Genomic DNA, 54,177 nt, shown 5'->3' with positions numbered 1-54,177 from the left:
TGGGGCTTGGTCTCTCCAATCTGGAGGAGGGCGGTGTGGAGACGGCCGCACCCGTGGCGCTAGAGCTGCCCCTTTAGGGCACGGGCGGCCGGCGGCTTCGTTGGTGAAGCATGAAGACGCTCAGACCGATGCTGCCGGCCGCGGGACTCAGAGTGCCGCGTGCCGTCATGTCCCGGATCGACGCCCTTGCCGCCGACCTGTTCGACGCGCCCGGAATGCCCACCGTCGATTTCTCGCAGCCCCTCGGCGAGTCGGCGCTGATTGCCCCGACATCGATTTCGTGGCGGATCTTCAAGAACCCGATCACCCTGTTCATCGGCGGCGTGGCGGCGGTGATCCTCGAACTTGCCGAACCCAGCGTTCGCGATGGCGTGTGGCAACATTCCAGCTTCCGAACCGATGCGCTCACCAGGCTGCGGAGAACCGGTCTCGCCGCAATGCTGACCGTCTATGGTCCGCGCTCCAAGGCGGAGGCGATGATCGCCGGCGTCGTTCGCGCGCATGGCCGGGTCACCGGGACCACCTCCGGCGGAATCCCCTATGCTGCCAACGATCCGGAATTGCTCGACTGGATGCAGGCGACCGCGACCTTCGGTTTCGCTACGGCCTATTCGGCCTATGCGTTCCGCCTCTCCAGTGCCGAGATCGACGCCGCTTTCGAGGAGGCCGCTCCGGCCGCGTCGCTCTACGGAGCCGATGGCGCACCCCGATCGCGATCGGCCTTCGACGCGCTGGCGAGCCGGCTCGCGCCGCGCCTCGAACCCTCGCCGATCGTCTTCGAGTTCCTCGAGATCATGAGAAACGTGCCGGCCTTGCCGCCGGCGGCTCGGCCGCTGCAGTTGCTGCTGGTCAAGGCGGCGGTCGACATCGTGCCCGGCTGGCTGCGCCTCCGGTTGGGCCTTGGCCCGGAATGGGGATTGAAATCGTGGCAGCGGCCGCTCGTCCGCGCGGCTGCCGGCGCTGCCGAGCGGATCCCGCTCGCCGCGTCTCCGGCCGTGCAGTCGTGCCGGCGGCTCGGCCTGCCCGACGACCTGCTCTACCGGCGCTGATTGCGCTTCCGTTGTGCCGCCCGGCGGCCTACAAGCCGCCTTATCCCCGGGGGACCGCGCGAGACGCGGTTGAGAGGCGGGCTTCCTGGCCCGCGACCCGCTGAACCTGATCCGGCTGACACCGGCGTAGGGAGGGAGTGCGGGCGCGCCTGCTCTCCACCCATTTGAGGAGAGCGACGACATGGCCGACATTCCCGCACGCACCGAACTGAAGGTGACCACCGGACCGATCCGCGGCAGCCGCAAGATTCACGTCGAGGGTCCGGGCGGCATTCGCGTGGCAATGCGCGAGATCGACCTCGAACCTTCGAGCGGCGAGCCGCCGCTGCGGGTCTATGATTGCTCCGGCCCCTATACCGATCCGAAGGCCAACATCGACATCATGGCGGGGCTGCCGGAGTTGCGGCGGGACTGGATCCGCGCCCGGGGCGACGTCGAGGAGGTTGCCCAGCGCGAGGTGAAGCCGGAAGACAATGGCCAGCTCGGCCCGGATCGCTCGGGCGGCGTCCAGCCTTTCCCGAACGTGCGCCGCACCGTGCTGCGCGCGAAGCCCGGCGCCAATGTCAGCCAGATGCATTATGCGCGTCGCGGCATCGTCACGCCGGAAATGGAATATGTCGCGGTCCGCGAGAATCTCGGCCGCGTCCAGCGCGCGGAGGCGGCGGCACGCGACGGGCAGGATTTCGGCGCAGCAATTCCCGATTTCGTCACGCCGGAGTTCGTCCGCGACGAGATCGCCCGCGGACGCGCGATCATCCCGAACAACATCAACCATCCGGAATCGGAGCCGATGGCGATCGGCCGCAACTTCCTGGTCAAGATCAACGCCAATATCGGCAATTCCGCGGTCGCGAGCGATGTCGCGGCGGAAGTGGACAAGATGGTCTGGTCGATCCGCTGGGGCGCCGACACGGTGATGGACCTGTCCACCGGCCGCAACATCCACGACACGCGCGAGTGGATCCTGCGCAATTCGCCGGTGCCGATCGGAACCGTGCCGATCTACCAGGCGCTCGAAAAGGTCGGCGGCATTGCCGAGGACCTGACCTGGGAAATCTATCGCGACACGCTGATCGAGCAGGCCGAGCAGGGCGTGGACTATTTCACCATCCATGCCGGCGTGCGGCTGCCTTACATTCCGATGACGGCAAAGCGCGTCACCGGGATCGTCAGCCGCGGGGGCTCGATCATGGCGAAATGGTGCCTGGCCCATCACCAGGAGAGCTTCCTGTACACGCGCTTCGAAGAGATTTGCGAGATCATGAAGGCTTATGACATCGCCTTCTCGCTCGGCGACGGCCTGCGCCCGGGCTCGATTGCCGATGCGAATGACGAGGCGCAGTTCGCCGAGCTGGCGACCCTGGGCGAGCTTACGGAGATCGCCTGGAAGCACGACGTCCAGGTGATGATCGAAGGGCCCGGCCACGTGCCCATGCACAAGATCAAGGCCAACATGGACAAGCAGCTCGAAGCCTGCGGCGAGGCGCCCTTCTACACGCTCGGGCCGCTCACCACCGACATCGCGCCGGGCTATGATCATATCACCTCCGCGATCGGCGCGGCGATGATCGGCTGGTTCGGCACGGCGATGCTCTGCTACGTGACGCCCAAGGAGCATCTCGGCCTTCCCGACCGCGACGACGTCAAGGTTGGGGTGGTCACCTACAAGCTCGCCGCCCATGCTGCCGATCTGGCCAAGGGCCACCCCGCCGCGAAGATGCGGGACGATGCTTTGTCGCGCGCCCGGTTCGAGTTTCGCTGGCGCGACCAGTTCCACCTCAGTCTCGATCCGGATACGGCCGAGAAATATCACGACCAGACCCTTCCGGCCGAAGGCGCCAAGACGGCACATTTCTGCTCGATGTGCGGCCCGAAATTCTGCTCGATGAAGATCACGCAGGAAGTGCGCGATTTCGCGGCCAAGCAGAATGCGAGCGCCGATACCTTCCTTGCGGCAGAGAGCGGAATGGCGGCGATGAGCGAGAAATTCCGCGAGAAGGGTGGCGAAATCTACCTGCCGGCAGCGGAGTGACGATTCGCGCCGTCATTCTTCTGGCCGCGGCCCTGTCTGCATCCGCGTGCGGGCAGGGCAAGCCGGGCAACAATGACGGCACCTCGGCAGGCAGCGCTCCCGCAGCGGCGGCAACGCCGCACGGCGGCTACACGCTGAGCGGCGTCGGCATCGAGCCCGGCTTGCGTTTCGGGATGGCGCTCGAAAAGGCAAGGAGTGCCGCGGACAAGGCCTTCGGACCCTCAAGCGGCCAGAGCCGCAATGAGGAGTGCGGCGCGGGGCCCATGGAGTTCGTGGCCTATCAAGGTCTGCAACTCGCTTTCCAGGACGGCAAATTCGTCGGATGGTCGCTCGGAGGGAGGACGCCGCCTCTTCGCACTGCGGGCGGGCTGGCGATCGGCACCGCGCGGGACGAGCTCGGCGATCTCACGATTGACGAGGAATCCTCGCTCGGCCCGGAATTCTCGATCGGCGAGGTCGGCGGGGTTCTCGGCGAGGATGACAGAGTGACTGCCCTTTGGGCTGGGCTTGCCTGCCAGTTTCGCTGATCGTCGCGGCCGAGCCGTGAACAAGCCGGACTTCGGGTAAGAGGCTGTTCCGAAAAGCGTGCGCAGGTGACATCGTGCGCTGGTCGAGCAATGGAGACGGGCGTTATTCCACAGTCGCTGGCCCACATCGCGATCCTGGTCCGTGATTATGACGAGGCGATCGCCTGGTATACCGAAACCCTCGGTTTCTCCCTGGTCGCCGACGAATATCAACCTGAGCAGGACAAGAGGTGGGTGCTGGTCGCACCGCCCGGCGCCGGCCCGACTGACTCTTCGCTTCTCCTCGCCCGCGCCGGGACCCCGGAACAGGAAAGGTTCATCGGCGATCAGGCCGGCGGACGCGTCTTCCTGTTCCTCAGAACCGATGATTTCTGGCGAGATCACGCCCGCTCGCGGCCAGGAACGTGAAGTTCGTGCGCCCACCTGCCCGACAGGCTTATGGAATCATCGCCGTCTTCGAGGATCTTTACGGCAACAAATGGGATCTCGTAGAATTTGGCGGAGCGTGATCGACGATGAAGGAGCACCCGCCGAGATGACGGACACCGTCCTGCTCTTCTCTTACGGAACGCTGCAGCAGCCGGAGGTGCAGATCGCGACCTTCGGTCGGCGGCTGGAAGGCCGTGCAGACGCTCTGCCCGGCTATATGCTCTCCTCGGTCGTCATCGATGATCCGGCTGTAGCGGCGACCAGCGGCCTGGAAGTGCACAAGATCGCCCGCCGGACCGGAGATTGCGCCGATGTCGTTCCGGGCGTGGTGTTCGAAATCTCCCCAGCCGAACTGGACGGCGCCGACGATTACGAGACGGACGGTTACGTCCGCGCTGAACTGCCCCTTGCCTCGGGGCTCCGGGCCTACGTCTATGTTGCGCGGGAGTCCGGGGTTCGTTGAACGGGTGCGCCGGGCTCCCATCCTGGTGGCCCGAGCGTGAAACCGGAGAATTCGAAACCGGGCGAGACGATGCAGGAAACCAGCGTCCAGCCTCGATCGGCCTCGGCAGCCTGCCACGCCCCGGCGGCGATTCGGGCCTGAGGCTGATCGCCGTTGAGCACATCGGGGCCGAGCCGCGCCTCCTCGACCGGCCCATTCTCCGTCGCGGCGGTGCGAAGCAGGAGCGGGCTGCCGGCGTGGAACAGCCAAATCTCGGTGGCATCGACCCGGTGCCAATGCGACTTCTGTTCGTGATCGAGCAGGAACAGGATCGCCGTCGCGGACGCGCGCCGGCCCTGCGCCGCGTCGGCACGCCATGTCTCTCGATACCATCCGCCCTCAGGGTGGGGCTGAAGCTCCAAGCACTCGATGAGCTGGTTCGCCGTCGTCATGAGCGGCTTTTCGCGCGGCGCCGTTCGTTAGGCAAGCGGGGTCGGAACGGCTGGATCACCGCCGCCGACGCGCGCTAAGGCAGGCCGGAGCGTAACGACACAAGGATGGAGCATGCCGAATTCGCCGTGGGGCGCACCCTATCATCACAGCCGCAAGGCCGGCGTTTCCGACGATATCGACTTCGAGATCAAGGGTCAGGAACTGCAATTCGTCGAGGTCGAGCTCGATCCGGGCGAGAGTGCGGTCGCCGAAGCCGGTGCGATGGTGTGGAAAGACGCCTCGGTGGAAATGACCACCGTGTTCGGCAACGGGGCCGGACAGGAGAGCGGCTTCATGGGCAAATTGCTCTCGGCCGGGAAGAGATTGGTGACGGGCGAAAGCCTGTTCACCACCGTGTTCACCCACACCGGCTCCGGCAAGGCGCGGGTCGCTTTCGGCGCACCGGTGCCCGGCGCGATTCTGCCGATTCGGCTCTCGGACGTGGGCGGCACGCTAATTTGCCAGAAGGACAGTTTCCTCGCGGCGGCCAAGGGCGTCAGCATCGGCATTCATTTCCAGAAGCGCATCCTTACCGGTTTGTTCGGCGGCGAAGGCTTCATCATGCAGCGGCTGGACGGTGACGGATGGGCGTTCGTGCAGATGGGCGGCGCCGTGATCGAGCGAGAGCTCCGGCCCGGTGAGCAACTCCATGTCGACACCGGCTGCATCGCGGCCTTTACCTCCACGGTCGACTTCGACCTGATCGGAGCGGGCGGCGTCAAGAGCTCGCTCTTCGGCGGCGAAGGCCTGTTCCTGGCGCGCCTGACGGGCCCGGGCAAGGTCTGGATCCAGTCGCTTCCCTTTGCCCGGCTCGCTGGGCGGATGCTTGCGGCGGCAATGCCCGCCGGTGGCCAGAATCGGGGCGAAGGATCGATGCTGGGTCCACTTGGAGATCTCATCTCCGGCAATCGCTGAGTCTCTGCGCCATGCCGTGGCCGCGTGGCTGCGAGTTCGAGGAGGGCTGTGTCACCCGAACGGGCGTTGCAGTCTGGCTGTCCGCCCCCTCCTTTCGGGGGCGGGAGCCGACAGCCCTTCCAAGGGTTGTCGCCGAATTGCAGGAGAAGCGCATGCTCGAACATGTTCCACACTGGCTTGGCAGCGCCCTTCGCGGCGTCCGTGCCGGCGCCGACAAATTGTGCATCGTGCAGCCGGAACTCGGCGGAGAGTTTGCGCCGCTCGATCTCTCCAGCCCGGCTTTCGCCAATGGCGCCCGGTTGCCGCCGCGCTTCACCGCCGACGGCGAGGGCGTGTCGCCGCCGCTTTTGTGGGGCGCGGTTCCCGAGGGGACGCGGAGCCTTGCCCTGATCGTCGAGGATCCGGACGCGCCGTCGCCGCAGCCGCTGGTCCATGCGATCGTGTGGAACCTGCCGGCCTCGGAGGTTCGGCTTGCCGAAGGCGCGATTCGCGCCGACGGCAACGGGCTTGCCGACGGCCGCGACGTGGGACGCAACTCCTACTTCTTGGAAGGGTGGCTGCCGCCCGATCCTCCCATGGGTCATGGCGAGCATTCCTACGCCTTTCAACTTTTCGCGCTCGGCGAGATCAGCGACCCGGGCGAGACGCCGGGAAGGGCCGCGCTCGTGCGGGCGATGGCCGGCAATGTTCTCGCGGCCGGCCTGCTGACGGGCACCTATGCGCGCGCAGCCGAAGCGACGACTTCGGCGCCCGCAGTGGCAAGGCCGGCCTGAAGCCCTAGCAGGCGGGAAGCAGATCGCTGAGCACGCGCGCCGAGTGAAACAGGCGCTCGCGCTCGTCCGCCGAGATCATTTCGCAGAGCAGGCGATCGAAGGCCGGCCGATCGCCTGCAGAGGCAAAGCCGATCATTTCAGCCAGCGTCCGCTCGTCGTGGCTGAGCTGGCCGCAGCAGGGCGGGCTGACGGCGAATGGGTCGGGCCAGGCGGCGCCGATCTCCTCCAGCAGCAGATGCAGGTGGGCCGCCGCCCGAGCGCAACCGAGCTGACCGCGGAGGGCTGCCACCGGGCAGCCGCCCAAGCGGTGGGCAGCCACCCAGAAGCGCATGCCGCGAACGACGCGAAGATGGTCGCCGGGTAGGCTCTTGAGTTCAGGCGCCCGGGTAAGAAACTCCATGAGCATGCGCATCCTCCTTGCCGGAAGATAGTTATTGCAAACGCGTCGCAGTAGCAATGCACTTTACCGCTGCTTGGAATTTGGTTCGGCGCAAAGAAGAATCGTGCGCCCCGAGGCGGCACGATGTGCGCGGCGTTTCACATCGGTGCAGCTAGCCCTTTCAGCGGCTCCCCGGCATCGCTAGGCTGCCGCGGAACAGTATCCGAACGGCTGGAGAGGGTATGGAAGAGGTCGAAGTCAGAGGCTCGATCGGTAACCGCCTGCTCTGGTTGGCGGTCGCGCTGGCCGGCGCTGGTGCCCTTGCCGTCATCGCGCTTCAGCGGGGCGAAACGATTAACGCGCTCTGGATCGTCGCCGCGGCGGTCTGCGTCTATCTCTCCGCTTATCGCCTCTACGGCTTGTTCATCGCGCATCGAGTCGCCGGCATCGCCGCACTGCGCCGTACCCCCGCCGTTCGCCGCAACGACGGTCTCGATTACGTACCGACCGATCGCTATACTCTGTTCGGCCACCACTTCGCCGCCATTGCAGGCGCAGGTCCCCTCGTCGGCCCGGTGCTCGCCGCCCAAATGGGTTACCTGCCGGGCACCTTGTGGATCCTTGCGGGAGTGGTGTTCGCCGGCGCCGTCCAGGATTTCCTGATCCTGTTCATCTCGACGCGGCGCGACGGTCGCTCGCTCGGCGAGATCATCCGCGCAGAGATGGGCAACGTGCCCGGCGTGATCGCAATGTTCGGCATTCTTGCGATCATGATCATCCTGCTCGCGGTGCTTGCCCTGGTCGTCGTCAAGGCGCTCGCCGACAGCCCCTGGGGCACGTTCACCGTGTTCGCCACGATGCCGGTCGCTCTTCTGATGGGGCTGTACGGGCGCTATCTGAGGCCGGGGCGGATCCTCGAAGTGTCGCTGATCGGCTTCGTCGGCCTGATGCTGGCGATCGTGTTCGGCGGGCGGGTGGCGGCCGATCCGCTCTGGGCACCGGCCTTCACCTTCTCCGGCGAAGCGCTGGCGCTGCTCCTCATCATCTACGGCTTCGTTGCATCGGTTATCCCGGTGTGGCTTTTGCTCGCCCCGCGGGATTATCTGTCCACCTTTCTCAAGATCGGCACCATCGTCGGTCTGGCGATCGGAATCCTGATCGTCCGCCCCGATTTGCAGATGCCGGCAGTGACGCGGTTCATCGACGGCAGCGGCCCGGTCTTTGCAGGAAATCTCTTCCCCTTCCTGTTCATCACCATCGCCTGCGGCGCGGTGTCGGGCTTTCATTCTCTGATCGCCTCCGGGACGACGCCGAAGATGATCGCGAGCGAGGCCGATCTGCCGTTGATCGGCTACGGGGCCATGCTGACCGAAAGCTTCGTGGCGATCATGGCGCTCATCGCGGCGAGCGTGCTCGATCCGGGCGTCTATTTCGCCCTGAACAGCCCGGCGGCGCTGATCGGGACTTCAACTGGTGAGGCGGCAGCGGCGATATCCGGCTGGGGCTTCACGGTAACGCCCGCGATGCTCGACCAGATTGCTGCGCAGGTGGGCGAGGGAACGATCCTGTCGCGCACCGGCGGCGCGCCGACGCTGGCGGTCGGCATGGCGCACATCCTCTCCAACGTGATCGGCGGACCGGCGATGATGGCCTTCTGGTACCATTTCGCGATTCTGTTCGAGGCGCTGTTCATCTTGACCACGGTCGATGCGGGCACCCGCGTCGCCCGTTTCATGATTCAGGACCTGCTCGGCACCTTCGTGCCGAGGATGAAGGAGACCCAGAGCTGGCCGGCCAATCTGCTCGCCACCGGTCTCGCGGTCGCAGGCTGGGGCTGGTTTCTCTACCAGGGCGTCACCGATCCCCTCGGCGGCATCAACACGCTGTGGCCGCTGTTCGGGATCTCGAACCAGATGCTCGCGGCAATGGCGCTGACCCTTTGCACCGTCATCCTGTTTCGGATGAAGCGCGAACGATACGCCTGGGTGACACTCCTGCCCGTCAGCTGGCTGCTACTCTGCACCCTGACTGCGGGCTGGCAGAAGATCTTCCACGCGGATCCGAAGATCGGGTTCCTCTCACACGCGGCAGGCTATTCGGCTGCGCTGGCGGAGGGCCGGGTGCTCGCGCCGGCCAAGACCGCCGCCCAGATGCGGCAGGTCATCTTCAACGATTATGTCAACGCCGGCCTCTGCGCATTGTTCGTCGCCGTGGTCGTGGCGATCGCGGTGTACGGCATCCGCGCGGTCGCCGCAGCGCGTCGTACGGATGCGCCGACCACCCGCGAGGTCGCCGATGCCGTGGCGTGACTCCCTTGGCGCCATCGCCCGCGCGGCCCGGCTGATGGTCGGCGTGCCCGATTACGATGTCTATGCCGCGCATCGCCGGAAGGAGCATCCCGGAGCGCCGGTGATGACGCCGGCGCAATTCCATCGCGAGCGTACGGAGCGTCGCTATGGCGGCGGACCGGATCGGATCGGGCGCTGCTGCTGAGGCCTAACCTATCCTTGTCGGCAGCCACGCGTTAGAGCCCTCGCCATGACCGACGCCGCAATCGCAATTCGTGATCTGGAAAAGACCTATCAGGGGGGTAAGCGCGCGCTCGAGGGAATCACCCTCGACGTTCCCCGCGGGCAGATCTTCGGATTGCTCGGACCCAACGGGGCCGGCAAGTCGACGACGATCAACATCCTCGCCGGGCTCGTCAACAAGACGGGCGGAAGTGCCGAGATCTGGGGCTTCGACGTCGACAAGCATCCGCGCAACGCCAAGGCGTCGATCGGCATCGTGCCGCAGGAGATCGTGTTCGATCCCTTCTTCACCCCGTCGGAGACGCTGGAGATTCAGGCCGGTCTGTACGGCGTGCCCAAGAACCAGCGCAAGACCACCGAGTTGCTCCGCGCCGTGCACCTGGAGGACAAGGCGAACGCCTATTCGCGAACGCTATCGGGCGGCATGAAGCGGCGGCTCCTGGTCGCGAAGGCGATGGTCCATTCGCCGCCGATCCTGGTTCTCGACGAACCCACCGCCGGTGTCGACATCGAACTTCGCCAGCAGCTCTGGGATTACGTGCGCGAGCTCAACCGCCAGGGCGTTACCATCGTCCTCACCACCCATTATCTCGAGGAAGCAGAGCAGCTCTGCGATCGCATCGCGATCATCAACCACGGTCGGCTAATCGCCAACGAGACCACCCGAACGCTGGTCGGAATGGCGCAGGAAAAGGCGGTCGAGGTGATCGTCGATCGCGACATCGCGGCGCTCCCGGATGCCGCCTGCTTCGACAAGATCGAGCTGAAGGGCGAGCGCACCCTTGCCATCACCTACCGCAAGGACAAGGTGAATGCCGGCGAGGTGCTCGCCGCCCTGCAGCGCGACGGCCTGGGAATCGTCGACGTCTCGACCCGCGAGGCCGATCTCGAAGACGTGTTCCTGAACCTGACCCGCGCTTCCAATGCGGCCTGACCGGCAGGGCCGGATGGAGAGTGCGCGTGGCCGCTGAAGCCCATGATTACGACGTCCTCGTCATCGGTTCCGGCGCGGCCGGCCTGTCGGCCGCCTTGTCGCTGGCGCCGCACCTGCGGGTCGCGGTGCTCGCCAAGGCGGCCATCTCGGCCGGGTCGACCGCCTGGGCGCAAGGCGGTATTGCAGCGGTGCTCGAGCCCGGTGACACGTTCGAAAGCCATATCGAAGACACGATCGTCGCAGGCGCCGGACTGAACCGGCGCGACGCCGTCGAATATGTCGTCGAAAACGCGCCCGCGGCCATCGAACGGCTCGCCGCTTTGGGAGTCCCGTTCAACACCGGCGGGAACGGCGACGGCAACGAGGCGCGCTGGCACCTCACCCGCGAGGGCGGACACAGCCACCGCCGCATCGTGCATGTCGCCGACGCGACCGGCGCCGCCGTTCAGCAGGCACTCGAGAAAGCGGCCGCTACCCACCCCAACATCACCCTCATTCCGGACATGGCGGCGATCGACCTCGTCACCGACCGCCACATCGTCGGCGAGGCCGACGCGAAACGCATCTGGGGGGTCTACGCGCTCGATCGGGCGCGCGGCGGAGTGTCGTTGTTCACTGCCCGGGCGACAATTCTCGCGTCTGGCGGTGCCAGCCGCGCCTGGCTCTATTCCACCAACCCCAAGGGCTCGACGGGGGACGGCATCGCCATGGCCTGGCGCGCGGGCTGCCGGGTTGCGAACATGGAATTCAACCAATTCCATCCGACCTGCCTCTACCATCCGCAGGTCAAGAACTTCCTGATCACGGAAGCCATGCGCGGCGAGGGAGGACAGCTGAAGATCCCCGGCACCGGCCATCGCTTCATGCCCGAATTCGACGCCCGCGCGGAGCTCGCGCCGCGCGACATCGTCGCGAGGGCGATCGATCATGAACTGAAACGGCTCGGCCTCGACTACGTCCATCTCGACATCAGCCACCGCGATCCGGAGTTCGTCGTCGAGCATTTTCCGACCATCGCGGCACGCTTGGCCGAAGCCGACATCGGCATCGACATCAGCCGCGAGCCGATTCCGGTGGTTCCAGCCGCGCATTATACGTGCGGCGGCGTGGTCGTGGATCTCGACGGCCGCACGGATCTCGACGGACTCTATGCCGCCGGCGAGGTTACCATGTCGGGCCTGCACGGCGCCAATCGCTTGGCGTCCAACTCGGTGCTCGAATGCCTGGTGTTCGGAGTCGCGGCCGCGCAGCATATCAATCGCAACTGGACGTCGATGCCGCCGCCGCCGCCGATCCGCCCGTGGGACGAGAGCCGGGTTACCGATTCCGACGAGGAAGTGGTGGTCCATCACAATTGGCAGGAAATCCGCAAGTTCATGTGGGACTATGTCGGCATCGTCCGCACCACCAAGCGGCTCGAGCGGGCGCTCAACCGGGTCAATCTGCTGCGCGACGAGACCCAGGAATATTACGGCAATTTCCGGGTCACCCCGGATCTTATCGAGCTGCGGAATCTCGTAGAAGTTTCGGGCCTGATCGTCCGCTCGGCGCTGACGCGGCAGGAGAGCCGCGGGCTGCACTATACGCTCGATTATCCCGACCTGCTGCCCGAAGCGGTCGACACGGTGCTCGTGCCGAAAGGGTGAGACGCACCTAGCCTCCCAGGAAGCTCTTCAGCGCCGCTCGGAACCTGGCCGGCTGATCGTACATGATCATGTGGCCGCTATTGTCGATCCGAACCAGCCGCACACCCTGCTTCCGCGCATAGGCGACGCCATAGGTGCGGTCGAGCGCCGCACTGCTGCGTGCTTCGGGGGAGGCGTAGACGACGGTCAACGGAGCCGCGATCCTCGGGAGAGCCGGGCCGAGATCGGTCAGCGCAAGCTCGTGGGTTGCGCGCGCGACGAGGTCGGGATCGCTCGGCCGTGCATCGGAATCGGCATTGCCGAACATCCGGATCGCAGATGCGATCAACCGTCGACCGTCCTCCGAGCCGCTGAGCCCGCGGAGGGCATCGGCGAGGCCCCGCACGCCGCTGGCCGAGGAGCCGACGATCCCCGCCGGCTGCGGGAGCATATCGACGACCATCACCTTGCCGACCCGAGTGGGATAGGTGGAGGCGATCGCCATCGCCAGGGTACCGCCCATCGAGTGGCCGACGATGGCCGGCTGCCTGAGACCTTTCGCCTCGATGTAGCGTGCAATTTCGGCCGAGAGCGGCCCGACCACCGGCCCCTTAGCATTGCCGCGGACGGCGGTGCCCGCGAAGCCCGCGACCTGGACAAGATGATAGCGATAGCCGGGGACGGCAGCGACGCTTCCCCGCCACACGTCGCTCCCGGCGGTGAGCCCCGGGATCAGGATCACGTCGGGTCCGCTGCCGGTGACTTCGACGGAGATCCGATTGCTCGCAAACGGCGCCGGGACGGCCGCGTTCGCCGCATCGCCAAGGAGCCATCCCGCAGGCGGCAGGACCAGGAAGGCGGTGATGGCGATGGCGAGTGTCGTGAAGCGCATCCGGGCTTCCTGCCGCATCAGGCTTGAACCGTGCATGACTCTTCAGCCGAGGAAGCGTTTCACCTCGGCGCGGAAGAGTGCCGGCTGATCGAACATGATCATGTGGCCGCTGCGTGCGATCGGGACCAGCCTCGTTCCCAGACGGCGGGAATAGGCCTGGGCGTAGAAGCGATCGATGCGGGGCCTGCTCAGCTTGAGCGGCTCCGGACATGCATAGGCGACGGTGAGCGGTGCATGGATGCGCGGCAGATCGGCGGTAAGGTCTACCGCCATGAGCTCCTCGATCGAGCGACCGACGACGCTGCCGTTGCTGTTGCTCCCCAGCCAGTTGCTGCTGCCGAAACGGCCGACGATGGATTTCATCTGCTGCCGGAGGCGATCCGCTCCGAGAATCTCGTGACCAAGAAAGCGGGCGATCGGCCGTGCCGCCCACTGCGAGAGGCCGACCACCCGGGCAGGCGCCGGCACCATGTCGACCACCATCACCCTGCCCGGCAGATCGGGGTAGCGCGATGCCAGCATCAAGGCGATGATCCCACCCATAGAGTGACCGATCACAGCCGGCTTCCTGAGGCCGGTGGCATGGATGTAGCGTGCGATCTCGTCGGCGACGCCGGAAGCCACCCGGCCGCGGTCGTTGGCACCGACCGGTGCGCCGGCAAAGCCGCCGATTTGGACGAGATGATAGCGGTACCCGGGCAGTGCCGCGACGGTGCCGTTCCAGACGCCCCGGCCGGCAGCAAGGCCGTGCACCAGCACCACGTCGGGACCTTTGCCGACCACCCTGACCGACATCCGCTGGGGCGCGAACGTCACTGCAGCGGCGGGCTCGGAGAGGGCGGCCACGGCCGCGAGGGCGATGCACGAGCCGAGGAAGCGACGACGGTTCATGACGCCATGTTACCGCCGCGACGATTAACGCAAGATCACAGACACTTCGTCGACGCACTGCGATGTCCGGTGCGCCGGCAGGAGCGCAAAGCGCTTTCGCACGCAAGGATGAGGCTTTAGAGCCGTCCGATGCCCCATCTCTATCTCGTCGACGGCTCGAGCTACATCTTCCGCGCCTATCACCGGCTGCCGCCGCTCACCAACCGGCACGGCCTCAACGTCGGTGCCGTCTACGGCTACACCACGATGTTGTGGAAGCTGGCCGAGAGCCTGCACAAGGAAGAAGGGCCGACCCACCTTGCCGTGATCTTCGACGCGGGCTCGAAGACCTTCCGCAACGACGTCTACGATCAGTACAAGGCGCACCGTCCGCCGCCGCCGCCCGATCTCGTCCCACAGTTCCCGCTGATCCGAGACGCCACCCGCGCCTTCTCGTTGCCGTGCATCGAGGAAGACGGGCTGGAAGCGGACGACATCATCGCCTGCTACGCCAAGGCGGCGCTCGCCGCCGACTGGAAGGTGACGATCGTCTCGTCGGACAAGGATCTGATGCAGCTGATCGAGGAAGATCGGCTCGACCTCTACGACACGATGAACGACCGCAAGCTCGGCCGTGACTATGTGATCGAGAAGTTCGGCGTGCCCCCTGAGAAACTGGGCGACGTCCTGGCACTGATGGGCGACAGCGTCGACAACGTACCCGGCGTACCAGGGATTGGCCCGAAGACTGCCGCCCAGTTGATCCAGGAATATGGCGACCTTGAAACGGTGCTCGCCAATGCCGAGGCGATCAAGAAGCCGAAGCTCCGCCAGAACCTGATCGAGCATGCCGACAGCGCCAGGCTGTCGCGCCACCTCGTCACTCTGGTCTGCGATTCGCCGCTTCCCGAGCCGCTCGAAGCCCTGGAGATGAAGGGCATCCCGCCCGAACCGCTGCGCGAATTCCTGGAGGATCACGGCTTTCGCGCGCTGATCGCGCGGCTGGACGGAACCGGCGCGGCCCGTCCGACCGGAACGTCCAACGCGGCGACGTCGCCGAGCGCAACACCGACGCAGCGGGAGGTCCGGCCCGAGCCGAAGATCGATCGCGCGCTCTACGAGACGGTAACCAGCGAGGACGCGCTCGATCGCTGGCTCGCCCAAGCGCGTGCCGGCGGTCTGGTTGCGGTGGACACGGAGACGGACGGCTATGATTGCGTCACGGCCAATCTGGTCGGCATCAGCCTTGCCACCGAGTGCAACAAGGCCTGCTACATCCCGCTCGAACATGGCGGCCACGATCTGTTGTCCGAGCGACCCGAGCAGCTCGCCGCCGAGGACGTTCTGGCGAAGTTGAAGCCGCTGCTGGAGGATCCTTCGGTCCTCAAGGTCGGACACAATTTCAAGTTCGACTGGATCGTCTTCGATCGTCGGGGGATCAAGGTTGCGCCCATCGATGACAGCCTGGTGATGAGCTTCAACCTCGATGCGGGTGGGCTCAACAGCCATTCGATGGACGATCTCGCCAAGAAGCATCTCGATCACGATTGCATCGCGTACAAGGACGTCTGCGGATCGGGCCAGAAGCAGATCAAGTTCAACCAGGTGCCGCTGGATCGCGCGACCGAATATGCCGCCGAAGACGCCGACGTCACGCTCCGGCTTTGGCGGCGGTTCAAGGCGCGCATGCCGCATGAGCGGGTGACCAGGATCTACGAGATGGTCGACCGCCCGCTGGTCCCGGTGATCGCTCGGATGGAGCGGGAGGGCGTCAAGGTCGACCGCGACGAGCTCGGCCGGCTCAGCCAGGAATTTTCGACGCAGATCGCCGATCTCGAGCAGAAGATCTGCTCGGAAGCGGGCTGCACCTTTACCATCGGCAGCCCTCAGCAGCTTGGCGAGATCCTGTTCAACCGGATGGGCCTCAAAGGCGGACGGAAGGGCAAGTCCGGAACCTGGTCGACCGACGTGAACGAGCTCGAGCGGCTGTCGCGCGAGGGCGTTGCGATCGCCGCGATGATCCTCGAATGGCGCCAGCTGAGCAAGCTCAAGTCGACCTACACCGATGCGCTGCAGCAGCAGATCAACAAGGAGACCGGGCGAGTCCACACCAGCTACTCTCTCTCCGGCGCGCAGACCGGGCGGCTGTCGTCGACGGATCCCAATCTGCAGAACATTCCCATCCGAACCGAGATCGGCCGCCGCATTCGCGACGCCTTCGTCGCCGAACCCGGCCACGTCATCCTTGCCGCCGATTACAGCCAGATCGAGCTGCGCCTTGCAGCGCATATGGCGGACGTTCCGCAGCTGCGGGATGCCTTTGCACGCGGCGACGACATTCACAGCCTGACCGCGCAGGAATTGTTCGGAGAGGTCACGCGCGACACCCGAGCGAGCGCCAAGACGATCAACTTCGCAATTCTCTATGGGATCTCGCGCTGGGGCCTCGCCGGGCGCCTGTCGATCACTGCCGAAGAAGCCCAGGCGATGATCGACCGCTATTTCGAGCGCTTCCCCGGGATCCAGAATTACATTGCCGATACCCTCGGCAAGGTTCGGGACACCGGCTTCACCACCACCTTGTTCGGCCGCAAGACACACTTCCCGTCGATCCGCGCCAAGAATCAGGGCGAACGCCAGGGCGCCGAGCGTGCGGCGATCAATGCGCCGATCCAGGGTACCAGCGCGGACATCATCAAGCGCGCAATGGTGCGGATGTGCCCGCGGCTGGAGCAGGAAGGCCTCGGCACCGTACGAATGCTGATGCAGGTCCACGACGAACTCGTCTTCGAAGTGCCGAATGCCGATGTCGAACGTGCGAGCGCGGTGATCCGCGACGTGATGGAGCGTGCCGCCGAGCCCGCCGTCACCTTGAGCGTGCCGCTGGGCGTTGAGATCGGCACCGGACCGAACTGGGGCGCGGCGCATTGACCAGCCCGCCCGGTGACGGCGAGGACATCGCCGCACTCGCCCGCGGAGGGCGCACCAACTTCTTCGGGTTCCTGCTGCGGCTCGCCGCACGCCTGCCATTCCTGTTCATTGCCGGCCGGCTCTACGGCCCGGAGTTGCTTGGCCGCTTCGCCTATGCCGTGATCGTCATCGAATTCGCGGCGCAGCTCGCCACGCTCGGACTGAAGCGCGGGCTCGCCCAGCAACTGTCGACGACCGATCAGCCCCATGCCTGCATCGTCATGGATGCGATCCTGGCCGCCCTGATCGCGTCCGGTTTCGCGACGATCATCCTGATGTTTTTCCCGCAGGCGATGTTTCCGACCGGGCAGATGTACGGCGCCGAATGGCTGCTGCCCCTGGTGATCTTCGCGATTGCCGGCACCGATATCGCGCTCGCGGCGCTCGCCTATCGCCGCAACATCCGCGCGACCGTGACGGCGCGCGCGATCGTCGAGCCGTGGACGATCAGCATCGGCGCGGGCCTTCTCTACTTCGTATCGTCCCGCGACGGCCTGATCTTCGCTTATGTCTGTTCGGTCACCGGTGCGCTGATCGCCGCCGTGATCCCCCTCTACCGGAGCTACGGGCTGCCGCGAGGGTGGAAGCCGAACCCGGCCCAGCTTCTTCTGGTCGCGCGCAAGAACGTCCCGCTCGCCGCCGCCGATGCGATCGAATGGGGGTCTCGGCGTCTCGACATCGCGATCCTAGGGCTATTCGTCGCGCCCTATTTCGTCGGAGTCTATTATGTGGCGCAGCAGGTCGCCTCGCTACCGCAGAAACTGAAGACCAGCTTCGACCCGATCCTAGCACCCGTCATCACCCAGCGCCTCGCCGAGCGCGATCATCAGGCGGTCGCCCGCCAGGTACGGCAGGTCGGTTTCTGGGTGATCGCTGCGCAGGCCGGCGTGGCGCTCGCGCTCGCGATACCGGGCGAGGCCGTAATGGGACTGGTCGGCAAGGAATTCGTCGGGGGCACCGGCGCACTTGCCTTCCTGCTCGCAGCGGAAGTCATCGCAGCCACCGCCGCCGTCTCCGAGGCGGCATTGGTCTACGTCGCCCGGCACCGCAACCTGATGATCTCGCTGCTGATGATCGCCGTCCAGGCGGGTCTGACCGTGAGCGTCATCCTCGGCATGCGATCGCTCGGCTGGCCGCAGGCCTGGCAGGCCGCCGGCGCCGCGCTGTCGCTCTGCCTCGCCCTCGGCCTGTCCTCGATCCTCAAATCGCGGCTTCTCGGCCGGCTCCTCCAGGCGCCCGTTCAGGGATGGCGCTGGCCGCTGATCTGGGCAGCCGCCGGCGCGAGCCTGGTCGGGACTCTCTTTACCTGGCTGCCCCAGTCGCTCGAATGGGTCGAGCTCGCCTTCGGCGTACCCGCAATTCTCGCGACATTCGGTGCGATCGTGTGGAAGCGCGGCTTCACCCACGAGGATCGGGTGCTGTTCCGGATGAAAAAGGGTGAGGAACCCGAACTGCCGACCCCGCTCGGCGTCACCCCGCCCGGTGCCGAACCGCCGGCGCATTGACGCTCCTCCCGCGCAATGCCCGGGAGGAGCGAAAGCTCAGTGACGGAAGTGGCGCATTCCGGTGAACACCATTGCCAGACCGGCCATGTCGGCGGCGGCAATGACCTCTTCGTCACGGATCGACCCACCGGGCTGAATCACCGCGGTTGCCCCTGCTTCGACTGCCGCGAGCAGCCCGTCTGCGAAGGGAAAGAAGGCGTCGGACGCGACTGCCGAACCGATCGTCTTCGGCTCCGCCCAGCCTGCGCGCTCGGCCGCATCCTTGGCCTTCCAGGCGGCGATCCGGGCGGATTCGAGGCGGTTCATCTGGCCGGCGCCGACGCCGGCGGTAGCGCCGTCGCGTGCATAGACGATCGCATTCGACTTGACGTGCTTGGCCACCGTCCAGGCGAACAGGCAATCGGCCAGCTCACGCTCGGTCGGAGCACGCTTGGTGACGACCTTGAGCGCATCCGTTTCGACCCGCCCATTGTCGCGCGACTGCAAAAGATAGCCGCCGGCGATCGATTTCAACATGAGTCCGGCCCGGTGCGGATCGGAGAGCTCGCCGGTGAGGAGCAAGCGGAGGTTCTTCTTGCGGGCAAACACTTCCCGCGCGCCTTCATCCGCGCTTGGGGCGATCACCACTTCGGTGAAGATCGCTGCGATCGCTTCGGCCGCCTCGCGCGTCAGCGGCTCATTTAGCGCGACGATGCCGCCGAAGGCCGACACGGAGTCGCAGGCGAGCGCCGCCTGGTACGCCTCGAGCAGCGAGCCTCCCCTGGCGACGCCGCAGGGATTGGCGTGCTTGACGATGACGCAGGCCGGTCCCTTGCCCCGGAACTCGCCGACCAGTTCGAGCGCGGCGTCGGCGTCGTTGAAATTGTTGTAACTGAGTTCCTTGCCTTGCACCTGCTCCGCCTGCGCGATGCCACGGCTGTGCGGACCCGCCGGCAGATAGAGCGCCGCCTGCTGGTGCGGATTCTCGCCATAGCGCAGCGTATCGCCGCGCCGCAGAGTCAGCGGCAGCACATCCGGGAACGCCTGCCCCTGATCCGCGAAGGCGAACCATTGCGCGATCATCGAATCGTAGGAGGCCGTCGCCGCGAAGGCCTTGGCAGCCAGATATTTACGGAAGGCGAGCGCCGTCGATCCGTCATTCTCGTCGAGCGCGCGGACCAGCTCCGCATAATCGCCTGGATCGGTGACGATCGCAACGAAGGCATGGTTCTTGGCGGCCGAGCGCACCATCGACGGGCCACCGATGTCGATATTCTCGATGATCTCGTCGCGGTCCGCGCCTCGCGCCACCGTCTGGGCGAAGGGGTAAAGGTTGACCACGACCAGATCGATCGCCCCGATCTCATGCTCGGCCATCGCAGCCGCATGGGCCGCATCGTCGCGCACCGCGAGCAAGCCGCCATGCACCTTGGGATGCAGGGTCTTGACCCGGCCGTCCATCATCTCGGGGAAGCCGGTGATTTCGGAAATGTCCTTCACCGCAAGCCCGGCCTCGCGGATCGCCTTCGCCGTGCCGCCGGTCGAGACGAGCTCGACCCCGTGCCGGGCAAGGGCCTGTGCAAGCTCCGCCAAGCCGGTCTTGTCCGAAACCGACAGCAATGCACGGGTGACTTTCACCTGGTCTTTCACGAATAACTCCTCAGATCCTGATCAGGCCCGCTTGAACGTCCAGGCGATGGAGGTTCCCTCGGGCGGCATTTCCCCGGAGATGACGAGCTGAAGGCTTGCATGCGCCTTGGCCTCGCCATCGATCCAAATACTGTCTTCGATCGCGAGCTTCCCGCCGCGGCAGCGAAATTGCCAAACGGTCGCGTTGCGGATCCGCAGCAAGGCCCCCTGGCCATCCGCGGTGGTCGCCGCCTCCACCGCCGGGGCAAGATGAAAGCGCACGGCAAACGGTATGATGTCGCCCCGTCGCTTTCGCCCCTCCTGCCGAAGAATGTCCTCCCCGCTCAGCTCCTTGCCGTCGGGGCTGAGGATCAGGGTGCGCTGGTGGATAAGGCCGAAGCGACGGACGTAGCCGTCGTGGCTCGCTTCCACCGCGGTAACCCCATTGCTCTCGTCGCGCGAAAGCTCGACTTGCGTGACGCCCTTGCCGAGGGTTCCGTCCTCATGGATGGCAGTCGAGTTGCGGTCACCGAGGGTCAGCGTCGAATGGGCAGCGGTGGTGCGGAGCGCCGCAAGCAATTCGGCGGGAAGCGCCCCGTCGGCCGTGCCGACACCACCGCAATTTACAACCAGGCGGTTCGGCCCCTCGCACAGCTCAAATGCCAGGGTCGACGCGCAGGCTCCGCTCAGGCTGCGCGTCGGCGGTGGTGGCGCGGCGTCGAAGATCGTGATCGTCTGCTTGGCCTCGAGCCGTTGATAGCCCCAGCCGCGCGGCTGGCTCAGCGGACGCGCGCGAACGCCGGTTCCTTCCACCGCCGCCGCCAGGCGGCGACGCGAGAGCTGGTTCCCGCCCTGCCAGCTCGACAACGCCTCGTCTCCCAGCGTTACGCCGAGCAGGGCTGCGACCGCACCTTCGAGAGCGTCCGCGAGCAGTTCGGGCATATCGTGATCGCCGGCATAATAAACCGCGCGGAGCTGGCTGAGCAGTTCGACCAAGGCGAGTTGCTCGACCGGCGAGCGACTGACCAGCCCGCCGTCATCGTGCAGACCCGAGGTCAGCGCCCGGAGCAACCCGGCCTCGCCCTTGCTGAGCCCGGACGAACTCCCCTGGACGACCAGAGCCACTGCAATGATCCCTGCCCAGGCGGTGATCCGTGCGAGACCTGCGGGGGCTTTGTCGGCGACACGATCGAGATGCTGCGCGCTGCGGACCAGGGTCTTGAGGACGGTCGCACGGTACTCGGCATCCCGGCTGGACAGGATGTACGGAGCGTAGGCGGCCCAGAACAGGATCCGCCGCCCCGTCAGATCGGCGCGCCATGCCCGCTCCCCGGTGCCGCTGGCATAAGCGATCAGCCATTTCTGCAGCGCCTTCTCCGCGATCTTTGCGGCGCGCTCGCGGGTTGCGGCCGCGGCGAGATCGCGCAGCCACTCGAAGCTTTGCAGATAATCGGCGAAGTCGGGGGAAATCCGGGCATCGGCGAAATCGGCATCATCGACCGCGATGATCCCGCCACGATGCGCGAAATGGCCTTGCAGGATCGCCTCTCCCGCTGCCTTGTCGCCTGCAACCGGATCCTTGGGAACCGCGAGAAGCTTGAGCGGGTAGCGGCCACGCAGGCGAAAACTCTGGAAAGGGGTTCGCCACGACAGGCGATGGAAGCGCCAGGATAGGCGCTCTGCGAGCGAGACGCCGCGATCATGGCCGGCGCGGATCAATCTCTTGCCGTCGCCGATACCATCCTCGCGCCCCGTCGGGCCGGGGTCGCCGCGCCCAATCATCCCCGCAGAGCCCTGATGTTCTCCGCGTAGCGTTCCGCGCCGCCGCGGAAGGTCGCGGTACCCGCGACCAGGACGTCGGCCCCTGCATCGATCGCTTGCCGGCACGTGGTCGCATCGATCCCGCCATCCACCTCGAGATCGATCGGCCTGCCGCTCTTGTCGATCTGCTTGCGGATCGCCTCGATCTTGCGAAGCTGCGACGAGATAAAGCTCTGGCCGCCGAAACCCGGATTGACACTCATCACCAAGACGAGATCGACCTCTTCCAGGATATAGTCGAGCATCTTGGCCGGCGTTGCCGGGTTGAGCGACACGCCCGCCCGCTTGCCCAGCGCCTTGATCCGCTGAAGGGTGCGATGAAGGTGCGGCCCGGCTTCGGGATGAACGGTAATGATGTCGGCCCCCGCCTCGGCAAAGGCGTCGAGGAACAGATCGACGGGCGAGATCATCAGGTGGACGTCAAGCGGCTTCGCCGTATGCGGCCGCAGCGCTTTGACGACGCCCGGTCCGATCGTGATGTTCGGCACGAAATGGCCGTCCATGACGTCGACGTGGATCCAATCGGCGCCGGCCGCATCGACGGCCCGCACCTCCTCGCCAAGCCTGGCGAAATCGGCGGACAGGATCGAAGGCGAGATACGGACGGGCTGTTGCACGCCCGATCCGATAGACCGGGCTGCGCTTGCGCACAAGGAAGGCGCGGCCTCAATCGGCCGATCTTCTCCGGAAGCGAGCGACGAAGAACCCGTCGGCCCCGCCGGCATCGCCGAACAGGCCGGGGAGGATGCGGATCCGATTGCCCTCGACCGGGACCGACTCCGGCAGCTCGTCGGCGGTCAGCTGCGCCGCTTCATATTCGCGCCGGCCGTGCAGGAATTTCTCGACGACGTCTTCGCCTTCCTCCGGCTCGAGCGAGCAGACCGAATAGACGAGCAGACCACCGGGTTTGAGCCAACCGGCGACACGATCGAGCATCTTCGCCTGCATCGCGGCGAGTTCCGCGATCGCCTTGGGCCGAACCCGATAGAGAACATCCGGGTGGCGTCGAAAGATTCCGGTCGCGGAACAGGGTGCGTCGAGCAGGATCGCATCGACCTTCTCTGGCGGGCTCCATGTCATCAGATCTGCGGCGACCAGCTTCGCATCAAGGTTGGTGCGCGCCATATTCTCCGAAAGTCGCGCCAGACGACTTTCGGAAGAGTCGACCGCAGTCACCTGAAAACCGGCCGATGCGAGCTGCATGGTTTTGCCCCCCGGTGCCGCGCAGAGATCGAGCGCCGTGCGGCCGTTGCCCTGACCGAGCAAGCGGGCAGGCAGCGACGCGGCGACGTCCTGCACCCACCAGCGCCCCTCGCCATAGCCGGTGAGGCCGGCCACCGCGGTGCGACCGGGCAGCCGGAGATGATCGGGCAGCAGGGTCGTGCCTTCGAGATCGGCGGGTGGCACGGCATTGGGCGGAAAGATGAGATCGAGTGGCGGCGGTGCAGCCAGCAGAATCTCGGCCTGGCCGACGACCTCCGCGCCCCAGTGTCGCTCCCACCGTGCGGCGACCGCGGGCGGCAACGAGGGCGGGCTCGGCAGGGTGGCGCCGCCTCGCATCAGCGTGCCGAACACCCCATGGACGAGCTTGCGCGGACCGCCATCGACCAGCGGCAGCACCGTCGCGATCGCCGCATGCGGCGGCGTATCGAGCGCCAGAGCCTGGACCAACGCGATGCGGAGGGCGAAGCGTGCCTTGGCATCGTCGGGCAGCGCCCGTTTGGTGGCGCTGTCGATCAAGGCATCAAGATCGGTGAGGCGCCGCAGCGCTTCGGCGGCGATGGCATGGGCAAAGCCGCGATCGTCCGCACGGTCGAGATCGCGCGCGGCGACGTCGAGCGCCGCCTCCAGCGGCAAACCCTTGCGCAGCACCGCATCGAGCAAGCGTAGCGCCGCACGGCGGGTGGGCAGGCCCGCGACTTCTTCCTGGTTCCTGGTCATGTCAGACAATCGGTCACTCGGCATAGGGTGGCCGGATGCTTGCAGGCCACGTCGAAGCGCGAACCGCTAGGGACGCTTCCGCAAAGGATCAAGCGCGCTGGAGCGCGGGGAACGCGCGCGGCTCGTGGGAACACTGGTCCTTGCCGCTCGCAATGTTGCGGGGCGCTCCCCCATCTCGCCAGCCAGCTGCTGGAGCGCGGCGATGCGATTGGCGGTATCCGGATGGGTCGAGAACAGGCTGTCGCGGCCGCTGCGGCTCGGCACGATGTAGAGCGCCGCCACCGCCGGATTACGCTCGGCGATCGGACTTGGCACTCGTGCCGTGCCCTTGTGCAGTTTGGCGAGGGCGGACGCGAGCGCCCGCGGATTTCCGCAAATCTCCGCACCGGCGCGGTCGGCGCCATATTCGCGTGCGCGGCTGAGCGCGAGCTGCAGGATCATCGCGGCGAACGGAGCCAGGAAGATGGCGCCGATCATCGCCAGCGGATTACCGCGCTCGCCGTTGTTGAAGAAGAACCCGAAATTCGCGAGCATCGAGATCGCGCCGGCGATCGTCGCCGTCATCGTCATGATCAAGGTGTCGCGGTTGCGGACATGGCCAAGCTCGTGCGCCATCACAGCTGCGATCTCGTCGCGATCGAGAATGGCGAGCAGGCCCGTCGTCGCGGCCACTGCGGCATTGGCCGGATTACGCCCCGTTGCGAATGCGTTCGGATGCGGCGAATCGATCAGGTAGACCCGCGGCACCGGCAGTCCCGCGCGGATCGAGAGCTGCTCGACCATGCCGACGAATTGGGGACAATCGAATTTCGACATCTCGCGCGCATTGTGCATGCGCAGCACGATCTTGTCGGCATTCCAGAAGGTGAACAGGTTCATCGCCGCTGCCGCTACGAGGGCGATCAGGGCGCCGCCGCTGCCGCCGAGCACGTAGCCCAATCCCATGAACAGCGCAGTCAGCGCCGACAGGAGCATCAGGGTCTTCATGCTATTCATCTTGCCAGCGATCCTCTCACATCCGAAATGTGGGGTGATCCAACCCGTTGTTCAATTGGAAGCTTCTGTGACCGGCAAGCGCCCACCCCACGTCAAACCGCCCGCTTATCTCTCGAAGAGCCCACCCATCCCCGAGCCAGTGCCGGCCCGAGACATGGAAGAGAATGGCGGCCCCAAAGGGGCCGAACCGACACGCTACGGCGATTGGGAGAATAATGGTCGCGCCTGGGACTTCTGAGGTCTCAAACCCCTTCGGATCGCAGCGGCCGCGCGAGCAGTCGCTCGACGACGTCCCCGACCGACGCTTGCCCGGCGAGCAGCGCGCAAACGGCGGCCACGATCGGCATATCGATGCCGGCTTCGGCAGCGGCGCGGTGCAGCACCGGCGCGGTGAACGCCCCCTCCGCAACCGTGCGCCGGTCGGCGAGCAGATCGGCTGCACTTCGGCCCTCGCCAAGCCCCTTGCCGAGGCTGAAATTGCGTGAATCCGTCGACGAACAGGTCAGGACGAGATCGCCGAGGCCGGAAAGACCGGCGAGCGTCTCGGCGCGGGCGCCGCGCGCCAGGCCGAAGCGGGTCATCTCGGCGAAACCGCGCGAGATCAGCGCTGCGCGAGCATTGAGCCCGAGCCCGCATCCGTCGACGACGCCGCACGCGATCGCCAGCACGTTCTTCACCGCCCCGCCAATTTCTGCCCCAATGACGTCATCGGACAGATAGGGGCGGAACCATGGCCTGGCGAGGCGCGCGCGGAGCCGCTCGCCGATTGCGGCATCATCGACGGCAAGCGTCACCGCGGCGGGCTTTCGGGCGGCAACCTCATGCGCGAAGGTCGGTCCGGAGAGGACGGCAATCGGCGCATCGGGCTGCTCCTCCCGAGCGACGTCGTGCATCAGCTTGCGGGTCGAGTCTTCCATGCCCTTGGCACAGAGGATAAGCGGGCTCGACAGCCGCGGCATCGATGCGAGCACCGCCCGCATATGCTGCGCCGGAGTCACCACCAGCAGGGCCTCGCAGCCGGCCAGCGCCTCAAGATCGGCGGTCGCGCGGACCGCCGGATCGAGCGCGACCCCGGCTAGGAAGAGGCTGTTTTCGTGCCGCTCGTTGATCGATGCCACCACCTCCGGCTCGCGCGCCCACAACAGGGAGGGACCGGCCGCAGCGGCCACCTGCGCCAGCGCGGTACCCCAGGCGCCGCCGCCAATGACGCCCACCATGCCCTGCGTGCCCATCATCAGAAACGTCCTCCCAGTCCAGTCTGGCGGCGTTCGGCCGCGGAAGGAAGCCGCTTCACGCCTTCACACCCGCGCCGCGGACCTTCTCGGCATCGGGATCAAGCGGCCAGCGCGCCCGGGCAGGGGCATCGAGGCCGTCGGTCAGTCCGGCTTCGAGGCGAAGCGCACCAGCCCAACCGATCATCGCCGCGTTGTCGGTGCACAGCCATAACGGCGGCGCCACGAAGGGGAGGCCGCGCTGCTCCGCGAGCGCGGTGAGGGCGGAGCGCACCGCCTTGTTGGCAGCGACGCCGCCGGCGACGACCAGAGCGGTGGCGCCGGCTGCGCGGCCGAGCGCGCGGGCGGTGCGATCGACCAGGCAGTCGACCGTAGCCTGCTGGAACGAGGCAGCGATGTCCTCCGGTCGATAACGGCCACTGTCCCTGGCGCGGAGAACCGCGCTCTTCAGTCCCGCAAAGGAGAAATGCGGTTCGGGCGAGCCGACCAGTGGCCGAGGCAGTGGCACGGAATTTCTGTCGCCTTCCGCCGCGGCGCGCTCCACCGCCGGTCCGCCCGGGAATCCGAGGCCCAGCAGTTTCGCGGTCTTGTCGAACGCCTCGCCGGCAGCATCGTCGATCGTCGTCGCCAGCCGCCGGTAGCGGCCGAGGGCCTCGACAAACAGCAATTGGCAGTGACCGCCCGAGACGAGCAGGAGGAGGTATGGGAAAGCCAGATCGGGTTCGCTCAGCATCGGCGAGAGCGCGTGTCCTTCGAGATGATTGATCGCGATCAGCGGCTTGCCGGCCGCGAGCGCCAATCCTTTGCCGGCGACGAGCCCCACCATGACGCCACCGACGAGGCCGGGGCCTGCCGTTGCCGCGATTGCGTCGACGTCGGAGAGGCTTACCTTCGCGTCGGCAAGAGCCTCTTCGATCAGGGTCGGCAGGATCTCGACATGCGCACGGGCCGCAATCTCGGGAACCACGCCGCCATAGGGACGGTGGGCGCTCTCCTGCGTGGCGAGTCGATGCGCAAGCACCTCGCGCTCGCGCGTGACCAGCGCCACCGCGGTTTCGTCGCAGCTTGATTCAATTCCGAGGATAAGGCTCATCGGCGCTTCCCTGCCATCGCGCGACCCGCTAGCACAACCTCCCCATGATGGGCACCATCCGCATAGGTACACGAGGTTCGCCGCTTGCACTCGCGCAGGCGCGCATGGTCGCGACCGCGCTCCGGGACACCCATGATTGGGGTCCGGAGCGGATCGAGATCGTTCCGATCACCACCACCGGCGACATCGTCCGCGATCGACCGCTCGCCGAGATCGGCGGCAAGGGCCTCTGGACGAAGGAGCTCGATGCCTGCCTCGGCGATGGTCGCACCGACATCTCGGTCCATTCGATGAAGGATGTGGAGACCTTCCGGCCCGAGACGCTGCTGATCGCGGCGATGCTGCCGCGAGCAAGCGTTTGCGACCGTCTGATCGGCGCCGACAGCCTGGAGGGGCTGGCGCCAGGTGCGCGGGTCGGCACCTCGTCTCCGCGACGCGCCGCGCAAATACTGGCGCGGCGGCCCGATCTGGTGATCGTGCCGATCCGCGGCAACGTCGAGACCCGCTTGCGGAAGCTTGACCGCGGTGAGGCCGATGCCACGCTGTTGGCCTCCGCAGGACTGGAGCGCCTCAATCACCCCGAAATCGGAGTCGTCTTAGACGACTTCCTGCCGGCGCCGGCACAGGGCGCTGTGGGCATCGAGGTTCGCACCGGCGATCGGCGCACGCGTAACCTGATCGCAGCAATCGACGACCGCGCCACCCATCTCTGCGTCGCCGCGGAGCGGCGCCTGCTGGAAGGCCTTGGCGGCACCTGCCGATCACCGATCGCGGCGCTGGCGCGGCTCGACGGCGACGAGATTCACCTGCGTGCCGAAATCATCAGCCCAGATGGAAGCGAGATCGTACGCTGCGAAGAACGGTTTGCAGTAGACGACCGGGAAACGCCGCTGACGCTCGCAAGCGCCTTGCTGAGCAGGGCGTCGCCGGGTCTGCGGGCGCTCTTCGCGGGGTGACGCGGCTGCTGATTTTGCGGCCTGAGCCCGGCGCGAGCGAGACAGCCGAGCGCGCCGTCTCGATGGGCATGGAGCCGATCGTCGCCCCTTTGTTCCAGGTTCGTCCAGTCGCCTGGGCTCTGCCGGAGGGCAGCTTCGATGCGTTGTTGCTGACCAGCGCCAATGCGGCGCGCCACGGCGGACCGTTGCCGAACCTCCCCACCTACACCGTGGGCGACGCGACTGCGGCGGCGGCGCGAGAAGCAGGAGCGGTCAAGGTCGTGACTGGTCCGTCGGATGGGCTCGCGGCCCTTGCTCTGGCGGCCGGGGACGGGTGCGACCGCGTCCTGCATCTGTGCGGCCGCGACCACGTCGCCCTCCACTGGCCCGGCGTTCACCTCGAGCGGCGGATCGTTTATGCAGCGGAAACGGTGCCGGGCCTTCCGGCCGAAGCCGAATGCGCGATCGCCGGCGGCGCACTCATTCTCCTCCATTCTCCGCGCGCGGCACGCCGCCTCGCCGGCTTGGTGTCCGATAAGACTCCTATCCGGATCGCCGCGATCAGCAGGGCCACGGCCGATGCGGCGGGCGGCGGCTGGGCCGGGCTCTCGGTCGCTGCCGCCCCGCGTGACGAGGCATTGCTGGAACTCGCGGCGCAGCTGTGCAAGGCTGGATCGTCGCAGATGACGGGACGGGATCGGTGAGCATGGAGTACAGCCCTGGCGATGATCTCGCCGCCGCACGGCCGAGGCGCCGTATCGTCCAATTGCTGATCGGCTTGCTGCTCGCCTTTCTCGCCGGCGTGGCTGCGATGGCCTGGCTGCTGTCTCGCTGGAACGAAGGTGCTGCCATGCTCGGCATCGTCCCGCCCGCACCGGTCGTTGCAGACCGCCCGGTACAACAGGCGCCGCAGCCGGCGGCGCCTGTCCTCGCGCCGCTCCAGCCCGGCCAGATGGCCGGCGATCCGGAGACCAGCCTTCGTGTGGCACGGCTCGAGCAGCGTGTGTCGCAGCTCGACGTTCAATCCCGCGCGGCGGTCGGCAATGCCGATCGCGCCGAGGGATTGCTGGTCGCCTTCGCCGCGCGCCGCGCGCTCGATCGGGGGGTGGCGCTCGGCTATATCGAGGGCCTTCTCCAGCAACGCTTCGCCGCCACTCAGCCGCAGGCAGTCGCCACGATCATTACGGCGTCCCGCGATCCCATCACCCTCCAGAAGCTTCAGGAGGAGCTTCGCCAGGTGCAGCCGTTCCTGGTCAGCGGCGGCCCGGATCAGAGCTGGTGGGCGGCGTTCCAGACCGAACTCGGCAGCCTGGTTTCGATCCGCAAGGAGGGTACACAGTCGACGCTCGCGTCCGAACGGCTGCGGCGGGCAATCTCCAGCCTGGAAGGGGGCCAGGTGGAAGTGGCGTTGGCCGAAGTCACCCGGCTTCCTGGACGCGACCGCGCGGCGAGTTGGGTGGCCAAGGCACGCCGCTATCTCGGCGCCCGCCGGGCGCTCGACGAGATCGAGACCGCCGCCCTGCTTGAAACCCGGCCGGCGCCGCAGGTCATTCGCCAGCCGCGCCCTCAACCGACCCCGGCTCCTCCGCCGGCCCGTCCTGCCGAGCCCGCCTGAGCCTAGATTTCGAGCAAGGCGTAGGGACGGCCGAACGCCGGCTCGACCACGAATTGCGCGACGTTGAACACCGGCACGCCGCGAGGGGTGCGGCCGGAATAGGCACCGCGATGCGCGTGGCCATGGACCACCGCCTTGACGTTGTCGAAGCGATCGATCGCGTTGGCGAGCCTGGAGGAACCGAGAAACGGAAAGATCTCCAGCGGCTCTCCCTCCACCGTCTCCGGCACCGGCGCATAATGCAGCACCGCGACGGCGCGGTCGGTGCGCAGCGAGCGCAAGGCATTTTCGAGCTTGCGCGCTTCGTTGCGCGACTCGTCGACGAACACCTTCACCGAATCCTCGCCGAACGCGCCGAGCTCGCCACGCCCGAAGCCGCCGAGAAAGCCCTTCACGCCGGCGAAGCCGACATCCTTGATCACGCAGGCCTGCTCGTCGAGAATGGTGAGACCCGCCTGCTGGAGGATCTTGACCACCTCGTCGGCCTGGCCGGCCTCGTAATCGTGGTTGCCGAGCACGCCGACCATCGGGATGGTACAGGCGCGCATATCCTCGGCGAGGATCTCCGCTTCGCTGACCTTGCCGAAATTGGTGAGATCGCCGGCGAGCGCGACGACGTCGGCCTTCTCGGACATTTCCGCGAACAGATCGCGGTAGCGGTTGTGGTTGGTATCGGTGACGTGGAGGTCGCCGATCGCGGCGACGGTGATCGTATCAGTGTTTTCGCTCATGCCGTTCCTCGAGGCCTTTGCCGACCACGTCGGCGAAACCCCATTCTCCGATGTCGGTGATGTAGTCGCGGGGGCTGAGCAGCCGTCCGCGGCAGATGTCGATGCCCCCAGGCGGGAGCTCCGCCTGGGCCTGGATCCGCTCCAGCAGCTCGTCGAACACCCAGCGGGGGATGTGATCGCGCTTGGTCGGGTAGATGAAGCGGAAGTTGAGGATGTGGATGAACAGCAGCTCCCAATAGAGCTCCATCGCCGTCATCAGGCGATGCCAGTCGATCTCGTCATGCTTCTTGAGGATGACATGGACGACATCGGCACCGTCGTAGCGGTAGCGATCCTGGATGAAGAGCTTCGAGAGGATGAACTCGGTCGGCGGTGTGATCCGCACGGTCGATCCGTAGACTTCAACCTCGTAGACTTCCCGAAACCAGTCGTCGTTGACCGGCAGACTTGCGGAAGAGATGTTGAAGATGACGTCGAAGAAATGCTCGCCGCGCCACACCTTTCCGATCCAGCGTTCGTCCTCGACCTCGATCTCGTATCCCTTGGCCTTGAAGAAGGCGAGGATACGAGGCGCATCGCTGACCTTGCAGAAGATGTCGAGATCCTTGGTCGGGCGGGTGATGCCGGTGTAGCAGCCGAGCGCATAGGTGCCCGAAAGCAGGAACGGAATTCCCGATTCGTTGAGGAGGCGCAGGCTCTCGACATAGAAGTCGACCGCCTCGGCCGGCGGTTCGAAGACGGAAGCGTCGATACTGTCCAGTCTGTTACTCACCGACGCTCCTGTTCCTGGCTTGAGATCGGCTGAACAACGGAACCGCGCTCAAAGCGTTCCGGTTCGAGCTCAAGCGGAAGGAGGAAGCGCCATCGAGGTTCCCGAAGACTGGCAGCATGCGGTCGCAACGCTGGCGCGCGGCCCGGCGTCGCGGATCGCGGTGATCGGGCCCACCGATGCCGGCAAGAGCAGCTTCATCCGGATGCTGGCCTGGCAGCGGCGCTTCGCCTTGCTCGATCTCGATCCCGGGCAGAAGATGGTCGGCCCTCCGGGCACCGTCAGCCGCGGCCGCTTCGTGGGCGAACAACCCGTTTGCGACCGCTTCGCCTTCATCGGCAGCACCAATGCTCTCGCGATCGCCAGGATCGTTGGTGCGGCCGCGAAGCTTTCGGAGACTGCGCCGTTCGTGGTCAATACCTCGGGCTTCGTCTCCGGCCCCGGCGGACGGCTGCAGGCGGCGAGCATCGCTGCAGTCGACGCCGACATCGTGGTCGCGATCGGGATGGAGACACCACCGGTGCCGAGGAGCTGGTCGCGGCCGATCATCGTCTTGCCGCGCTCGCCTTTCGCCCGCCGGAAATCCGCGGCGCGACGCCGCCATCTTCGCGAGCAGGCGCTCGACCGCTCACTCGGCTTGGAAACGATCGCCCTTTCGGGTGTGACCTTCGAGCCTGCGTTGCCGGTGGACTTCACCGGCGCGGATCGGCCGGTTTGCGCCTTGGCGGACGCCAGCGGGGAAGACATGGCCATCGCTATCCTGTGCGCCGCCGATCCGCAGCGGGTGCTGGTGTGCTGCAAAGCCCCGCCGCAGCGCGTGGCGACCGTCAGGCTCGGCCACCTCTGGGCATCCCCGACGAGGTCGGGCTGGCGGCTGCGGGAGCGGCTCGAGCCGGCGTGGAGGGGCTAGCCCAGCGCGTTGATCGCCGCATGCACTGCCGCTTCGGCCTCCTTGCGGGGCAGGCCGGCGGGGATCGTCTCGCCGACCCGGATCGTGACCGTCCCGGGATGCTTTACGAAGCGGCCGCGCGGCAGCAGCCGCCCGCTGTCGAGCGCGATCGGCACCACCGGCAGGCGAAGCGCCCGGTACAGCCCGGCGAAACCCGGCTGAAGCGGCGGGGCATCGCCCGGCGCCACCCGCGTTCCTTCCGGGAAGATGACGATCGGTCGGCCGGCCTCCACCGCCTCTTCGGCGGCGCGCAGCATGCGCCTCAGCGCCGCGGCGCCGCCCTCGCGATCGACCGGGATCAGGCCGTAGGCGCGCGCGAGCCGGCCCCAGAGCGGAAGATCGGACAATTCCCGCTTCATCACGATCGCCGGAGTGTCGAGGATGACGACCAGTTCCATCGTCTCGTACATCGCCTGGTGCTTGGCGGCGACGAGCGCCGGCCCAGGCGGGAAATGTCCTTCGATGCGGGTTCGGATCCCGAGGAGATGCACGGCGCACCAACGATGGAAGCGGGTCCAGATGTGGGCGGCGGCACGCGCGCCCCGGCGCCGCCAGATCAGGGTCGCGGGCAGCGCGACCAGGATCATCAGCACGGTGACCAGATAGAAGATGGCGGCGAACAGGACGGAACGAAGCAACGCCATCACACCCCCACCAGCACCGCTGCACGGCGAAGCAGATATTTGTTGTATTCGGTGAAGAGCTGGCGGAAGCTCGGATTGCTCTCGACCGCATCGCCGATCACTTCGACGTCTCCGCCCAGACGACGCGAAAGCTCGAACCCGGCGCGGGGCATGTGCCAGTCGGTGGTGACCAGCCGCAGGCTCTTCAGCTTGTTCTTGGTCATCCAGCGGGAGACTTCCTCGGCGTTGGAGCGCGTATCGACCGCCTCCCGGCCGAGATCGATGCAGCAGTCGAACAGACTGTCGTGGCCAGGGTAACGGATGGCGAGCTCGGCGGGACGCACCGTCCGAGCGACACCCGAGACCAGCATCCGTTTCGCACGACCCCGCTTCAGCAGATCGAGTCCGCGTTCCATCCGGTTGGCACCGCCGGTCAGCACGACGACGGCATCCGTTTTCTCGTCGCCCGCCGGCCGCGGCAGCAACACCGCGAACAGTGCGTAGCCGAGCAGATAGGCGAGAACCAGGAAGGAGAGAATGCGCGCGATCACAACATCCGTCCCAATGCACGAAGAATGGTGGCCCGCGCCACCACCATTGCGAGCGCCACGCCGCAGACCGGCAGCGCGACCAGGATCGCCCAGCTCAGGATCGGCAGATGCGCGGAGCCGAGCAGATCAGACCCGAGCGCACCGACCCGGTTGCCGATGAGGAGGAGGACACCGGCCGCAGCGGCAAGGCCGACGATGCCGCCGAACAGCGCATCGAGCGCGATCCGGCGCTGAAAGAGCCGGGCAACCTGGACATCGGTCGCGCCCATCAGGTGCAGCACTTCGATGGTGCCGCGATGCGTGTCGAGCGAGGCCCGCGCGGCGAGCACCACCGTTGCCGCCGTCGCGCCGATCATCAGCACGACGAGGCCGGCGGCGAGCAGCCGCAGCGAACCGATCAGCGAGGCGAGCGGCGCAAGCCACTGGGCATTGTCGTCGACCCTGGCCGAGGGTGCCGCCTCGACGATCGCCGCGCGCAGGCTGTCGAGGCGGGCATAGGCGTCGGGCGACAGATCGAGCTCGATCATCACCGGGATCGGCAAATCCCCTTCCAGGCCGCCGGCGCCGAGCCACGGCTCCAGCAGTTCCTCCATCTCGCTTTCGCGAACGCGGCGAACCGACTGGATCCCCGACTGCTGCTCGATCGCCGCCATCGCCGCCTGCGCCTGCGCTTCGCGGCGGTCGGGATTGGCTTCGACGATCTGGATGGTGGCCCGGGTACCGGTGTCGCGATCGAGGCTCGCCGCGGCGCTGCCGAGACCGAGGCCCGCCGCCGCCGCGAGCACGGTCAGGAACATCATGATCGCGATCACCCACGGCATCGGCCCCGACAGTCGGCCCTCGGGCAGCAGGCGGCGATCGGCCGCGCCGAACCTGCGGACGCCGCCCTTCATCCGTGCGATCTCGGCGGATGGCGAAGCGCGCCGGTGGGATCGAGCAATTGCCCGCGATCGAGCCGCAGCATCTCCGCGCGGGCGATGCTGGAGAGCAGGTGGAGATCGTGGGTGGCGACGACGATCGTCGTGCCGAGCTTGTTCAGACTGTCGAACAGGTGGAGCAGGCGCTTGGCCATTTCCGGATCGACGTTCCCGGTTGGCTCGTCGGCGACGAGGAGTTCGGGCCGCGCGATCACCGCGCGCGCGATCGCAACCCTTTGCTGCTCGCCACCCGACAGGGTCGCAGGCCGCGCGGACGCGCGGTGACCGAGGCCGACCCAGGCCAGCATCTCCTTCACCGGCGTCTCGAGATCATGTTCTTCGACCCCCGCCACCCGCAGCGGCAGGGCCACGTTGTCGTAGGCGGAGAGATGGGAGACCAGCCGAAAATCCTGGAAGACCACGCCGATCCGTCGGCGGAAGCCCGGCAGGCGGTTGCGCGGCATCGTCACGATGTCCTCGCCGAACAGCCGGATGAGGCCGCGGCTCGGCCTTTGCGCCAGATAGAGCAGCCTGAGCAGCGACGTCTTGCCCGCGCCCGAAGGCCCGGTCAGGAAGTAGAAGCCGCCGTGACGAAGCGAAAAGGTGAGGTCGGACAGGGTTTCAGCGCCCGTGCCGTAGCGCAGGCCGACATTGTCGAACTGAACGATGCTGCCGGGGCTGTTCAGGCCCGCCTCCGCTCCAAATCTTGCCATGCTGCGCGTCATCTGCCCCTTGCAGCGTCAATGGCACGCCGCAAGGCGGGCCGTAAACCTCCGAAAAAGGCGCATTCGCTTGCATGGGCGGTACAACATGTGCTTGGATTCTGAACGAGCACCTGAGAGCGGGCCTTCCTGAACACATGATCCTGAGCTGTCCTGCCTGCAAAACCCGTTATGTCGTTCCCGACAGCGCCGTCGGAACGTCCGGGCGCCAGGTGCGGTGCGCCAATTGCCGTCATAGCTGGTTCCAGGACCCGCCGCCGCCGCGCGCCTCGACGAGCCATGCCCAGCCCGCCGCGGCCCCGCCGCCGCCGCCGCCTCCCCGGGAGCCGGGATATGCGGGGCCGCAGCCCGTCGCCGCCCGTGCGGCCGCGCCTCCGGTGGAGGAAGCGCCGATCGCTCGGCCGCAGCCCACGCCGACCGAGCCCGTTTACGCCAAGCAACACGAGGTGCCGCGTGCCGCGCCCCGGCCCCCTTCCTCGATCCTCGGCCCTGAAGAGCCCGATATTGCCCCCCAGCAATTCGATGCCTTCGCGCACGAGCCGCCGTTCCGCCCGCGCCGCAATCGCGCGCGGCTGCTGACCATCCTGGCAGTCGTCGCCGCCGCGCTGATGCTGTCGGCAACGGCTGCGATCCTTTATTATGGCGTGCCGGGTACGGCCGGACGGCTGGGTCTCAAAGCGCCGAGCGGCAGCCCGCTTAAGATCGACCTCAAGCCGCATCGAAGCACGCTCGCGAGCGGAAACGAATTCTTCTCGGTGGCCGGCACGATCAGCAATCCGACGAGGATCGTGCAACGCGTTCCTCCGGTGAAGGTCGAAGTGCGGAATGCACAAGGTCGCGCGATCTACGCCTTCTTCATCTCGGCCCCGGTGCCGGAGCTGCAGCCGGGCGCGAGCACCACGATCAACGGCAGCGATATGGATGTGCCGCGAGACGCCGCGTCCATAGCGGTCAGCTTCGGGCCGACGGCCTGAGCCGCGGCGGCTGATGCGGATCGGGATCCTTACCGGCGGCGGCGACGTACCCGGTCTCAATCCGTGCATCCGTTCGATCATGATGTCCGCGGACGATCTCGGCTGGGAGGTGGTGGGCTTCCGCCGCGGCTGGGAGGGGGTGCTGGGCATCGATCCCGATGATCCCGAAAGCATCGCCAGCGGCAGCGTGCCGCTGACCCGTGACGGGGTGCGCGGTATCGATCGGACGGGCGGCACGATCCTCCACACCTCTCGGCTGGATCCGAGAACGCTCAAGACGGGAGATCAAACCGCGAAGGTGCTCCACGTGCTGGACGCGCTGGGCATCGATGCGATGATTACCCTTGGCGGTGACGGGACCCTGCGTTTCTCCGCGCATCTTGCCGATCAAGGCGTGCCGGTCATCTCGATCCCGAAGACGATGGACAATGACGTCTACGGCACCGATTACTGCATCGGCTTCTCCACGGCGGTAAGCCGGTCGGTCGAGGCGATCAACGCGCTTCGGACCACGGTCGAAAGCCACGAGCGGATCGGGGTGATCGAGCTGTTCGGACGCCGCAGCGGCGAGACCGCCTTGCTCGCCGGTTTCCTCGCCCAGGTCGATCGCACCGTCATCTCGGAAGTGCCTGCGGATCTCGGCCGCCTGTTGCCGTTGCTGGCCGAGGACAAGGCGTCCAATCCGGCGCATTATGCCATGTGCGTGATCTCGGAGGGCGCGAGCATCCATGGCGAGACCAGCGAGACTGGCGCGGAGCTTTCCAAGCCGGCGAGCGAGCGTGACGATGTCGGCATCGGCCATCGCCTCGGCCGCGCGATCCAGAAGCAGCTCGGTTGCGGGATCGTCCACCAGGAGCTCGCCTATCTCATGCGCGCCGGCGAGCCCGATGCGATGGACCGGATGGTCGGCCTGGCCTTCGGCGGCCTTGCGATCCAGCTTCTGCAGCGCGGCGAGAAGGGCCGGATGGTGACCTTGAAAGGCGGCAATTACGGGCATGTGCCTGCCGGCACCTTGCTCGAGGGTACCAAGAGCGTCGACGTCGGCGGGCTCTACGATCCGATCGCCTATCGCGCCAAGCTGATGCGCATCGAGGGAATGCCGATGTTCCTCTACTGATCAGGAGAAATACCAGCCTTCCAAAAAGCGCATTGCGCGTCTTCGGACCCTTTGCTAGAGGCGCGCTCCTACCAGCCACCGGGGTAGCTTGCTCCGGCGGTAATCACGTGCGGTCGTGGCGGAATTGGTAGACGCGCAGCGTTGAGGTCGCTGTGTCCGAAAGGACGTGGAAGTTCGAGTCTTCTCGACCGCACCAGGATTTCGCGGAAGGCGTCCAGAGACGCTGCCGCAGGGGCTTCAGGCCATTTCGTCTTTGACGTTCCGGTCGCGCCATTCGGTGCAGACTACATCGTAGCGCCTGCACCTCCAGCCGCGGCGATCTATACGGGCTAATCGGGCAGCCGCACCTCACCAGCGATGACGGCCTGTTCGATGACGGAGCCGGCGCCATGCGTGGACCAGATCCATAAGTCGGCGACATTGACGGCGTGCCACGGCGGCGTATTCGCGGATACGGAGAAGCCGACGTGCGGATCGATCTGGGTCGCGTCGCTCGACATCGAAGGACGTGCCTGCGGGGTTGAGAGCTTCCCGCTGGATTCGCCCCTTCCGGGCCGATAGGCCCGTTTCATGTCCTCCGCCTCTCCCCAGACACGCGTTTTCGGCTTCTGGATCTGCCTCGCCCTGGTCATCGGCAACATGATCGGCTCGGGCGTGTTTCTGATGCCCCGTCAGCTGGCGCCTTATGGATGGAACGCGATCTTCGGCTGGATGGTGACGATCGGCGGAGCGTTGTGCCTAGCCTACGTGTTCGCGATGCTCGCCCGTCGGTTCCCGCGCGCCGGCGGTCCTTACGCCTTTTGCCGTGAGGCGTTCGGACCCGCACCCGGCTTTGCGGTGGCCTGGAGCTACTGGATCTCGGTGTGGACCGCGGTCGCGACGATCGCGCTTGCGGCGGTCAGCTACCTCAGCCACTTCCTGCCGGCACTCGCGGCCCAGCCGGTGCTGCCGGCGATCGGTTTCGTCTGGACCTTCACCCTGATCAACTGCCTCAGCTTGCGCGGCGCCGGCGGCGTGCAGCTGGTCACCACGATCCTCAAGGTGCTGCCGCTTGCGGCGGCGATCTTACTCACCCTCGTGGTCGGCGTCGGCGCCAGCGCCACCCCCGCACCGAGCGTGCCGTTCCGGGCCGAGGACATCAGCTTCGCCTCGGTCACCGCAACGGCCGCGCTCACCTTGTGGGCCATGGTCGGCTTCGAATCGGCAACGATCCCCGCCGGACATGTCGAGACTCCCGAGCGGACGATCCCGCGCGCGACGATCATCGGCACGCTCACCGCGGGCATCATCTATCTCGTCGCCTGCTCGGGCGTCGCGCTGCTGCTCCCGGCCGACCAAGCGGCGCAGTCGAACGCGCCGTTCGCCGATTTCATCGGCCGCTATTGGGGCGAGGGACCGGCCTCCCTCGTCGCGCTGTTCGCGACCATCAGCGCGCTGGGAGCGGTCAACGGCTGGGTACTGATTCAGGGAGAGATGCCGCCCGCGCTCGCTCGGGACGGCGTGTTTCCGGCCTGGATCGGGCGCGCAAGCCGTGCCGGCGTCCCTGTTCGCGCCCATCTCGTCTCGAGCGGACTGGTCACGCTCTTGATCCTCAGCAATGCGACGCGTTCGATGGGCGATCTGTTCGTCTTCATGGCGTTGGTTTCGACCCTCGCCTCGCTCGTCGCCTATCTCGCCTGCGCCCTGGCGGCGCTGCGGCTTCAGGGCACCGGCCGCATGGATCGCTCTCCCTTGCTGGTGGTGACCGCGATCGTCGGCACTTTCTACGCGCTGTGGGCGATCTATGGCGCGGGGGCGGAGCCGACCGCGTGGGGTGCGGGGCTGCTCGCCAGCGGATTCCCCGTCTACCTGCTGATGCGGCGAAATCGGCGTGCCGCAGCGCCGGCCGTATAATCCCTTACCGCGTGCGGCTTGTTCGCCGCGTTGCGAGGCCCTATCCCTAGCGCTCAATCGTCCCGAGCCGGATCCGGCCCGGGTGTGAATCAGGATCGAGCGAACGGCCCTGATTTGCGTAACGGCGACCGCGGCTGTCACGGTCGCCTCAACCTGGGTCAAGGGCGAGAATGGCCACTGAAGCTCCTAAGCGCTCGCGGTTCAAGCGCACGCTGGTCACCATCTTCAAAGTCGGACTGTACGGCAGCCTGCTGGGTCTGATCGCCCTTGTGGTGGCAGTCGGGATCGCGATGAGCCAGTTGCCGACCTATCAGGAACTGGTGCGGCGCGACAATCTCGGCCAGATGATCCGGGTGCGCGCCGCCGACGGCTCGACGCTGGTGTCGCTCGGGCCGAGCTTCGGTCGCTGGCTGACGTCCGACCAAATTCCCGAGATCATGAAGAAGGCGATGATCGCCGTTGAGGATCGACGTTTCCACTACCATCCTGGCGTCGATCCGGTCGGCATCCTGCGCGGGATACAGGTCAGCTTCCAGCGCGATGACAAGGTTCGCGGCGTCTCGACGATCAGTCAGCAGCTGGCCCGCAACATCTTCCTGACCAGCGACCGCAGCTACGGCCGCAAGGTTCGCGAAGGCATCCTGGCGCTCGCGCTCGAGCGGAAGTTCTCCAAGGAACAGATCCTCGAACTCTATCTCAACCGCGTTTATTTCGGCGGCGGCGCCTATGGCATCGATGCGGCGTCCCGGCGCTTCTTCGGCCACTCCGCGGACACGCTTTCGCTTGCCGAAGCGGCGATCATCGCCGGCCTCGTCAAGGCCCCCTCCAATTACTCCCCTACCGCCGATGCCGAGGCTGCGCGCAGCCGCGCCAGCGTGGTGATCGAGCTGATGCGGAAGAATGGCGAAATCACCGATTCGGAGGCGTTCGCCGCCGAGCCGGCGGACGTCCGCATCGTGCCGACGCCCAAGCAGAACAGCGTCCGCTATTTCACCGACTGGGTACTGCCGCAGCTCGATACGCTGATTGAGGAGAATATCGAGCCGATCGAAGTCTGGACGACGCTCGATCCCAACATGCAGCGCCTTGCCGACCAGGTGATCAACGCCAACACACCGAAGGGTGCGCAAGGCGCCTTGGTGGCGCTCGACCGCGACGGCTCGGTGCGCGCGATGGTCGGCGGCCGCGACTACGTCCAGTCGATCTACAACCGTGCGACCCAGGCCAATCGTCAGCCCGGCTCGGCATTCAAGCTGTTCGTCTATCTCTCCGCGCTGGAATTCGGATACAAGCCGGATTCGATGGTGGAGGACAAGCCGGTGACCATCGGCGGCTGGAGCCCCCGCAACAGCAATCGGGGATTCGCCGGCGCGATCCCGCTCCGCCAGGCCTTCGCCCAATCGATCAACACCGTCTCCGCCCAGCTTGCCCAGGAAGTCGGATTCCGCACAGTCGCCGACATGGCCCAGCGCTTCGGCATCACGACCAAGGTCAGCACCCATCCCTCGATCGCGCTCGGCAGCTCCGAAGTGCGTCTGATCGACATGACCCGCGCCTTCGCCGCAGTGGCCGCCAAGGGGGTCGCGGTGGTACCGTACGGGATCCGGAGGGTGACCACGGCCGAAGGCGAACTCCTGTACCAGCACGAAACCAACGAGAATCGCGTGCTGGTCGCGCCCCACGTCGCCGCCCAGATGACCGATCTGATGCAGGCCGCGGTCCTCACCGGTACCGGCCGTGCCGCGCAGATCGGCCGCCCGGTGGCCGGCAAGACCGGAACCACGAGCTCGAACAAGGACGGCTGGTTCCTTGGCTTCTCGAGCGGTCTCACCACCGGCGTGTGGATGGGCCGCGACGACAACAAGGCGATACCGGGCCTGCAGGGTGGTCGCGCGCCCGCCCAGGCCTTTCACGACTTCATGATCCGAGCGGTCGCCAGCCGTCCGATCGAGCAGTTCGAAACCCAGGTGGCGCCGCCGGATTGGGCGGAGACGGAGCCCGACGAAGAAGTCTGGTATGACGCGCCCGCCAATCAGGGGCAGATGGTCGACGCCGACGGCAATCCGATCAACCCGCCACCGGCCGGAGAGGCACCGATCACGGGAACCGAGCTGCCTCGACGTCCGCAGGAGCAGGAGACGCTCGAGGATCTCGTCGAGCGCGCGACCGATCCGGACCGGCGTGAGCCGCCGCCGGCTCCTATCCGTCCGCAAGAGCGGACGGCGCCGCCGCGTGAGCGCTCCTCGGAGTTCGACCGTCCACGGCTGAACTGATCGCGGTTCCGGTCAGCCGCCGATGCGGTGAAGGGCGGCGCCGTGGCGCCGCAGCCACGCACGCGCGGCCGCCGGATCGTAACCCAGCAGCGTTTCCACCAAAGCGTGGAATTGCGGTCCGTGGTTCATGTGCACCCGATGGGCGACCTCATGGGCGACGGTAGCGCGCCGCACCGTGGCTGGTGCCAGGATGAGCCGCCAGCTGTAGCGGATTGCGCCGGTCGAGGAGCAGCTGCCCCAACGGGATCGAGGGTCGCCGACCGCGACCCTGGTGACCACGACGCTCGCCTTCGCGGCGAATTCGGCGGTCTCGGCACTCAGCAGATCCAAAGCATGGCGATGCAGCCAGCGAGTCACCCGGGCTTCGACGGTCTCCGGCGGCCCGCCGGTGACGATCGCCTCGTCCTCCAGCCTCACCACTCTCGATGCGTCCGCCGTCCAGACGATAGGATGCGGGCGATCATAAAGGGGAATGGTGTCGCCGGGCCCGAGCCGCGCGGCCGGGACGATCGCCTCAAGCTGCTTCTCGATCCAGGGACGATGCTCCACCGCCCAAGCCAGCGCCCTGGCGCGCGAGACCCTGCGGGGAATGGTCAGCAACACTTCGGCACTGCGCGGATCGACGCGAAGGCGCATCACCTTGGCTCTCGCCGAGACGGTCAGCTTCAGCGCCGTTTCGATGCTGCCGCCGCGGAAGACCAGCCTCTCTTCGGTCGGTGCCGGCGGACTCCGCCGCAGGAAGCCCGGCCGCACCGGATCAGACCTCGCGTTCGACGATGTGGTATTCGAGGTCACCGGCATCGTCCTCGCTGATCGTCCAGCCGCGTACCGACGCACCGGCACGGTGCACCGCCTCGCGATCGCCGCAAATCAGATAGTGCCAGTCCGGGAGCGGCTTGCCCGCGTCGCGCAGGCGGTAGGCGCAGGTCGATGGCAACCAGCCAAGGCCGCCGACCATATCGGAGTTCAAGCGGATGCAATCGGGAACGAAGGCACGGCGCCCCCGATAGTTGCTGCACTGGCCGCTGCGCCGATCGAGCAGCTTGCACGCCACGTTGGTCGGAAAGACCTCGCCGGTTTCCTCATCTTCCAGCTTGTGGAGGCAGCATTTCCCACAGCCGTCGCACAGCGATTCCCATTCGGCGCGGCTGAGTTTCGACAGCGGCTTCTCCCAGAAGCGATCGTCGGTCATCGTACCCAGCGTTTGAGTTCGGCGGCGATCGCCTCCGCGCCATTTTCGTGCGGCAACATCGCGATCGGCGCGCCGTCCGGGCCCATCAAGAAGAGGATGCGGCCATGGTTCATCGTGTAGCTCCCGTCGGGAGTCGGCTCCTTGGCATAATAGACCGCGTAGCGCTTCGCCGCATCCGCAATCTGCTGGGGGCTCCCGGTCAGGCCGATCAGCCTCGGGTGGAATGCAGCGACATAGTCCTTGAGCACCGCCGGCGTATCCCGTTCCGGATCGACGGTGATGAAAATCGGCTGGATCTTCGCGGCAAGGGCAGGATCGCTCTTCTCCATGCTGCGCAGTGCCTGGCCGATCTGGGCAAGGTCGGTCGGGCAGACGTCGGGGCAGTGTGCGAATCCGAAATAGACGATGCGATACTTGCCCGCGAAATCCTGATCGCGGACCTGCTTGCCGTTCTGGTCGATCAACGTGAACGGTCCGCCGATCGCCGCACCCTTGAGCGGCGGATCCTGCTGCGGCCCCTGGCTGCAGGACGCTACCAGGAAGCCTAAGAGCAGCGAAAGCAGCAGGAAAAAGCGGGACTTGGCGGTTTCGTTCATGGCGCTGCCAGCCTTGCTTTGGTATAGGCCCGCGATCAAGTCGAGAGTGACGGGGAAGACGAGTGGGCAAGGCTTTGGGCCGCGCGATTGCGGCGGTTGCGTTTCTGTTCGCGATGCCGGTGACAGCGCAGAGCTATTCGGACGGCTACACCTTTCTGAAGGCGGTCAAGGACCGTGACGTCGAAAAGCTCAACGGCGTGATCTCGCAACCGGGCAGCGTCGTCATCAACAGCAAGGAACGGGGCTCCGGCGACGGGGCGGTCCACATCGTCTCGCGCGGCCGCGATCTCGCCTGGCTGAACTATCTGCTGCAGAAGGGTGCACGCGCAGACCTTCAGAATGCCGAGGGGAATACCGCGCTTGCGATCGCCGCCCAGCTTGGGTGGGTCGACGGCGCGCAGCTGCTGCTCGCCCGCCGCGCGAGCGTCGATCTTGCCAATTCGCGCGGCGAGACCCCGCTGATCCTCGCCGTCCAGCGTCGCGACATTCAGATGGTACGCCTGCTGCTCGCCGGCGGCGCCAACCCGAAAAAGACGGACAGCGTCACCGGTTATTCGGCGCTTGATTACGCCAAACAGGATGCGCGCGCCGCCCCGGTGCTGAAGCTGCTGGAGGCGCCCATCGAGAAGCCGAAGGCGGTCGCCGGTCCAAAATTCTGAACGACGGGCGTCAGCCGAGCGGACTCGATAAACCAGCCAGCGCGGGGTCGAGATCTCCGACCAGGCGGCGGGCCGCGCGGCGGGCGAAACGGAGCGTTTCCGACTTCCGCCGTGCCGGCGCGAGCTTGCGCAATGCCGCTTCACGCACCACCGCTGCGTCGTAGCGATCCGCAACGATCAGGCCGCACAGATGCGGGTGGAAGTCGTCGGTTTCGAACGGTGAGAGATCGAACCTGGCCGGCACCGCCCAGAAGAAGCGGTCACAATAATCGAGATAGTCCGGCCACTTGCAATCACCCAGCAGGTCGGCGCGCGATACCTTGATCTCGACGATGGTGATCAATCCGCCGGCGTCGAGCGCCATCATGTCGGCGCGCCGACCGTTCGGGAGTGGCACTTCACACAAAGCGAAGCTGTCCTGATTGAAAAACAGGCGTGTAACCCCGCGGGCCACATCCTGTGCGACGAGCGGAGCCTCCTGGAAGCAGGGTGCCTGGCGGGGATTCGTAGCCATGGCCCGGCATAGAATGAAACGAGAACGAAGGCGAGTCTGACTGACGATCAACGATAGAAGATGTGATTGCCGACCGATCCCACCCGATGCAGCCCGCGCCAGGCCGGTTTCACCCGCTTCGCGTGGAAGAAGAGCGCCTTTGGGGTCTTGCCGTCGGCGAGATCCTCCAGGGCGATGTGGGCAATGGCCACAGCCTTGCGCCAGGCAGCAGACGCACGTGGCGCGGACGGCAGACGGCCGCCGCGAACGAACGAGAATTGGCCGCGCTGCTTGACGACGCCGCACACGCTCGCCGGGAAGCGACCGGATCGCGTGCGGTTCACCACCACTTCCGCGACACTAAGCTGTCCTTGAAGCGGCTCGCCCTTGGACTCGAAATAGACGGCATTGGCGAGGCACTCATGCTCGCTGTCGAGCGTCCGGGAAGTCGCGTGATCGCTGACCAGATCGGCGAGGCTGAGCGTTGCGGAGGGAGTTTCGCTTGATGGAGAGGGTTCGGGCGCGGCGTCCGGCGCGGCCTCGGACCCCAGGTTGCTCGGCTCTGAACCGGAAGGCCCCATCTCCTGCTGCGGGGAGGTCGGGACAGAAAGTTGGGACGATGTCACCGGCGGCGTGTCGAACTCCCAGGCGCGGGAAGGGCCGGCGTAGAGGGTACCAAAAGCGGCAACAGCCATGGCCGCGGCAAAGCCCACGGCCCGATCGAAACGACTCATCTGATCTCAGATCATTGCGGCTGGCTCGCCCGAAATGCAGGGTGCGGCAAATTCATTGCACCCAGGGGCTACCATCCGTCTCGCGTGATCGGCACCCTCCCTACCCCGGGCATTGGCCGACCCCCGCTCCTCGCGAAAGAACGTGCGCCGCCTAGAGGACCGGGCGTTCCGCGGTCAACCGAAAGCGTTCATATCGGCGGCGAACCGTTCGGCAGACGCGATATCCAGTTCCAGAACCCACAAATCCGGGTCGAACCGACCCCGGCGTTCGACGAACCGAGCAACCTCATCAACATTCTCGAAACCTGCCGGTACAGGAGAATGCCAGGCGTAGCCCCCATCGGGCTGCAGGATTCGTTCCAGCAGCCGCGGTATCGCCCCGCGTTCGGTCAGCAGGACCAGCACCGCGCCGGAAATGCCATCCCCCTTGCGAAGCACCGCGCCGAAGCCGCCGTCCGCCTCTGCCATGCGGATCAGGGCACCGACCAGGACACTGGACGCGACCCGGGGGGTCATTGCGCCCTGGGCATTACGTAGCCGGGCAGGGTGGACAAAGGGATATGGGATCGCATGAAGGTGCCGGTGCCCCGCGCCGCCTCCTCGCCGTCGGCGTCGATCAGACGGCCTTCCCCGACCATCACCCGCCGGCGACCGCTTGCCCATCGTCCTTCGGCGATGATCGGGCCTGCGCGCAGCGGACGGGTGAAGAGGAGGTTGAAGGCGGTGGTCAGCAGGAAGCGATCGGTGACGAGGCTGTTGCAGGCATAGAAGGCCGCATCATCCAGCATCTTGAAGTAGGTGGTGCCGTGCGCGGCGCCGGCTGCGTGGAAGACCTCCTCGCGCACGTCGAAGCGGATGCGTGCGAAACCTTCTTCGATGATCTCCAGCTCGGACTCGAAGAAACGGTTGATCGGGGCGTGGCGATACAGAGATTCAAGCGCCCGGTAATGTGCCTCCGCACCGGCAAACGCCGGCGCGCCGGCGCCCGGCTCAGGCGGCATGGAGGCTCTCGACCCCTGCGAGCAAGGCGAACAGAGCATCGCGGGAGCGTGCACCGCGCAGCTTTGCCAGCGTGGCCCGGTCCCGGAGGGTTCGACTGACGCTGGCGAGCGCCTTCAGATGATCGGCGCCGGAATCGGGGGGAGAGAGGATCAGGAACACGAGGTCAACGGGCAGATTGTCGACCGATTGGAAATCGATCGGCGCGGTCAGCCGCGCGAAAAAGCCGAAGACCCGCTCCAGCCCTCCGATTTTGCCATGCGGAATGGCGATGCCGTTTCCGAAACCTGTCGAACCCAGCTTCTCGCGTTCGCTGAGTGCGCTGACGATGTCACGCGCCGAGATCCCGGTCAGTCGGCTGGCCGACGTGCCGAGCTGCTGAAACAGGGCCTTCTTGTTGGCGACGGTCAGGGCGGCATCGATGCCGTCCACCGTCAGCATGTGAGACAGGTCGCTCATCAGGGCACCGGTTGCTGGGGGACTCTCCCCAGCCCCCGTGTCAGATAAGGTCGCAAAGGCGTGTGCACGCCATTCGACTCATTGCGCTTTCGGCTCCACCCAACCGATGGTTCCGTCCTCACGGCGGTAGACCATGTTGAAGCTGCCGGTGCCGCTGTTGCGAAACATCAGCGCATTGGTGTTGCGCAGATCGAGCATCATCACCGCGTCGGACACGCTGGCATCGGGAATGTCGACCCGCGTCTCAGCGACGATCGGCGGATGTTCGCCGATATCCTCGTCCTCACCGTCGGCATTGGAGAAGACCCGATATTCGGCATTAGCAAGATCGTCGAGCGCCTGCGCCGGGCTCGGTGCCTGGCGGTCCTTGAGGCGCCGCGTGTAACGCCTGAGCTGCTTTTCGATCTTGTCGGCCGCCGCATCGAAGGCGGGATTCGCATCGGCTGCCCGATCGCTCGCCTTCAGAACCACGCCGGCGGGGACGTAGGCGACGATTTCGCAGGTGAAGCCGTGATCGTGCGGCCCCTTGCCGAACGTCACCTGCGCCGAAATGGCGCGGGAGAAATATTTGTCGGCAATCGCGTTGAGGCGCTCTTCGACGCGGCTCCGAAGCGCCTCGCCTGTGTCGACCTGATGGCCCGAGACCCGAATGTCCATTCTTCACTCCACCAGAGGATTTGGCGGCGGATTAGGCCTCGTGCCCGGCTGGCGTCAACCGCGGCCGTCCAGCCGAGCCCAGATCGGATCGGAGATGGTGGCCAGAAATGCGGAATGTGCTGCAAGCTCTTCCTCGGTGGGGGCATGAGGCCGGGGCGGCCGCACTTCGACAACGATCCGCTCCGCGACAAGTGCCTCGGCCGGTTGCGATTCCTTTTGCTCGACGATGATCGTGTCGGCGAGCGAGAAGCCGATCTGGCGGCCACCGGTCAGTTCGACGTAACATTGTGCGAGCAGCTGGGCGTCGATGAGCGCACCATGCTTGATCCGCAGACTTCGATCGACGCCGTAGCGCGTACAAAGCGCATCGAGACTGTGCTTCGCGCCCGGATGCTTGGCGCGCGCCAGCACCAGCGTGTCGACCATGCGGGTCATGCAGACAAGCGGCCGGCCGCAGGTGTTGAGCTCGTGATTGAGAAAGCCGAAGTCGAAACTGGCGTTGTGCGCGACCAGCGGGCAATCGCCCAGAAAGTCGATCAGTTCGTCGACCAGCTCGTGGAAGCACGGCTTGTCGGACAGAAAGGCCTCTGAAAGCCCATGCACCGCCTCGGCGCCCGCCGGCATCGATCGCTGTGGATTGAAATAGGCATGATAGGTGCGGCCGGTTTCGACCTTGTTGATGAGCTCGACACAGCCGATCTCGACCATGCGATCCCCGGTAAGCGGATTGAGGCCGGTGGTTTCGGTGTCGAAGACGATTTCACGCATGTTCGGGCTTATGCGGTTGCCTCGGCGCGGAGACAAGCGGCGATGCGCCGAACCGAGTCTCGCGTCCGATCCAGCGAACCTGCTGTATCGATGACGAAATCCGCCCGCGCGCGCTTTTCGGCATCGGGCAGCTGCTGGCGCAGGATCTGCGCGAACTTTTCAGCGGTCATGCCGGGCCTCGCGAGCACTCGGCTGCGCTGGACATCGGCAGGAGCGGAGACGACGAGGATCTTGGCGACGGCGCGCCAGCCCTCCTTCTCGAACAGGAGCGGGATGTCGAGCAGGACGATCGGATCGGCGGCATGCTTCGCCAGAAACGCCTCCCGGGCGCGTGCGACCGCGGGGTGAATCAGCGCTTCGAGCTGCCGCAACGCTTCCGGTGCAGCGAGGACCCGCTCGGCCAATGCGCCACGATCGACTCCGGCCTGTCCGGTGGTGCCCGGAAACGACGCCTCGATCGCTTCGACGAGGGCGCCCTCGCGTCCCTGCAGCCGATGGACCTCCGCATCGGCGTCGAACACCGGGATGCCTTCGTCGGCGAACATCTTCGACACTGTCGATTTGCCCATGCCGATCGAGCCGGTGAGGCCGACCACCATCATGACGTCAGAATCGCACGAAGCTCCGTATCGCCCTCTTCGGGAGGAGTTTCGCCGAAGAAGAGGCGAAAGGCGGATCGCGCCTGGCCGATCAGCATCGCCAGGCCATCGACTGCCGAGAAGCCGAGATCCGTTGCGCGACGGAGAAGAGGCGTCTCAATCGGCGCATAGACCATGTCGAGCACGAAGCTGCCGGCACGCAGCCGGGGCAGGGCGTTGAGCACGTCTTCCGGCATCGAGGCGAAACCGTTCATCCCCATCGGCGTAGCGTTAAGGATACCTATCGCCCCCTGCATCGCATCCGCCGCCGAGGAATAATCGTAGATCTCGCCCTGGCAGCCAAACTCCGCGAGCAGCTCCTCGGCCTTGCGCCGGTCACGCGCGACCAAACGGAGATCCGCGTATCTCTCGCTCTTGACCCAGGCCACGGCGGCGCGCGCAGCGCCACCGGTCCCGAGGAGCAGGACGGGACCCCGCGCGACGCACCGGGAGAGCGCCTCGGCGAGGCCGAGCACGTCGGTGTTGAGGCCGCGCAACCCGCTTGCGCCGGGTATGATGCAGTTGACCGCACCGACTTCGGCCGCGTCGATCGCGTCGAGGTGCTGCATGATCGAAATCTTGTGGGGTATGGTGACGTTGCAGCCGCGCCAGCCTTCGTCCTCCCGACGGCGTCCGAGATAGTACGACAGCTGGTCGGCCGGGACGTGCGTGCGCCGATATTCCCCCGCGAGCCCAAGCTTTTGCAGCCAAAAATTGTGGATGAGCGGCGATTTGGAATGGGCGATCGGATCCCCGATCACCTCCGCATAGGGAATGGTCATCAGCTTGCGATCAGTCCACGCTCGCGCAGGTAGGAGAGAAGGGGCAGAAGCGGCATGCCGAGGATGGCGAAGTGGCTGCCCTGAATGCGTTCGAACAATTGTACACCCATATCCTCGATCCGGTAGCCGCCGACGCTCCAGCGTATCGCCTCATATTCGACGTCCAGATATCGTTCGAGGAAGGCGTCGCTCAAGGGCCGCACCGTCATCTCGACGGTTTCGCAATGCCACCAGACCGCTTCCCCGGCCTCGGCAACGACCGCCGCGGAATGAAGCCGGTGCGTGGCCCCGGACAGGAAACGGAGTTGCGCGAGGGCGTCTCCGCGCGAGGCCGGTTTGCTGAGCATCGTTCCGTCCGCGGCCTCGAGGGTCTGGTCGGACCCGAGGACGAGATCGCCGTCACCGAAGTCGACCGAGAGTGCCTTCAGCTGGGCCAGCTCTTCGGCGATGCCGCGGGGATCGAAGCCGGCACCCTCCAGGCCTGCTTTCGCCGCGGCTTCGTCGACCTCCGCATCGACGGCTTCGAACGAGATGCCGGCGGCTTCGAGCATCGAACGGCGCGCATTGCTCTTCGAGGCGAGGAGCAATCTCATCTCGCGCCCGCTTCCGCCGCGGCGTCGATCCGCTCGTTGCACAATTTGACGATCGCGTAAGCCGTTTCCTCGATCGACCGCCTGGTGACGTCGATCACCGGCCAGCCATTGTCGGCGAAGATCCGGCGCGAGAAAGCAAGTTCGGCAGCGACCGCATCGGTGTCGACATAATCCGTCTCGGGTGCCTGGTTGAGCGAGAGCAGCCGGTTGCGGCGGATCTGGATCAGCCGGTCCGGGTTGGTGGTGAGTCCGACCACCAGCGGATGCTTGAGCGAGAACAAACTCGCCGGCGGCGGTGATTCCGGGACGAGGGGGATGTTGGCGACCTTGTAGCCGCGATTGGCGAGATAGATCGACGTCGGGGTCTTGGACGTGCGTGACACGCCGGCGAGAACGATGTCCGCCTCCTCCCAATTTTCCCACCCGATGCCGTCGTCGTGGGCGATGCTGAACTGGATCGCGTCGACGCGCGCGAAATAGGCGGCATCGAGTGCATGTTGGCGGCCCGGCCGGGCCTTTGCCTGCTGGTTGAGCACGGCGGAGAGGGCGTCGACCACCGGATCGAGTGCGGAAACGGTGTGGATGCCGCGGCGGCGTGTCTTCTGCTCGAGCTCGCGGCGGATGTTGCTGTTGACCAGCGTGTACAAAACGAGGCCGGGCCGGCGTTCGATGTCGTCGAGCACACGGTCGAGATGCCCTTCAGAGCGCACCATCGGCCAGAGATGCCGCACCACATCGACCTCGTCGAACTGCGCCAGGCACGCTTTGGCGATGAGCTCGAGCGTTTCGCCCGTGGAATCCGACAGCAGGTGCAGGTGAAGCGTCACGTCGAAATCACCCCTGTGGATAAGCGTGTTGAAATCGCTAGCGGAACCCTCGGGACGGTTGCAAGCATAGGATTCGCGCCCGCAATCCGGATTTGATCCACAGAGTCGCACAGATTGGATAAAATCGGAGATCGCATTGTGGATAGTGGGGATGGTTCGTGCGAATCCGCAGGCTTCTGCGGGCGCGCCGGAGTCAAGCTGTTTGCAAAATCGGGTGGAGCGAATAAACCCCAGCATCCGCCGACCAACAACCTTCATCAGACTCTCTTTTAAAGGACTCTTTGAGAGAGAGTAGAGCGGAGCCCCGCCCGACTTATGCCACCTGCAAACAAACTTCTGCTCAGCGTCCTGAACGGGAAAAAGCCTGAAAAAACACCGCTTTGGCTCATGCGCCAGGCCGGCCGCTACCTTCCCGAATACCGCGCGCTACGAGCCGAAAAGGGCGGCTTCCTCGATCTCGCCACCGATCCTGACGCTGCCGCCGAAGTGACCCTGCAGCCGATCCGGCGCTTCGGCTTCGACGGTGCGATCCTGTTCTCCGACATCCTTATGATCCCCCATGCGATCGGTCAGGACCTCCGCTTCGAGGCCGGTGAAGGGCCTCGGCTGTCGCCACCGCTCGTCGACAGCCTGCTCGCCTCCTTGGAACCGGCCACAGAGCGCCTGGAGCCGGTCTACAGGACTGTGGAGAAAGTCGCGGCTGCCCTCCCTGCCGAGACCACCTTCCTGGGCTTTGGTGGCAGTCCTTGGACCGTTTCGACCTACATGGTGGCGGGACGGGGCAGCAAGGATCAGGGCGAGACCAGGCGCAAGGCCTATTCGGATCCAGCCGCATTCGCGGAGATCATCGACGCGGTCGGAGCGATGACGATCGACTATCTCTCCGCACAGATCGAAGCCGGCGTCGAGGCTGTCCAGCTGTTCGACAGCTGGGCAGGATCGCTGGCTCCGGCGCAATTCGAACAATGGGTGATCGCCCCGACCGCAAGGATCGTCGCCGGACTGAAGGTGCGCCACCCGAACGTTCCGGTGATCGGCTTTCCAAAGGGTGCGGGCGGCAAGCTCCCGGCTTATGCGCGGGAGACCGGGGTCGACGCGATCGGCATCGACGAGACCGTCGATCCGCAATGGGCAGCGGCTGTTCTGCCTGAGAACATGCCCGTGCAGGGCAATCTCGATCCGCTTGCGCTCATTGCCGGCGGCGAGGCGCTTGCCAGCGCGGTAGACCGCATCCTATCTAGCTTCGCGAACCGACCGCATGTCTTCAACCTGGGACACGGAATTTTGCCGGACACGCCGATCCAGCACGTCGAGCAGCTCATCGCCTTGGTGCGTCGGTGATCGATGGCATCGAAAGCGCCCTCAGCTTGACCTATGCGTGGCTCAAGGCCGGCCACCTCATTTTCGTGATCTTCTGGATCGCGGGGATGTTCATGCTGCCGCGTTACTACGTTTATCATCAGGAATCCGCCCCCGGATCGGAGGAGGAGAAACGCTGGATCGATCGGGAGAGCAAGCTCCGCAAGATCATCATCACGCCGTCGATGATCTTGGTGTGGGTGCTCGGCCTCACCCTCGCCTGGACCACCGGCGCGTGGCAGGAGGGCTGGTTTCACGCCAAGTTCGCGATCGTGCTCGCATTGTCGGCTTATCACGGCTGGCTGGTCGGCTACGGCCGCAAACTTGCGGGCGGACAACGGCCGTTGAGCGGTAAGACGCTGAGACTGATGAACGAGCTTCCGGGCCTCGCCACCGTGCTGATCGTGATCCTCGTCATCGTGAAGCCCTTCTGAGAAGCGACGTCCGCGGCTGCTTGACTTGAATCGGGGCCGCGCCTAACTCCGCAAGAGTCGTTGGCCCGCCGTCCGCGTGGGCAATCACCACCTCACATCGTGATCTTGTCTCGCGACCCGCACGACACCCCCAATCCCACCTGCCCGAGTTCTCCGATGCACCTCAAGGATCTGAAGCTTAAATCCCCCGCCGACCTCGTCGCGATGGCCGAGGCGATCGGCATCGAGGGCGCGTCGACGCTCCGCAAGCAGGAGCTGATGTTCTCCATCCTCAAGGTCCAGGCCGAGAACGGCCAAGAGATCATGGGCATGGGCACGATCGAGGTGCTTCCCGACGGCTTCGGCTTTCTGCGCTCGCCGGAAGCCAATTATCTCGCCGGACCGGACGACATTTACGTGGCGCCGAACCAGGTGCGGAAGTTCGGGCTGCGCACCGGCGACACGGTCGAGGGCGAGATCCGCGGGCCCAAGGAGGGCGAGCGCTATTTCAGCCTCGTTCGCGTCAGCCAGATCAATTACGACGATCCCGATGCGGTCCGCCACCGGGTGAATTTCGACAATCTGACGCCGCTCTACCCGAACCAGAAGCTGACGCTCGACACGCTCGATCCGACGGTGAAGGACAAATCGGCGCGAGTGATCGACATCATCTCGCCGCAGGGCAAGGGCCAGCGCGCGCTGATCGTCGCGCCGCCGCGCACCGGTAAGACCGTTCTCCTCCAGAATATCGCCAAGGCGATTACCGACAACCATCCCGAGGTGTTCCTGATCGTCCTGCTGATTGACGAGCGACCCGAGGAAGTCACCGACATGCAGCGCTCGGTGCGCGGCGAGGTCGTCTCCTCGACGTTCGACGAGCCGGCGCAGCGCCACGTCCAGGTTGCCGAAATGGTTATCGAGAAGGCCAAGCGCCTCGTCGAGCACAAGAAGGATGTCGTCATCCTGCTCGATTCGATCACCCGCCTCGGCCGCGCCTACAACACCGTGGTGCCGTCGTCGGGCAAGGTTCTGACCGGCGGCGTCGATGCCAATGCATTGCAGCGTCCCAAGCGCTTCTTCGGTGCGGCCCGCAACATCGAGGAGGGCGGTTCGCTCTCGATCATCGCAACCGCGCTGATCGACACCGGCTCCAAGATGGACGAGGTCATCTTCGAGGAATTCAAGGGCACGGGCAATTCCGAGATCGTGCTGGACCGCAAGGTCGCCGACAAGCGCATCTTCCCGTCGCTTGACGTCGGCCGCTCCGGCACCCGCAAGGAGGAGCTGCTCGTCGATCAGGCGACGCTCTCCAAGATGTGGGTCCTGCGCCGCATCCTGATGCAGATGGGCACCGTCGATGCGATGCAGTTCCTGCTCGACAAGATGAAGGACGCCAAGTCCAACGAGGATTTCTTCGCTTCGATGAACTCGTAAGACCCGGCTCGAGCGATCGAGCTCGACCGTGTTCGTACGCGTACGCCAGGCTTGAACGTCTCATTCGGGGCAGGCTGATCAGCCGCCCCGCCCCCAGGCTTTACGGAAGCAGCACGGTCGATCCCGTCGTCGACCGGCTCTCGATCGCGCGATGCGCCTCGGCGGCATCGCGCAATGCGAATCGGGCCCCGATCCGAACCTGCACCACCCGTTTTTCGATCATTTCGAACAGCCGGGCCGCCGACGCGCGCATTTCCTGCGGGGTCTGGCAATAGTCGCCAAGCGTGGGGCGGGTCACGAAGACCGAGCCGGCGCTCAGCAGGTCAAGCGCCGTGAACGGCGGCACCGGGCCTGAGGCGTTGCCGTAGGTGACGATCATGCCGCGCCGCGCAACGGACGCGAGCGACGCTTTCCAGCTTGAGGCGCCCACCCCGTCCAGAACGACGGCA

At 66.1% G+C, this 54,177-nt stretch carries 60 protein-coding genes, 1 tRNA gene and 1 riboswitch (2 of these 62 only partly in view); of the genes, 28 read left to right on the top strand and 33 right to left on the bottom strand.

Annotated elements, in window-relative coordinates; translation table 11 throughout:
* From dinB to ETR14_RS10825, 6 genes are all read left to right on the top strand, one after another.
* Positions 1–77 carry the end of a DNA polymerase IV gene (gene dinB / locus ETR14_RS10850; protein ID WP_129391698.1) on the top strand. Its footprint begins 967 nt before the window's first position, so the window shows 77 of its 1,044 coding nt (coding positions 968–1,044); its start codon lies beyond the left edge, outside the window; the stop codon is at positions 75–77.
* 33 nt (positions 78–110) lie between these two features.
* Positions 111–1,049, top strand: a complete 939-nt coding sequence (locus ETR14_RS10845; RefSeq protein WP_206186021.1) for an oxygenase MpaB family protein — start codon at positions 111–113, stop codon at positions 1,047–1,049.
* A 37-nt stretch (positions 1,050–1,086) separates the two neighbouring features.
* A riboswitch (TPP riboswitch) is annotated at positions 1,087–1,199 on the top strand.
* Between the two features lie 31 nt (positions 1,200–1,230).
* Positions 1,231–3,081, top strand: coding sequence for a phosphomethylpyrimidine synthase ThiC (gene thiC, locus ETR14_RS10840; protein ID WP_129384615.1), 1,851 nt, complete (start codon positions 1,231–1,233; stop codon positions 3,079–3,081).
* Positions 3,078–3,608: a hypothetical protein gene (locus tag ETR14_RS10835; RefSeq protein WP_129384614.1), complete on the top strand. Its 531-nt coding sequence runs from the start codon at positions 3,078–3,080 to the stop codon at positions 3,606–3,608. The genes thiC and ETR14_RS10835 overlap by 4 nt, the downstream gene beginning before the upstream one ends.
* 90 nt (positions 3,609–3,698) lie before the next feature.
* Positions 3,699–4,016: a VOC family protein gene (locus tag ETR14_RS10830; protein ID WP_243455865.1), complete on the top strand. Its 318-nt coding sequence runs from the start codon at positions 3,699–3,701 to the stop codon at positions 4,014–4,016.
* A gap of 127 nt (positions 4,017–4,143) precedes the next feature.
* A complete protein-coding gene (locus tag ETR14_RS10825; protein WP_129384613.1) occupies positions 4,144–4,500 on the top strand; it encodes a gamma-glutamylcyclotransferase family protein in 357 nt (118 codons plus the stop codon).
* Here ETR14_RS10825 and ETR14_RS10820 read toward each other — a convergent pair.
* The gene (locus ETR14_RS10820) at positions 4,470–4,931 is read right to left on the bottom strand and encodes a cupin domain-containing protein (protein ID WP_129384612.1); all 462 of its coding nucleotides are present in this window, start codon (positions 4,929–4,931) and stop codon (positions 4,470–4,472) included. The two genes, ETR14_RS10825 and ETR14_RS10820, sit on opposite strands and share 31 nt — an antisense overlap.
* A gap of 112 nt (positions 4,932–5,043) precedes the next feature.
* On the opposite strand from ETR14_RS10820, the gene ETR14_RS10815 reads away from it, so the two are divergent.
* Together ETR14_RS10815 and ETR14_RS10810 are read left to right on the top strand one after the other, a co-directional pair.
* Positions 5,044–5,886, top strand: a complete 843-nt coding sequence (locus tag ETR14_RS10815; RefSeq protein WP_129384611.1) for a TIGR00266 family protein — start codon at positions 5,044–5,046, stop codon at positions 5,884–5,886.
* Between the two features lie 152 nt (positions 5,887–6,038).
* Complete coding sequence (locus ETR14_RS10810; protein ID WP_129384610.1) at positions 6,039–6,659, top strand: YbhB/YbcL family Raf kinase inhibitor-like protein; 621 nt, start codon at positions 6,039–6,041, stop codon at positions 6,657–6,659.
* A gap of 4 nt (positions 6,660–6,663) precedes the next feature.
* Here ETR14_RS10810 and ETR14_RS10805 read toward each other — a convergent pair whose 3' ends face one another.
* Positions 6,664–7,065: an addiction module antidote protein gene (locus ETR14_RS10805; RefSeq protein ID WP_129384609.1), complete on the bottom strand. Its 402-nt coding sequence runs from the start codon at positions 7,063–7,065 to the stop codon at positions 6,664–6,666.
* Between the two features lie 215 nt (positions 7,066–7,280).
* On the opposite strand from ETR14_RS10805, the gene ETR14_RS10800 reads away from it, so the two are divergent.
* From ETR14_RS10800 to nadB, 4 genes are read left to right on the top strand one after another with little or no spacing between them, the layout of a single operon-like run.
* Entirely contained in the window at positions 7,281–9,347 is a 2,067-nt protein-coding gene (locus tag ETR14_RS10800; protein ID WP_129384608.1) for a carbon starvation CstA family protein, read from the top strand.
* Positions 9,334–9,531, top strand: coding sequence for a YbdD/YjiX family protein (locus ETR14_RS10795; protein WP_206186020.1), 198 nt, complete (start codon positions 9,334–9,336; stop codon positions 9,529–9,531). Before ETR14_RS10800 ends, ETR14_RS10795 begins: the two co-directional genes overlap by 14 nt.
* A gap of 45 nt (positions 9,532–9,576) precedes the next feature.
* The gene (locus ETR14_RS10790) at positions 9,577–10,503 is read left to right on the top strand and encodes an ABC transporter ATP-binding protein (protein ID WP_129384606.1); all 927 of its coding nucleotides are present in this window, start codon (positions 9,577–9,579) and stop codon (positions 10,501–10,503) included.
* Between the two features lie 26 nt (positions 10,504–10,529).
* Positions 10,530–12,149 carry an L-aspartate oxidase gene (gene nadB, locus ETR14_RS10785; protein WP_129384605.1) on the top strand — a complete coding sequence of 540 codons (1,620 nt, stop codon included), beginning with the start codon at positions 10,530–10,532 and terminating at the stop codon, positions 12,147–12,149.
* A gap of 7 nt (positions 12,150–12,156) precedes the next feature.
* On the opposite strand, the gene ETR14_RS10780 is transcribed toward nadB, so the two are convergent.
* Both ETR14_RS10780 and ETR14_RS10775 read right to left on the bottom strand, forming a co-directional pair.
* A complete protein-coding gene (locus ETR14_RS10780) occupies positions 12,157–13,038 on the bottom strand; it encodes an alpha/beta fold hydrolase (protein ID WP_243455864.1) in 882 nt (293 codons plus the stop codon).
* A 24-nt stretch (positions 13,039–13,062) separates the two neighbouring features.
* Positions 13,063–13,911 (bottom strand): alpha/beta fold hydrolase, encoded by an 849-nt coding sequence (locus tag ETR14_RS10775; RefSeq protein WP_129384603.1) that lies wholly within the window; start codon positions 13,909–13,911, stop codon positions 13,063–13,065.
* Positions 13,912–14,040: 129 nt separating this feature from the next.
* Here ETR14_RS10775 and polA point away from each other — a divergent pair, with 129 nt between their 5' ends.
* Complete coding sequence (polA, locus tag ETR14_RS10770; RefSeq protein WP_129384602.1) at positions 14,041–16,821, top strand: DNA polymerase I; 2,781 nt, start codon at positions 14,041–14,043, stop codon at positions 16,819–16,821.
* A complete protein-coding gene (locus tag ETR14_RS10765; protein ID WP_129384601.1) occupies positions 16,818–18,365 on the top strand; it encodes a lipopolysaccharide biosynthesis protein in 1,548 nt (515 codons plus the stop codon). The genes polA and ETR14_RS10765 overlap by 4 nt, the downstream gene beginning before the upstream one ends.
* Positions 18,366–18,401: 36 nt before the next feature.
* On the opposite strand, the gene purH is transcribed toward ETR14_RS10765, so the two are convergent.
* The 5 genes from purH to htpX all read right to left on the bottom strand — a co-directional run bounded on the left by purH (position 18,402) and on the right by htpX (position 24,731).
* Complete coding sequence (gene purH / locus ETR14_RS10760; RefSeq protein WP_129384600.1) at positions 18,402–19,994, bottom strand: bifunctional phosphoribosylaminoimidazolecarboxamide formyltransferase/IMP cyclohydrolase; 1,593 nt, start codon at positions 19,992–19,994, stop codon at positions 18,402–18,404.
* A 21-nt stretch (positions 19,995–20,015) separates the two neighbouring features.
* Complete coding sequence (locus ETR14_RS10755; RefSeq protein ID WP_129384599.1) at positions 20,016–21,755, bottom strand: heparinase II/III family protein; 1,740 nt, start codon at positions 21,753–21,755, stop codon at positions 20,016–20,018.
* On the bottom strand, positions 21,752–22,411 hold the full coding sequence (gene rpe / locus ETR14_RS10750) for a ribulose-phosphate 3-epimerase (RefSeq protein ID WP_129384598.1): 660 nt from the start codon (positions 22,409–22,411) through the stop codon (positions 21,752–21,754). Before rpe ends, ETR14_RS10755 begins: the two co-directional genes overlap by 4 nt.
* 49 nt (positions 22,412–22,460) lie before the next feature.
* Complete coding sequence (locus ETR14_RS10745; protein ID WP_243455863.1) at positions 22,461–23,735, bottom strand: RsmB/NOP family class I SAM-dependent RNA methyltransferase; 1,275 nt, start codon at positions 23,733–23,735, stop codon at positions 22,461–22,463.
* Positions 23,736–23,801: 66 nt separating this feature from the next.
* The gene (gene htpX / locus ETR14_RS10740; RefSeq protein ID WP_129384596.1) at positions 23,802–24,731 is read right to left on the bottom strand and encodes a zinc metalloprotease HtpX; all 930 of its coding nucleotides are present in this window, start codon (positions 24,729–24,731) and stop codon (positions 23,802–23,804) included.
* Positions 24,732–24,798: 67 nt separating this feature from the next.
* Here htpX and ETR14_RS10735 point away from each other — a divergent pair, with 67 nt between their 5' ends.
* Complete coding sequence (locus ETR14_RS10735) at positions 24,799–24,969, top strand: DUF1674 domain-containing protein (protein WP_243455862.1); 171 nt, start codon at positions 24,799–24,801, stop codon at positions 24,967–24,969.
* A 4-nt stretch (positions 24,970–24,973) separates the two neighbouring features.
* Here ETR14_RS10735 and ETR14_RS10730 read toward each other — a convergent pair whose 3' ends face one another.
* Both ETR14_RS10730 and tsaD read right to left on the bottom strand, forming a co-directional pair.
* On the bottom strand, positions 24,974–25,966 hold the full coding sequence (locus ETR14_RS10730; RefSeq protein WP_243455861.1) for an NAD(P)H-dependent glycerol-3-phosphate dehydrogenase: 993 nt from the start codon (positions 25,964–25,966) through the stop codon (positions 24,974–24,976).
* Between the two features lie 55 nt (positions 25,967–26,021).
* Positions 26,022–27,056 carry a tRNA (adenosine(37)-N6)-threonylcarbamoyltransferase complex transferase subunit TsaD gene (gene tsaD, locus ETR14_RS10725; RefSeq protein ID WP_129384594.1) on the bottom strand — a complete coding sequence of 345 codons (1,035 nt, stop codon included), beginning with the start codon at positions 27,054–27,056 and terminating at the stop codon, positions 26,022–26,024.
* A gap of 44 nt (positions 27,057–27,100) precedes the next feature.
* Here tsaD and hemC point away from each other — a divergent pair, with 44 nt between their 5' ends.
* From hemC to ETR14_RS10710, 3 genes are read left to right on the top strand one after another with little or no spacing between them, the layout of a single operon-like run.
* Complete coding sequence (gene hemC, locus ETR14_RS10720) at positions 27,101–28,012, top strand: hydroxymethylbilane synthase (protein ID WP_129384593.1); 912 nt, start codon at positions 27,101–27,103, stop codon at positions 28,010–28,012.
* Positions 28,009–28,695, top strand: coding sequence for a uroporphyrinogen-III synthase (locus ETR14_RS10715; protein WP_129384592.1), 687 nt, complete (start codon positions 28,009–28,011; stop codon positions 28,693–28,695). Before hemC ends, ETR14_RS10715 begins: the two co-directional genes overlap by 4 nt.
* A gap of 2 nt (positions 28,696–28,697) precedes the next feature.
* Positions 28,698–29,606 (top strand): hypothetical protein, encoded by a 909-nt coding sequence (locus ETR14_RS10710; protein ID WP_129384591.1) that lies wholly within the window; start codon positions 28,698–28,700, stop codon positions 29,604–29,606.
* 2 nt (positions 29,607–29,608) lie between these two features.
* Here the strand turns inward: ETR14_RS10710 and ETR14_RS10705 are convergent, their stop codons facing one another.
* Positions 29,609–30,337 carry a metallophosphoesterase gene (locus tag ETR14_RS10705; RefSeq protein WP_129384590.1) on the bottom strand — a complete coding sequence of 243 codons (729 nt, stop codon included), beginning with the start codon at positions 30,335–30,337 and terminating at the stop codon, positions 29,609–29,611.
* Positions 30,321–31,109 carry a nucleotidyltransferase family protein gene (locus tag ETR14_RS10700; protein WP_243455860.1) on the bottom strand — a complete coding sequence of 263 codons (789 nt, stop codon included), beginning with the start codon at positions 31,107–31,109 and terminating at the stop codon, positions 30,321–30,323. The genes ETR14_RS10705 and ETR14_RS10700 overlap by 17 nt, the downstream gene beginning before the upstream one ends.
* Before the next feature lie 160 nt (positions 31,110–31,269).
* On the opposite strand from ETR14_RS10700, the gene ETR14_RS10695 reads away from it, so the two are divergent.
* A complete protein-coding gene (locus ETR14_RS10695; RefSeq protein WP_129384589.1) occupies positions 31,270–32,016 on the top strand; it encodes a Clp1/GlmU family protein in 747 nt (248 codons plus the stop codon).
* Here ETR14_RS10695 and ETR14_RS10690 read toward each other — a convergent pair.
* The 4 genes from ETR14_RS10690 to ftsE are packed head-to-tail and all read right to left on the bottom strand — an operon-like array spanning position 32,013 to position 34,859.
* Positions 32,013–32,699 (bottom strand): 1-acyl-sn-glycerol-3-phosphate acyltransferase, encoded by a 687-nt coding sequence (locus ETR14_RS10690; protein WP_129384588.1) that lies wholly within the window; start codon positions 32,697–32,699, stop codon positions 32,013–32,015. The two genes, ETR14_RS10695 and ETR14_RS10690, sit on opposite strands and share 4 nt — an antisense overlap.
* A complete protein-coding gene (locus ETR14_RS10685) occupies positions 32,699–33,229 on the bottom strand; it encodes a YdcF family protein (RefSeq protein ID WP_129384587.1) in 531 nt (176 codons plus the stop codon). The genes ETR14_RS10690 and ETR14_RS10685 overlap by 1 nt, the downstream gene beginning before the upstream one ends.
* Positions 33,226–34,122 carry an ABC transporter permease gene (locus ETR14_RS10680; RefSeq protein ID WP_129384586.1) on the bottom strand — a complete coding sequence of 299 codons (897 nt, stop codon included), beginning with the start codon at positions 34,120–34,122 and terminating at the stop codon, positions 33,226–33,228. The genes ETR14_RS10685 and ETR14_RS10680 overlap by 4 nt, the downstream gene beginning before the upstream one ends.
* Positions 34,119–34,859 carry a cell division ATP-binding protein FtsE gene (gene ftsE, locus ETR14_RS10675; RefSeq protein WP_129384585.1) on the bottom strand — a complete coding sequence of 247 codons (741 nt, stop codon included), beginning with the start codon at positions 34,857–34,859 and terminating at the stop codon, positions 34,119–34,121. The genes ETR14_RS10680 and ftsE overlap by 4 nt, the downstream gene beginning before the upstream one ends.
* Positions 34,860–35,005: 146 nt before the next feature.
* On the opposite strand from ftsE, the gene ETR14_RS10670 reads away from it, so the two are divergent.
* The 3 genes from ETR14_RS10670 (at position 35,006) to ETR14_RS10660 (ending at position 37,155) form a co-directional block, all read left to right on the top strand.
* Positions 35,006–35,842, top strand: coding sequence for a zinc-ribbon domain-containing protein (locus ETR14_RS10670; protein ID WP_129384584.1), 837 nt, complete (start codon positions 35,006–35,008; stop codon positions 35,840–35,842).
* A gap of 13 nt (positions 35,843–35,855) precedes the next feature.
* Positions 35,856–36,959, top strand: coding sequence for a 6-phosphofructokinase (locus ETR14_RS10665; RefSeq protein WP_129384583.1), 1,104 nt, complete (start codon positions 35,856–35,858; stop codon positions 36,957–36,959).
* Between the two features lie 109 nt (positions 36,960–37,068).
* Positions 37,069–37,155 (top strand) — tRNA-Leu (locus ETR14_RS10660).
* A 133-nt stretch (positions 37,156–37,288) separates the two neighbouring features.
* On the opposite strand, the gene ETR14_RS28325 is transcribed toward ETR14_RS10660, so the two are convergent.
* On the bottom strand, positions 37,289–37,459 hold the full coding sequence (locus ETR14_RS28325) for a hypothetical protein (RefSeq protein ID WP_165356403.1): 171 nt from the start codon (positions 37,457–37,459) through the stop codon (positions 37,289–37,291).
* Between the two features lie 70 nt (positions 37,460–37,529).
* On the opposite strand from ETR14_RS28325, the gene ETR14_RS10655 reads away from it, so the two are divergent.
* Both ETR14_RS10655 and ETR14_RS10650 read left to right on the top strand, forming a co-directional pair.
* Positions 37,530–38,852, top strand: coding sequence for an amino acid permease (locus ETR14_RS10655; protein WP_129384582.1), 1,323 nt, complete (start codon positions 37,530–37,532; stop codon positions 38,850–38,852).
* Positions 38,853–39,022: 170 nt separating this feature from the next.
* Positions 39,023–41,125, top strand: a complete 2,103-nt coding sequence (locus ETR14_RS10650) for a transglycosylase domain-containing protein (RefSeq protein WP_129384581.1) — start codon at positions 39,023–39,025, stop codon at positions 41,123–41,125.
* A 12-nt stretch (positions 41,126–41,137) separates the two neighbouring features.
* Here the strand turns inward: ETR14_RS10650 and ETR14_RS10645 are convergent, their stop codons facing one another.
* The 3 genes from ETR14_RS10645 to ETR14_RS10635 are packed head-to-tail and all read right to left on the bottom strand — an operon-like array spanning position 41,138 to position 42,913.
* Positions 41,138–41,920, bottom strand: a complete 783-nt coding sequence (locus ETR14_RS10645) for a M48 family metallopeptidase (protein ID WP_371416785.1) — start codon at positions 41,918–41,920, stop codon at positions 41,138–41,140.
* Positions 41,883–42,317 carry a YcgN family cysteine cluster protein gene (locus tag ETR14_RS10640; RefSeq protein WP_129384580.1) on the bottom strand — a complete coding sequence of 145 codons (435 nt, stop codon included), beginning with the start codon at positions 42,315–42,317 and terminating at the stop codon, positions 41,883–41,885. The genes ETR14_RS10645 and ETR14_RS10640 overlap by 38 nt, the downstream gene beginning before the upstream one ends.
* Positions 42,314–42,913 carry an SCO family protein gene (locus ETR14_RS10635; RefSeq protein ID WP_129384579.1) on the bottom strand — a complete coding sequence of 200 codons (600 nt, stop codon included), beginning with the start codon at positions 42,911–42,913 and terminating at the stop codon, positions 42,314–42,316. Before ETR14_RS10635 ends, ETR14_RS10640 begins: the two co-directional genes overlap by 4 nt.
* A 62-nt stretch (positions 42,914–42,975) precedes the next feature.
* On the opposite strand from ETR14_RS10635, the gene ETR14_RS10630 reads away from it, so the two are divergent.
* Positions 42,976–43,572: an ankyrin repeat domain-containing protein gene (locus tag ETR14_RS10630; protein WP_243455859.1), complete on the top strand. Its 597-nt coding sequence runs from the start codon at positions 42,976–42,978 to the stop codon at positions 43,570–43,572.
* Positions 43,573–43,582: 10 nt separating this feature from the next.
* On the opposite strand, the gene ETR14_RS10625 is transcribed toward ETR14_RS10630, so the two are convergent.
* The 11 genes from ETR14_RS10625 to ETR14_RS10575 form a co-directional block, all read right to left on the bottom strand.
* Complete coding sequence (locus ETR14_RS10625; RefSeq protein ID WP_129384578.1) at positions 43,583–44,086, bottom strand: MmcB family DNA repair protein; 504 nt, start codon at positions 44,084–44,086, stop codon at positions 43,583–43,585.
* 47 nt (positions 44,087–44,133) lie between these two features.
* Positions 44,134–44,799: a cell wall hydrolase gene (locus ETR14_RS10620; protein ID WP_129384577.1), complete on the bottom strand. Its 666-nt coding sequence runs from the start codon at positions 44,797–44,799 to the stop codon at positions 44,134–44,136.
* Between the two features lie 174 nt (positions 44,800–44,973).
* The gene (locus tag ETR14_RS10615) at positions 44,974–45,315 is read right to left on the bottom strand and encodes a DUF1491 family protein (protein ID WP_129384576.1); all 342 of its coding nucleotides are present in this window, start codon (positions 45,313–45,315) and stop codon (positions 44,974–44,976) included.
* On the bottom strand, positions 45,312–45,800 hold the full coding sequence (locus ETR14_RS10610; protein WP_129384575.1) for a PaaI family thioesterase: 489 nt from the start codon (positions 45,798–45,800) through the stop codon (positions 45,312–45,314). Before ETR14_RS10610 ends, ETR14_RS10615 begins: the two co-directional genes overlap by 4 nt.
* Positions 45,790–46,257 carry a PTS sugar transporter subunit IIA gene (locus ETR14_RS10605; protein ID WP_129384574.1) on the bottom strand — a complete coding sequence of 156 codons (468 nt, stop codon included), beginning with the start codon at positions 46,255–46,257 and terminating at the stop codon, positions 45,790–45,792. Before ETR14_RS10605 ends, ETR14_RS10610 begins: the two co-directional genes overlap by 11 nt.
* Positions 46,258–46,335: 78 nt before the next feature.
* Entirely contained in the window at positions 46,336–46,914 is a 579-nt protein-coding gene (hpf, locus tag ETR14_RS10600; protein WP_129384573.1) for a ribosome hibernation-promoting factor, HPF/YfiA family, read from the bottom strand.
* A gap of 54 nt (positions 46,915–46,968) precedes the next feature.
* Entirely contained in the window at positions 46,969–47,682 is a 714-nt protein-coding gene (gene dnaQ / locus ETR14_RS10595) for a DNA polymerase III subunit epsilon (RefSeq protein ID WP_129384572.1), read from the bottom strand.
* Positions 47,683–47,690: 8 nt separating this feature from the next.
* Positions 47,691–48,284 carry a dephospho-CoA kinase gene (coaE, locus tag ETR14_RS10590; protein ID WP_129384571.1) on the bottom strand — a complete coding sequence of 198 codons (594 nt, stop codon included), beginning with the start codon at positions 48,282–48,284 and terminating at the stop codon, positions 47,691–47,693.
* On the bottom strand, positions 48,281–49,102 hold the full coding sequence (locus ETR14_RS10585) for a shikimate dehydrogenase (RefSeq protein WP_129384570.1): 822 nt from the start codon (positions 49,100–49,102) through the stop codon (positions 48,281–48,283). The genes coaE and ETR14_RS10585 overlap by 4 nt, the downstream gene beginning before the upstream one ends.
* The gene (locus ETR14_RS10580) at positions 49,102–49,653 is read right to left on the bottom strand and encodes a Maf family protein (RefSeq protein ID WP_243455858.1); all 552 of its coding nucleotides are present in this window, start codon (positions 49,651–49,653) and stop codon (positions 49,102–49,104) included. The genes ETR14_RS10585 and ETR14_RS10580 overlap by 1 nt, the downstream gene beginning before the upstream one ends.
* Before the next feature lie 38 nt (positions 49,654–49,691).
* Positions 49,692–50,522: a pyruvate, water dikinase regulatory protein gene (locus tag ETR14_RS10575; protein WP_243455857.1), complete on the bottom strand. Its 831-nt coding sequence runs from the start codon at positions 50,520–50,522 to the stop codon at positions 49,692–49,694.
* Between the two features lie 315 nt (positions 50,523–50,837).
* Here ETR14_RS10575 and hemE point away from each other — a divergent pair, with 315 nt between their 5' ends.
* The 3 genes from hemE (at position 50,838) to rho (ending at position 53,728) form a co-directional block, all read left to right on the top strand.
* Complete coding sequence (gene hemE, locus ETR14_RS10570) at positions 50,838–51,863, top strand: uroporphyrinogen decarboxylase (protein ID WP_129384568.1); 1,026 nt, start codon at positions 50,838–50,840, stop codon at positions 51,861–51,863.
* Positions 51,860–52,315: a CopD family protein gene (locus ETR14_RS10565; RefSeq protein ID WP_243455856.1), complete on the top strand. Its 456-nt coding sequence runs from the start codon at positions 51,860–51,862 to the stop codon at positions 52,313–52,315. The genes hemE and ETR14_RS10565 overlap by 4 nt, the downstream gene beginning before the upstream one ends.
* A gap of 156 nt (positions 52,316–52,471) precedes the next feature.
* A complete protein-coding gene (gene rho, locus ETR14_RS10560) occupies positions 52,472–53,728 on the top strand; it encodes a transcription termination factor Rho (protein WP_129384567.1) in 1,257 nt (418 codons plus the stop codon).
* A gap of 100 nt (positions 53,729–53,828) precedes the next feature.
* Here rho and ETR14_RS10555 read toward each other — a convergent pair whose 3' ends face one another.
* Positions 53,829–54,177 carry the 3' portion of a quinone oxidoreductase gene (locus tag ETR14_RS10555; RefSeq protein WP_129384566.1) on the bottom strand. It continues 632 nt past the right edge of the window, so 349 of the gene's 981 nt are visible here — the last part of the coding sequence; its start codon lies off the right edge, out of view; its stop codon occupies positions 53,829–53,831.

Source organism: Sphingosinicella sp. BN140058, from assembly GCF_004135585.1.
Classification (GTDB): Bacteria; Pseudomonadota; Alphaproteobacteria; order Sphingomonadales; family Sphingomonadaceae; genus Allosphingosinicella.
The sequence above is the reverse complement of the archived record's forward strand: the minus strand, read 5'-3'. Positions and strand labels throughout refer to the sequence as shown.

Bases quoted from the DNA above. Each gene is read 5' to 3' on its own strand.
- ETR14_RS10845 (WP_206186021.1), top strand. From the start codon at position 111: ATGAAGACGCTCAGACCGATGCTGCCGGCCGCGGGACTCAGAGTGCCG.
- thiC (WP_129384615.1), top strand. From the start codon at position 1,231: ATGGCCGACATTCCCGCACGCACCGAACTGAAGGTGACCACCGGACCG.
- ETR14_RS10830 (WP_243455865.1), top strand. From the start codon at position 3,699: ATGGAGACGGGCGTTATTCCACAGTCGCTGGCCCACATCGCGATCCTG.
- ETR14_RS10825 (WP_129384613.1), top strand. From the start codon at position 4,144: ATGACGGACACCGTCCTGCTCTTCTCTTACGGAACGCTGCAGCAGCCG.
- ETR14_RS10820 (WP_129384612.1), bottom strand. From the start codon at position 4,931: ATGACGACGGCGAACCAGCTCATCGAGTGCTTGGAGCTTCAGCCCCAC.
- ETR14_RS10815 (WP_129384611.1), top strand. From the start codon at position 5,044: ATGCCGAATTCGCCGTGGGGCGCACCCTATCATCACAGCCGCAAGGCC.
- ETR14_RS10810 (WP_129384610.1), top strand. From the start codon at position 6,039: ATGCTCGAACATGTTCCACACTGGCTTGGCAGCGCCCTTCGCGGCGTC.
- ETR14_RS10805 (WP_129384609.1), bottom strand. From the start codon at position 7,065: ATGCTCATGGAGTTTCTTACCCGGGCGCCTGAACTCAAGAGCCTACCC.
- ETR14_RS10800 (WP_129384608.1), top strand. From the start codon at position 7,281: ATGGAAGAGGTCGAAGTCAGAGGCTCGATCGGTAACCGCCTGCTCTGG.
- ETR14_RS10795 (WP_206186020.1), top strand. From the start codon at position 9,334: ATGCCGTGGCGTGACTCCCTTGGCGCCATCGCCCGCGCGGCCCGGCTG.
- ETR14_RS10790 (WP_129384606.1), top strand. From the start codon at position 9,577: ATGACCGACGCCGCAATCGCAATTCGTGATCTGGAAAAGACCTATCAG.
- ETR14_RS10780 (WP_243455864.1), bottom strand. From the start codon at position 13,038: ATGCGGCAGGAAGCCCGGATGCGCTTCACGACACTCGCCATCGCCATC.
- ETR14_RS10775 (WP_129384603.1), bottom strand. From the start codon at position 13,911: ATGAACCGTCGTCGCTTCCTCGGCTCGTGCATCGCCCTCGCGGCCGTG.
- polA (WP_129384602.1), top strand. From the start codon at position 14,041: ATGCCCCATCTCTATCTCGTCGACGGCTCGAGCTACATCTTCCGCGCC.
- ETR14_RS10755 (WP_129384599.1), bottom strand. From the start codon at position 21,755: ATGATTGGGCGCGGCGACCCCGGCCCGACGGGGCGCGAGGATGGTATC.
- ETR14_RS10745 (WP_243455863.1), bottom strand. From the start codon at position 23,735: ATGACCAGGAACCAGGAAGAAGTCGCGGGCCTGCCCACCCGCCGTGCG.
- htpX (WP_129384596.1), bottom strand. From the start codon at position 24,731: ATGAATAGCATGAAGACCCTGATGCTCCTGTCGGCGCTGACTGCGCTG.
- ETR14_RS10730 (WP_243455861.1), bottom strand. From the start codon at position 25,966: ATGATGGGCACGCAGGGCATGGTGGGCGTCATTGGCGGCGGCGCCTGG.
- tsaD (WP_129384594.1), bottom strand. From the start codon at position 27,056: ATGAGCCTTATCCTCGGAATTGAATCAAGCTGCGACGAAACCGCGGTG.
- hemC (WP_129384593.1), top strand. From the start codon at position 27,101: ATGATGGGCACCATCCGCATAGGTACACGAGGTTCGCCGCTTGCACTC.
- ETR14_RS10710 (WP_129384591.1), top strand. From the start codon at position 28,698: ATGGAGTACAGCCCTGGCGATGATCTCGCCGCCGCACGGCCGAGGCGC.
- ETR14_RS10705 (WP_129384590.1), bottom strand. From the start codon at position 30,337: ATGAGCGAAAACACTGATACGATCACCGTCGCCGCGATCGGCGACCTC.
- ETR14_RS10690 (WP_129384588.1), bottom strand. From the start codon at position 32,699: ATGGCGTTGCTTCGTTCCGTCCTGTTCGCCGCCATCTTCTATCTGGTC.
- ETR14_RS10680 (WP_129384586.1), bottom strand. From the start codon at position 34,122: ATGAAGGGCGGCGTCCGCAGGTTCGGCGCGGCCGATCGCCGCCTGCTG.
- ftsE (WP_129384585.1), bottom strand. From the start codon at position 34,859: ATGGCAAGATTTGGAGCGGAGGCGGGCCTGAACAGCCCCGGCAGCATC.
- ETR14_RS10670 (WP_129384584.1), top strand. From the start codon at position 35,006: ATGATCCTGAGCTGTCCTGCCTGCAAAACCCGTTATGTCGTTCCCGAC.
- ETR14_RS10665 (WP_129384583.1), top strand. From the start codon at position 35,856: ATGCGGATCGGGATCCTTACCGGCGGCGGCGACGTACCCGGTCTCAAT.
- ETR14_RS28325 (WP_165356403.1), bottom strand. From the start codon at position 37,459: ATGTCGAGCGACGCGACCCAGATCGATCCGCACGTCGGCTTCTCCGTA.
- ETR14_RS10655 (WP_129384582.1), top strand. From the start codon at position 37,530: ATGTCCTCCGCCTCTCCCCAGACACGCGTTTTCGGCTTCTGGATCTGC.
- ETR14_RS10650 (WP_129384581.1), top strand. From the start codon at position 39,023: ATGGCCACTGAAGCTCCTAAGCGCTCGCGGTTCAAGCGCACGCTGGTC.
- ETR14_RS10640 (WP_129384580.1), bottom strand. From the start codon at position 42,317: ATGACCGACGATCGCTTCTGGGAGAAGCCGCTGTCGAAACTCAGCCGC.
- ETR14_RS10635 (WP_129384579.1), bottom strand. From the start codon at position 42,913: ATGAACGAAACCGCCAAGTCCCGCTTTTTCCTGCTGCTTTCGCTGCTC.
- ETR14_RS10625 (WP_129384578.1), bottom strand. From the start codon at position 44,086: ATGGCTACGAATCCCCGCCAGGCACCCTGCTTCCAGGAGGCTCCGCTC.
- ETR14_RS10620 (WP_129384577.1), bottom strand. From the start codon at position 44,799: ATGAGTCGTTTCGATCGGGCCGTGGGCTTTGCCGCGGCCATGGCTGTT.
- ETR14_RS10615 (WP_129384576.1), bottom strand. From the start codon at position 45,315: ATGACCCCCCGGGTCGCGTCCAGTGTCCTGGTCGGTGCCCTGATCCGC.
- ETR14_RS10610 (WP_129384575.1), bottom strand. From the start codon at position 45,800: ATGCCGCCTGAGCCGGGCGCCGGCGCGCCGGCGTTTGCCGGTGCGGAG.
- ETR14_RS10605 (WP_129384574.1), bottom strand. From the start codon at position 46,257: ATGAGCGACCTGTCTCACATGCTGACGGTGGACGGCATCGATGCCGCC.
- hpf (WP_129384573.1), bottom strand. From the start codon at position 46,914: ATGGACATTCGGGTCTCGGGCCATCAGGTCGACACAGGCGAGGCGCTT.
- dnaQ (WP_129384572.1), bottom strand. From the start codon at position 47,682: ATGCGTGAAATCGTCTTCGACACCGAAACCACCGGCCTCAATCCGCTT.
- coaE (WP_129384571.1), bottom strand. From the start codon at position 48,284: ATGATGGTGGTCGGCCTCACCGGCTCGATCGGCATGGGCAAATCGACA.
- ETR14_RS10585 (WP_129384570.1), bottom strand. From the start codon at position 49,102: ATGACCATTCCCTATGCGGAGGTGATCGGGGATCCGATCGCCCATTCC.
- ETR14_RS10580 (WP_243455858.1), bottom strand. From the start codon at position 49,653: ATGCTCGAAGCCGCCGGCATCTCGTTCGAAGCCGTCGATGCGGAGGTC.
- hemE (WP_129384568.1), top strand. From the start codon at position 50,838: ATGCCACCTGCAAACAAACTTCTGCTCAGCGTCCTGAACGGGAAAAAG.
- rho (WP_129384567.1), top strand. From the start codon at position 52,472: ATGCACCTCAAGGATCTGAAGCTTAAATCCCCCGCCGACCTCGTCGCG.